Origin of the sequence: Flagellimonas sp. 389 (assembly GCF_018449435.1) — a bacterium.
In the GTDB taxonomy this organism is placed as follows: domain Bacteria; phylum Bacteroidota; class Bacteroidia; order Flavobacteriales; family Flavobacteriaceae; genus Flagellimonas.
In genome coordinates, this window is the sequence record NZ_JAHCMU010000017.1 from 1 (window position 1) to 57,671 (window position 57,671).

General features: G+C 38.3%; 58 protein-coding genes, 1 other RNA gene and 1 pseudogene (1 of these 60 running past the window's edge). 21 read left to right on the forward strand and 39 right to left on the reverse strand.

The features are described from left to right. Positions 1-83: 83 nt before the first annotated feature. From KIM67_RS14620 to KIM67_RS14650, 7 genes and pseudogenes are all read left to right on the forward strand, one after another. On the forward strand, positions 84-938 hold the full coding sequence (locus KIM67_RS14620; RefSeq protein ID WP_213832301.1) for an NlpC/P60 family protein: 855 nt from the start codon (positions 84-86) through the stop codon (positions 936-938). Position 939: 1 nt separating this feature from the next. Then, positions 940-1,371, forward strand: coding sequence for a hypothetical protein (locus KIM67_RS14625; protein ID WP_213832302.1), 432 nt, complete (start codon positions 940-942; stop codon positions 1,369-1,371). 143 nt (positions 1,372-1,514) lie between these two features. Further along, complete coding sequence (locus KIM67_RS14630; RefSeq protein WP_213832303.1) at positions 1,515-2,669, forward strand: RHS repeat-associated core domain-containing protein; 1,155 nt, start codon at positions 1,515-1,517, stop codon at positions 2,667-2,669. 3 nt (positions 2,670-2,672) lie between these two features. Beyond that, positions 2,673-2,864 carry a hypothetical protein gene (locus KIM67_RS14635; RefSeq protein ID WP_213832304.1) on the forward strand — a complete coding sequence of 64 codons (192 nt, stop codon included), beginning with the start codon at positions 2,673-2,675 and terminating at the stop codon, positions 2,862-2,864. Positions 2,865-2,930: 66 nt separating this feature from the next. Then, a pseudogene (locus KIM67_RS14640) lies at positions 2,931-3,236 on the forward strand (N-acetylmuramoyl-L-alanine amidase); the annotation flags it as partial. A 136-nt stretch (positions 3,237-3,372) separates the two neighbouring features. Further along, positions 3,373-3,708: a hypothetical protein gene (locus KIM67_RS14645; RefSeq protein WP_213832306.1), complete on the forward strand. Its 336-nt coding sequence runs from the start codon at positions 3,373-3,375 to the stop codon at positions 3,706-3,708. A gap of 89 nt (positions 3,709-3,797) precedes the next feature. Further along, on the forward strand, positions 3,798-4,112 hold the full coding sequence (locus KIM67_RS14650) for a hypothetical protein (RefSeq protein ID WP_213832307.1): 315 nt from the start codon (positions 3,798-3,800) through the stop codon (positions 4,110-4,112). Here the strand turns inward: KIM67_RS14650 and xylE are convergent. The 3 genes from xylE to KIM67_RS14665 are packed head-to-tail and all read right to left on the reverse strand — an operon-like array spanning position 4,102 to position 8,440. Next, positions 4,102-5,511: a D-xylose transporter XylE gene (gene xylE, locus KIM67_RS14655; RefSeq protein ID WP_250149276.1), complete on the reverse strand. Its 1,410-nt coding sequence runs from the start codon at positions 5,509-5,511 to the stop codon at positions 4,102-4,104. The two genes, KIM67_RS14650 and xylE, sit on opposite strands and share 11 nt — an antisense overlap. 3 nt (positions 5,512-5,514) lie before the next feature. After that, positions 5,515-6,849 (reverse strand): xylose isomerase, encoded by a 1,335-nt coding sequence (gene xylA, locus KIM67_RS14660; protein ID WP_213832308.1) that lies wholly within the window; start codon positions 6,847-6,849, stop codon positions 5,515-5,517. 52 nt (positions 6,850-6,901) lie between these two features. Beyond that, positions 6,902-8,440 (reverse strand): xylulokinase, encoded by a 1,539-nt coding sequence (locus KIM67_RS14665; protein ID WP_250149277.1) that lies wholly within the window; start codon positions 8,438-8,440, stop codon positions 6,902-6,904. Positions 8,441-8,504: 64 nt separating this feature from the next. On the opposite strand from KIM67_RS14665, the gene KIM67_RS14670 reads away from it, so the two are divergent. Further along, positions 8,505-9,188 (forward strand): NUDIX domain-containing protein, encoded by a 684-nt coding sequence (locus KIM67_RS14670; protein WP_163419314.1) that lies wholly within the window; start codon positions 8,505-8,507, stop codon positions 9,186-9,188. A 260-nt stretch (positions 9,189-9,448) separates the two neighbouring features. Here the strand turns inward: KIM67_RS14670 and KIM67_RS14675 are convergent, their stop codons facing one another. The 9 genes from KIM67_RS14675 to KIM67_RS14715 form a co-directional block, all read right to left on the reverse strand. After that, on the reverse strand, positions 9,449-10,231 hold the full coding sequence (locus KIM67_RS14675) for an ABC transporter permease (protein ID WP_213832309.1): 783 nt from the start codon (positions 10,229-10,231) through the stop codon (positions 9,449-9,451). Then, the gene (locus tag KIM67_RS14680) at positions 10,224-10,928 is read right to left on the reverse strand and encodes an ABC transporter ATP-binding protein (RefSeq protein ID WP_213832310.1); all 705 of its coding nucleotides are present in this window, start codon (positions 10,926-10,928) and stop codon (positions 10,224-10,226) included. The genes KIM67_RS14675 and KIM67_RS14680 overlap by 8 nt, the downstream gene beginning before the upstream one ends. Beyond that, positions 10,925-12,163 carry a nitrous oxide reductase family maturation protein NosD gene (locus KIM67_RS14685; protein WP_213832311.1) on the reverse strand — a complete coding sequence of 413 codons (1,239 nt, stop codon included), beginning with the start codon at positions 12,161-12,163 and terminating at the stop codon, positions 10,925-10,927. The genes KIM67_RS14680 and KIM67_RS14685 overlap by 4 nt, the downstream gene beginning before the upstream one ends. Continuing rightward, complete coding sequence (locus KIM67_RS14690) at positions 12,163-12,462, reverse strand: cupin domain-containing protein (RefSeq protein WP_163419318.1); 300 nt, start codon at positions 12,460-12,462, stop codon at positions 12,163-12,165. The genes KIM67_RS14685 and KIM67_RS14690 overlap by 1 nt, the downstream gene beginning before the upstream one ends. Positions 12,463-12,485: 23 nt before the next feature. Beyond that, complete coding sequence (locus KIM67_RS14695; protein WP_213832312.1) at positions 12,486-12,908, reverse strand: nitrous oxide reductase accessory protein NosL; 423 nt, start codon at positions 12,906-12,908, stop codon at positions 12,486-12,488. 10 nt (positions 12,909-12,918) lie between these two features. Continuing rightward, positions 12,919-13,548, reverse strand: a complete 630-nt coding sequence (locus tag KIM67_RS14700) for a hypothetical protein (RefSeq protein ID WP_213832313.1) — start codon at positions 13,546-13,548, stop codon at positions 12,919-12,921. Positions 13,549-13,649: 101 nt separating this feature from the next. Next, on the reverse strand, positions 13,650-15,566 hold the full coding sequence (gene nosZ, locus KIM67_RS14705) for a Sec-dependent nitrous-oxide reductase (protein ID WP_371815775.1): 1,917 nt from the start codon (positions 15,564-15,566) through the stop codon (positions 13,650-13,652). A 74-nt stretch (positions 15,567-15,640) separates the two neighbouring features. Then, positions 15,641-16,162, reverse strand: coding sequence for a fasciclin domain-containing protein (locus KIM67_RS14710; RefSeq protein ID WP_371815777.1), 522 nt, complete (start codon positions 16,160-16,162; stop codon positions 15,641-15,643). A 66-nt stretch (positions 16,163-16,228) separates the two neighbouring features. Further along, complete coding sequence (locus KIM67_RS14715; protein ID WP_213832316.1) at positions 16,229-16,735, reverse strand: cytochrome c; 507 nt, start codon at positions 16,733-16,735, stop codon at positions 16,229-16,231. A 120-nt stretch (positions 16,736-16,855) separates the two neighbouring features. On the opposite strand from KIM67_RS14715, the gene KIM67_RS14720 reads away from it, so the two are divergent. Next, on the forward strand, positions 16,856-17,287 hold the full coding sequence (locus tag KIM67_RS14720; protein ID WP_213832317.1) for an Rrf2 family transcriptional regulator: 432 nt from the start codon (positions 16,856-16,858) through the stop codon (positions 17,285-17,287). A 460-nt stretch (positions 17,288-17,747) separates the two neighbouring features. On the opposite strand, the gene KIM67_RS14725 is transcribed toward KIM67_RS14720, so the two are convergent. From KIM67_RS14725 to KIM67_RS14745, 5 genes are all read right to left on the reverse strand, one after another. Next, on the reverse strand, positions 17,748-20,009 hold the full coding sequence (locus tag KIM67_RS14725) for a TonB-dependent receptor domain-containing protein (RefSeq protein ID WP_213832318.1): 2,262 nt from the start codon (positions 20,007-20,009) through the stop codon (positions 17,748-17,750). Positions 20,010-20,093: 84 nt separating this feature from the next. Continuing rightward, complete coding sequence (locus KIM67_RS14730; protein WP_213832319.1) at positions 20,094-20,468, reverse strand: hypothetical protein; 375 nt, start codon at positions 20,466-20,468, stop codon at positions 20,094-20,096. A 195-nt stretch (positions 20,469-20,663) separates the two neighbouring features. Continuing rightward, on the reverse strand, positions 20,664-21,527 hold the full coding sequence (locus tag KIM67_RS14735; RefSeq protein WP_213832320.1) for an MORN repeat-containing protein: 864 nt from the start codon (positions 21,525-21,527) through the stop codon (positions 20,664-20,666). A 34-nt stretch (positions 21,528-21,561) separates the two neighbouring features. Next, on the reverse strand, positions 21,562-22,389 hold the full coding sequence (locus KIM67_RS14740; RefSeq protein WP_213832321.1) for a DUF2490 domain-containing protein: 828 nt from the start codon (positions 22,387-22,389) through the stop codon (positions 21,562-21,564). Next, on the reverse strand, positions 22,386-24,275 hold the full coding sequence (locus KIM67_RS14745; RefSeq protein WP_213832322.1) for a hypothetical protein: 1,890 nt from the start codon (positions 24,273-24,275) through the stop codon (positions 22,386-22,388). The genes KIM67_RS14740 and KIM67_RS14745 overlap by 4 nt, the downstream gene beginning before the upstream one ends. A gap of 355 nt (positions 24,276-24,630) precedes the next feature. On the opposite strand from KIM67_RS14745, the gene KIM67_RS14750 reads away from it, so the two are divergent. Next, positions 24,631-25,125 (forward strand): hypothetical protein, encoded by a 495-nt coding sequence (locus KIM67_RS14750; protein ID WP_213832323.1) that lies wholly within the window; start codon positions 24,631-24,633, stop codon positions 25,123-25,125. Here KIM67_RS14750 and KIM67_RS14755 read toward each other — a convergent pair. The 6 genes from KIM67_RS14755 to KIM67_RS14780 form a co-directional block, all read right to left on the reverse strand. Further along, on the reverse strand, positions 25,122-25,661 hold the full coding sequence (locus KIM67_RS14755) for a 1-acyl-sn-glycerol-3-phosphate acyltransferase (protein ID WP_213832324.1): 540 nt from the start codon (positions 25,659-25,661) through the stop codon (positions 25,122-25,124). The two genes, KIM67_RS14750 and KIM67_RS14755, sit on opposite strands and share 4 nt — an antisense overlap. A 50-nt stretch (positions 25,662-25,711) precedes the next feature. Then, the gene (locus KIM67_RS14760; protein ID WP_213832421.1) at positions 25,712-26,767 is read right to left on the reverse strand and encodes an iron-containing alcohol dehydrogenase family protein; all 1,056 of its coding nucleotides are present in this window, start codon (positions 26,765-26,767) and stop codon (positions 25,712-25,714) included. Positions 26,768-26,834: 67 nt separating this feature from the next. Further along, positions 26,835-27,542, reverse strand: a complete 708-nt coding sequence (locus KIM67_RS14765; RefSeq protein WP_213832325.1) for an HAD family hydrolase — start codon at positions 27,540-27,542, stop codon at positions 26,835-26,837. Further along, a complete protein-coding gene (kdsB, locus tag KIM67_RS14770; protein WP_213832422.1) occupies positions 27,533-28,246 on the reverse strand; it encodes a 3-deoxy-manno-octulosonate cytidylyltransferase in 714 nt (237 codons plus the stop codon). The genes KIM67_RS14765 and kdsB overlap by 10 nt, the downstream gene beginning before the upstream one ends. 40 nt (positions 28,247-28,286) lie before the next feature. Continuing rightward, positions 28,287-28,850: a DUF4126 domain-containing protein gene (locus KIM67_RS14775; protein WP_213832326.1), complete on the reverse strand. Its 564-nt coding sequence runs from the start codon at positions 28,848-28,850 to the stop codon at positions 28,287-28,289. Positions 28,851-28,880: 30 nt separating this feature from the next. Beyond that, entirely contained in the window at positions 28,881-30,314 is a 1,434-nt protein-coding gene (locus tag KIM67_RS14780; protein WP_213832327.1) for an ATP-dependent RecD-like DNA helicase, read from the reverse strand. 107 nt (positions 30,315-30,421) lie between these two features. On the opposite strand from KIM67_RS14780, the gene KIM67_RS14785 reads away from it, so the two are divergent. From KIM67_RS14785 to rsmD, 3 genes are read left to right on the forward strand one after another with little or no spacing between them, the layout of a single operon-like run. Beyond that, the gene (locus KIM67_RS14785; RefSeq protein ID WP_250149278.1) at positions 30,422-31,156 is read left to right on the forward strand and encodes a hypothetical protein; all 735 of its coding nucleotides are present in this window, start codon (positions 30,422-30,424) and stop codon (positions 31,154-31,156) included. Then, the gene (locus tag KIM67_RS14790) at positions 31,137-31,970 is read left to right on the forward strand and encodes a DUF3822 family protein (protein ID WP_250149279.1); all 834 of its coding nucleotides are present in this window, start codon (positions 31,137-31,139) and stop codon (positions 31,968-31,970) included. Before KIM67_RS14785 ends, KIM67_RS14790 begins: the two co-directional genes overlap by 20 nt. After that, the gene (gene rsmD / locus KIM67_RS14795) at positions 31,970-32,512 is read left to right on the forward strand and encodes a 16S rRNA (guanine(966)-N(2))-methyltransferase RsmD (RefSeq protein WP_213832329.1); all 543 of its coding nucleotides are present in this window, start codon (positions 31,970-31,972) and stop codon (positions 32,510-32,512) included. The genes KIM67_RS14790 and rsmD overlap by 1 nt, the downstream gene beginning before the upstream one ends. Before the next feature lie 81 nt (positions 32,513-32,593). Here rsmD and rnpB read toward each other — a convergent pair. After that, an RNA gene (rnpB, locus tag KIM67_RS14800) (RNase P RNA component class A) lies at positions 32,594-32,926 on the reverse strand. A gap of 157 nt (positions 32,927-33,083) precedes the next feature. On the opposite strand from rnpB, the gene KIM67_RS14805 reads away from it, so the two are divergent. Continuing rightward, on the forward strand, positions 33,084-34,817 hold the full coding sequence (locus tag KIM67_RS14805; RefSeq protein WP_213832330.1) for a DNA polymerase III subunit gamma/tau: 1,734 nt from the start codon (positions 33,084-33,086) through the stop codon (positions 34,815-34,817). A 95-nt stretch (positions 34,818-34,912) separates the two neighbouring features. Continuing rightward, on the forward strand, positions 34,913-35,494 hold the full coding sequence (locus KIM67_RS14810; RefSeq protein ID WP_213832331.1) for a tRNA-(ms[2]io[6]A)-hydroxylase: 582 nt from the start codon (positions 34,913-34,915) through the stop codon (positions 35,492-35,494). 9 nt (positions 35,495-35,503) lie between these two features. On the opposite strand, the gene KIM67_RS14815 is transcribed toward KIM67_RS14810, so the two are convergent. The 9 genes from KIM67_RS14815 to rpsA all read right to left on the reverse strand — a co-directional run bounded on the left by KIM67_RS14815 (position 35,504) and on the right by rpsA (position 44,543). Beyond that, positions 35,504-36,385 (reverse strand): Ppx/GppA phosphatase family protein, encoded by an 882-nt coding sequence (locus tag KIM67_RS14815; RefSeq protein WP_213832332.1) that lies wholly within the window; start codon positions 36,383-36,385, stop codon positions 35,504-35,506. Positions 36,386-36,395: 10 nt separating this feature from the next. Continuing rightward, on the reverse strand, positions 36,396-38,477 hold the full coding sequence (gene ppk1 / locus KIM67_RS14820) for a polyphosphate kinase 1 (protein WP_213832333.1): 2,082 nt from the start codon (positions 38,475-38,477) through the stop codon (positions 36,396-36,398). A gap of 3 nt (positions 38,478-38,480) precedes the next feature. Next, positions 38,481-38,966: a histidine phosphatase family protein gene (locus KIM67_RS14825; protein ID WP_213832334.1), complete on the reverse strand. Its 486-nt coding sequence runs from the start codon at positions 38,964-38,966 to the stop codon at positions 38,481-38,483. Positions 38,967-38,979: 13 nt separating this feature from the next. Continuing rightward, on the reverse strand, positions 38,980-39,627 hold the full coding sequence (gene pdxH, locus KIM67_RS14830) for a pyridoxamine 5'-phosphate oxidase (protein ID WP_213832335.1): 648 nt from the start codon (positions 39,625-39,627) through the stop codon (positions 38,980-38,982). Positions 39,628-39,710: 83 nt separating this feature from the next. After that, positions 39,711-40,616: a ribonuclease Z gene (locus tag KIM67_RS14835; protein ID WP_213832336.1), complete on the reverse strand. Its 906-nt coding sequence runs from the start codon at positions 40,614-40,616 to the stop codon at positions 39,711-39,713. A 165-nt stretch (positions 40,617-40,781) separates the two neighbouring features. Next, the gene (locus KIM67_RS14840; RefSeq protein WP_213832337.1) at positions 40,782-41,114 is read right to left on the reverse strand and encodes a ribonuclease Z; all 333 of its coding nucleotides are present in this window, start codon (positions 41,112-41,114) and stop codon (positions 40,782-40,784) included. Position 41,115: 1 nt separating this feature from the next. After that, entirely contained in the window at positions 41,116-42,042 is a 927-nt protein-coding gene (locus KIM67_RS14845; protein WP_213832338.1) for an aspartate carbamoyltransferase catalytic subunit, read from the reverse strand. Between the two features lie 6 nt (positions 42,043-42,048). Further along, on the reverse strand, positions 42,049-42,588 hold the full coding sequence (pyrR, locus tag KIM67_RS14850; RefSeq protein WP_163419346.1) for a bifunctional pyr operon transcriptional regulator/uracil phosphoribosyltransferase PyrR: 540 nt from the start codon (positions 42,586-42,588) through the stop codon (positions 42,049-42,051). A gap of 116 nt (positions 42,589-42,704) precedes the next feature. Continuing rightward, positions 42,705-44,543 carry a 30S ribosomal protein S1 gene (rpsA, locus tag KIM67_RS14855; protein ID WP_213832339.1) on the reverse strand — a complete coding sequence of 613 codons (1,839 nt, stop codon included), beginning with the start codon at positions 44,541-44,543 and terminating at the stop codon, positions 42,705-42,707. Positions 44,544-44,801: 258 nt separating this feature from the next. Between rpsA and KIM67_RS14860 the strand changes: the two genes are divergently transcribed. Continuing rightward, positions 44,802-45,182 carry a LysM peptidoglycan-binding domain-containing protein gene (locus KIM67_RS14860; RefSeq protein WP_213832340.1) on the forward strand — a complete coding sequence of 127 codons (381 nt, stop codon included), beginning with the start codon at positions 44,802-44,804 and terminating at the stop codon, positions 45,180-45,182. Positions 45,183-45,458: 276 nt separating this feature from the next. Next, positions 45,459-46,625: a hypothetical protein gene (locus KIM67_RS14865; protein ID WP_213832341.1), complete on the forward strand. Its 1,167-nt coding sequence runs from the start codon at positions 45,459-45,461 to the stop codon at positions 46,623-46,625. Positions 46,626-46,780: 155 nt separating this feature from the next. On the opposite strand, the gene cmk is transcribed toward KIM67_RS14865, so the two are convergent. Both cmk and lon read right to left on the reverse strand, forming a co-directional pair. Beyond that, positions 46,781-47,476 carry a (d)CMP kinase gene (gene cmk / locus KIM67_RS14870; RefSeq protein WP_213832342.1) on the reverse strand — a complete coding sequence of 232 codons (696 nt, stop codon included), beginning with the start codon at positions 47,474-47,476 and terminating at the stop codon, positions 46,781-46,783. 55 nt (positions 47,477-47,531) lie between these two features. Then, positions 47,532-49,982 (reverse strand): endopeptidase La, encoded by a 2,451-nt coding sequence (lon, locus tag KIM67_RS14875; RefSeq protein WP_213832343.1) that lies wholly within the window; start codon positions 49,980-49,982, stop codon positions 47,532-47,534. A gap of 216 nt (positions 49,983-50,198) precedes the next feature. Here lon and KIM67_RS14880 point away from each other — a divergent pair, with 216 nt between their 5' ends. The 4 genes from KIM67_RS14880 to KIM67_RS14895 are packed head-to-tail and all read left to right on the forward strand — an operon-like array spanning position 50,199 to position 53,153. Beyond that, entirely contained in the window at positions 50,199-50,762 is a 564-nt protein-coding gene (locus KIM67_RS14880; protein WP_213832344.1) for an RNA polymerase sigma factor, read from the forward strand. Further along, complete coding sequence (locus tag KIM67_RS14885; RefSeq protein WP_213832345.1) at positions 50,759-51,319, forward strand: hypothetical protein; 561 nt, start codon at positions 50,759-50,761, stop codon at positions 51,317-51,319. Before KIM67_RS14880 ends, KIM67_RS14885 begins: the two co-directional genes overlap by 4 nt. Then, a complete protein-coding gene (locus KIM67_RS14890) occupies positions 51,300-52,391 on the forward strand; it encodes a DUF4097 family beta strand repeat-containing protein (protein ID WP_213832424.1) in 1,092 nt (363 codons plus the stop codon). The genes KIM67_RS14885 and KIM67_RS14890 overlap by 20 nt, the downstream gene beginning before the upstream one ends. Positions 52,392-52,427: 36 nt before the next feature. Beyond that, the gene (locus KIM67_RS14895) at positions 52,428-53,153 is read left to right on the forward strand and encodes a head GIN domain-containing protein (RefSeq protein WP_213832346.1); all 726 of its coding nucleotides are present in this window, start codon (positions 52,428-52,430) and stop codon (positions 53,151-53,153) included. Between the two features lie 100 nt (positions 53,154-53,253). Here the strand turns inward: KIM67_RS14895 and KIM67_RS14900 are convergent, their stop codons facing one another. From KIM67_RS14900 to KIM67_RS14915, 4 genes are all read right to left on the reverse strand, one after another. After that, positions 53,254-53,859, reverse strand: a complete 606-nt coding sequence (locus tag KIM67_RS14900) for a zinc-ribbon domain-containing protein (protein WP_213832347.1) — start codon at positions 53,857-53,859, stop codon at positions 53,254-53,256. Positions 53,860-53,930: 71 nt separating this feature from the next. After that, positions 53,931-55,250, reverse strand: a complete 1,320-nt coding sequence (locus tag KIM67_RS14905; protein ID WP_213832348.1) for an MFS transporter — start codon at positions 55,248-55,250, stop codon at positions 53,931-53,933. 88 nt (positions 55,251-55,338) lie between these two features. After that, positions 55,339-56,148 (reverse strand): M48 family metallopeptidase, encoded by an 810-nt coding sequence (locus KIM67_RS14910; RefSeq protein ID WP_213832349.1) that lies wholly within the window; start codon positions 56,146-56,148, stop codon positions 55,339-55,341. Positions 56,149-56,189: 41 nt separating this feature from the next. After that, a protein-coding gene (locus KIM67_RS14915; protein WP_213832350.1) for a TIM-barrel domain-containing protein crosses the window boundary here: on the reverse strand, positions 56,190-57,671 show its 3' portion. 918 nt of this gene lie beyond the right edge of the window; the window shows 1,482 of its 2,400 coding nt (coding positions 919-2,400); its start codon lies off the right edge, out of view; the stop codon is at positions 56,190-56,192.

The window sequence follows — 57,671 nt, forward strand, 5'->3', positions numbered from 1 at the left end:
TCTTTATAAATTTTTGAAAAAGGAGCATTAGGAAGATTAAGGAAGTGTCCTTAAAAAAGATATTAGATTAGTTCCCCGGCGGGATGGCGATACCTAATAGAAATGTCGTTGGAGACTATAGATACGGGTATCAGGGAGAATATGCAGAGACAGACCCCGAGACTGGAAAGCCCGCTTTTGAACTCCGATTGTATGACCCCCGTATCAATAGATGGTTGAACCCAGATCCTTATGGGCAGTATAATTCACCTTACATGGCAATGGGCAATAACTGGGTTGGTCAAATAGACCCTGACGGTGGAAAAGCTGATGATTGGTATAGAAAATTAGATGAGAATGGAAACCCTACCGATGAATATGTTTGGTTCGACGGGTCAGAGCAAATCGAAGGTTATGAACACAAGGGACTCAGCTTCTATGATGCGGATACCGGTGCGTTCGGGTTCTCAGACGGCTCATTTAAAAACTATCGTACAGGAGAGTTTTACAAAGTAAATTTTTTGGATGAAGTTGTTGTTGGACCAGGAGCCACTCTATCTTTCAATGAACAATTGGCAAATACGGTAGAACCATTAATTGGCTCACCATATGTTTGGGGTGCTAACGGCCCTGATTGTTTTGATTGTTCTGGAACATTGATATACGGAATAAGACAAGTATTGAACCATACTTTTATCGACACCAATGCCGATGGATTGTTTAGGAACTATTCAGTAAATACCGAAGGAGGTAGAGGAAGTTTGATTTTTTATGATTACACTTCAGACGGGATTATTGACCATGTTACAACGATAATGAACGACACGCACATGTTACATCCTTCGCAAGGTAATGGTGTATTGGAAAGGAGAGAAATTGACTATTTGGACAACTACACAGATAGACATGGTGGCACCAGTTATAGAAGAGAATTAGATTGGACTAGGATTAATAATTAATATGAGAATAGTAATTAGACTTGCCGTAATCACTGTTATGATTTTTTCATGTAAAGATGATAAAAAACCTTTTGAAATAACTAAAGAAGATACGATTTCCTTTAAAAAAGTTCACTCGTTGATTGATGCCAACGATAAAACGATAGGTGATGTAGTTATTGGGAATATGGTGAATGATACCCTGTTCAAAGAATTATACATTATAAAGAACACGGATACCATATATCAGATAAAAAATAGATTATTCAGGAATAAAGAAGGTATTGATTTTGAAATTTATACTGATAATTTTTCAGGCTTTTATCTTGTCCATAACGCTTCCGATTATATAGTGTTGGGCGGAACTTTTAACAGAGGGAAAGATATATCTGACAATTTAACCATAGAATGGAATCCTAGAAAAGAATTGATGTATCTCTTAAGACTTCCTTAGATAGGATTGGGTCAGTAATCTATAAAATAATGTAACCCCCGCTAGCACTCATCTGTGACGGGTGCCGAACCAGTTAAGAACACCGAGATATGAGGTATGGCATGCCCCTGGTAAAGTTCTTTTACAACGACAGAAACCAAAGAGTGAAAAAAGAGACCTACTGGAACAACAATTTGGTACGCACGCAACATTATGTGCGCAATGTGGCGGGGCAAACAATGGCCATATACACCGATCTGGCCCTTGCGGAACAGCCCGTTTACGGTGCCGGGCGCATTGGGGTCGCCTATAACGGCATTAACGACCAAAAGACCTACCTCTACGAGCTTACGGACCATCTGGGCAACATACGGGCAACCTTTGTAAAGGTGGGCAACGAGCCGAACATCCATAGTTGGAGCGACTACTATCCCTTTGGATCCCCAATGCCGGGGCGCAATATCGTAGGGAATTATAGGTATGCCTTCCAGGGCCAGGAAAAGGATCCGGAGACTGGGATAGAAGCGTTCGAACTCAGACTTTGGGACTCTCGTATCGGGAGATGGTTGACCACTGACCCTTATGGGCAGTATAGTTCGCCCTATGTTGGTATGGGCAATGACCCTATCAATGGTATAGATTCCGACGGTGGTTGGAGATGGAAATTGTTCGCAAAATGGGCTAGAAACAGGGCAGTTAAAGCAGGGCTTGATCCGGGCGAACTTTACAAGAGCAATGGCGAATGGGGCTTCAATACTAGTTCTGTTACCAGTGGGTTTACAACAGATGCAGACGCAACAGCTACATTTAATTTTACCGATGCTTGGAAAAATAGTATTCCTGCACAAATAAGGCCTACCTCTGATTTGCAAAACTTTCAATTTTGGAGAAACGAAGCACCTACGGGTGGTTTTGACTTGTTAAAACATGCAGGTGCCGAATTGACTTTTGGGACTGCTGATAACTTTAAAGTACTTTTTACAGGAAGGCATATTGGTGGAGCAAGCCCTAGAGGTTATAATAGCATGATTGATGCAAAAATGGATGGCTTTCTAACAATAGCAACTTTAGGAATGAATAGAGCAGTTAAACTGGGAACAGTAAGTACCAAATCCTCAGTACTATTATTTTCGGATTTTGCATCATATACAAAAGGTTTGTTTAAAGGCACCTATCATGCACAATTAAGGGCAAAAGCTTATCGTGACATGCTCAATACTCATGATTCTAGAATTAAGGAAACATGGCAAAACATTGATGATTTTATGACACAAGAAACTAGATTCAGGACACTTTATCAAGAATCACAAAAAGAATAACATATGGGTGGTGAGTTTGGTAATATTGCTTCCCTTGGGGCATTGCTTATATGGATTTATAAAGGATTTAAAGTTCCATATAGGAAAATTAGAACAGAAGGCAAGTACTGCTTTGAAGTTGGATTTGGATTCATCATTCTGGTTACATTTCTTGTTTTCTATTTACCAGACTTAATTGGGGATATTTGGGAATAGGACCATACCAACTACAGCGATCGACTTGGGACACATACCCCCCGCTAGCGCACCGATGGTACTACATACCAAACAGCAAGTCTGAACACTTCGGTGGCCCATATATATTCATCAAGCTCAAAACAAATGTATCCTGAATATTTTGGCATTCTTCAAAACACAAACTCTGTAGGAATCGAAGTAGTTGGAAACTATAAAAATGGTGAATGGGATTCATTAACAAATGAACAAATTGATGCAACTACATTACTGGTACAACAAATCAAAAACCACTATAACGTCCATTGTGAAAATATCTATGCACATGAAAAAGTTCAGAGAAAGACGGCAGGCGAAGGGCAAACCGTACTTAAAGCTCTTAATATTGATTAGTATTATTATATCGGCAAGTTTTTGTAAAAAATCGGTATCGAATAAAGTCGATTCCTCTTTATCTATAGAAGAAGAAAATACCGTCAAACTACAAGAGGAAAAAACAATAAAAGAAGCTAGTAGAATATATCATAATATGACAAAAGATTCAGTTTTATCCTATAGTATCTACAATAATAATATTGAAGACAAGGACTGTAAAAATTGGGTCAACGTTTCTAAAGACATACTAGATATTTCTTATCGACTTCATGAAATTTCAAGTTACGAATGGAATCAATGTTATGGTACATTTGATTGCGGAATCAAGGGAAAACTGATTCTGAATGACACCATTTATGATTATAACTTAAATTCTGGTGGATGGATGCGTTTGAGTTCAAATGGGAAAGAAGTGTATTTAGGTGCTAAAGCAATCACCGAATCCTCTAGATTTATATCGATAAATTATTGTGATGAAGAATGGGATTAATTGATGATTTTATGATTTGGTTTAATAGTCCCTCGCTAGTGCTCGTCTGTGACGGGTGCCGAACCAGTTAAGAACACCAAGATATGGGCATGTCATTGCTAAAGTTTTTCTACGACGACAGGAACCAAAGAGTGAAAAAAGAGACCTACTGGAACAACAATTTGGTACGCACGCAACATTATGTGCGCAATGTGGCGGGGCAAACAATGGCCATATACAACAATCTGGCCATGCCCAATAGAAATATCGTTGGGGATGTAAATCTTTTGAGTGTAGGAGTCTCTGCTTTTGCATCAAACATTGGGGCTGATTTTATTGATAGCAAGCATTTTTTACATGGAATCCAATACGCTCCCAAAACAAGATTTCAATACCATAATCCTATTCGTAATATCATTCCTTAATCCAAAGTTCCTCCATTTGTTCCAAAGATTTCCCCTTGGTCTCAGGCACCCATTTCCATACAAACCACGCCGCGATAAAACCAATGATACCGTACAACCAATACGCAAAACCGTGATTGAATTTTTCGGTCAACCATGAATTTTCGTTCATCATCGGAAAAGTCTGTGATACGATGAAATTGGATATCCATTGTACTCCTACTGCCAAGGCCATGGCTTTGCCCCTAATCTTATTGGGAAACATCTCCGATAATAGCACCCAAGTAACGGGACCCCAAGAAATAGCAAAAGCAGCCACATAGACCAATATACTGATCAGTGAAAGTAATCCCATAGTATTGGTGGAAAATGTAGTTCCCAGTGCCAACATACTTATCCCCATACCTATGGCACCGATAATTTGCAATGGTTTTCTACCAAAACGATCTACCGTTTTGATAGCTATAACCGTAAAAGTGAGGTTGATAGCACCTACTATTATGGTCTGCAGCAGCGATGTATCTGTATTGGCCCCAGCATTTTTAAAGATTTCAGGAGCATAATAAAGTACCACGTTAATCCCTACAAATTGCTGAAAAACAGAAAGAAGGATACCTATAAAAATGACAAGATACCCATAGGAAAATAAGCTTTCTGAAGTATGGCGGGTAATTCCGCCAACAATACTCTCTATGATGTCTTGGGTACTCTCTTTTGGATTTATTTTATTCAGAATTGCACGCGCCTCTTCCACTTTTCCTTTCAGCACCAACCATCTTGGACTCTTTGGGACAACAAACAACAATATGAAAAATAGTAAAGCGGGTATGATTTCCGAGGCAAACATCCAACGCCATCCCACCATTTTGAGCCAGTCTTCGCTGCCTTGGTTGGAAATACCGTAATTAACAAAGTATACCACCAACATACCAAAAATAATGGCAAACTGGTTCCAGGATACCAAGCTGCCACGGCGTTTACTTGGTGCCACTTCTGAGATGTACATTGGGCTTAGCATAGAAGCCAGTCCTACACCAATACCTCCAATAATCCTATAAAAAATAAACTGTTTGAGATGGGCATGGTTTCCCTCACCTATAGCTGCAAAACCTAACTCTGGCATAGCCGAACCCAGTGCCGATATTAAAAAAAGTAGCGCTGCCAGCATTAAACTTTTCCTACGCCCAAAACGGACCGAAAAATAGCCGCCCAAAATACTTCCTATAATACAACCGATCAAAGCGCTTGAAACCACAAAGCCCAATAAAGAATTTGCTCGTAATTCGTCGTAGCCCAGAGGATCAACGAAAAAGCTTTTAAGGGAGCCAACGGTCCCAGAAATAACAGCAGTATCGTATCCAAATAGCAAACCACCCAGAGCGGCGACCAACGTTATCTTTGTTAGGTATCCTTTTTTCAAAATCTATAAATATTGGTTAATTATATTTTCAAATAACTCTTGTTTCCCACTAAACTGTTCAAGTTTGGAGTTTTCAAGTGCTAATCTCGTAAGGTCATCCAAGGAAAGTTTTCCATTTTTAAATGACTTTCCCGCCCCTGAGGAGAATGAGGCATACCGCTCTTCTCTTAATTTCCTATAGTTTGATTTCTCAAGGATTTTATCGGCAAGGATAATTGAACGGGCAAATACATCCATCCCTCCTATATGGGCATAAAATAAGTCTTCAAGATCCGTAGAGTTCCTCCGCGTTTTTGCATCAAAATTAATACCTCCGCCTTGGAGCCCCCCTGATTCTAGAAATACTAGCATAACCTCGGCCATTTCATAAATATTATTTGGGAACTGATCGGTATCCCAACCATTTTGATAATCCCCCCGATTGGCATCCATACTACCCATCATGCCTGCATTGGCAGCAATCTGTACTTCATGTTGAAAGGTATGCTGTGCGAGCGTGGCGTGATTCACTTCCAAATTGAGCTTGAAGTCATCCATCAGATCATATTCCCTTAAAAACCCGATTACCGTTGCCGCATCAAAATCATATTGGTGCTTCATCGGCTCCATAGGCTTGGGTTCAATGAAAAAGTTTCCTTTGAAACCGTTCGCCCGGGCATAGTCTTTGGCCATGTGGAGAAATGTTGCTAAATGATCCAACTCTGCTTTCATATCGGTATTGAGCAAGGACATGTATCCTTCACGGCCTCCCCAAAACACATAATTTTCTCCACCTAGTTTAATGGTGCTATCTAATGCCTGTTTAACCTGTGCACCAGCGTGAGCAACCACATTGAAGTCAGGATTTGTAGCTGCCCCGTTCATGTATCGAGGGTTGGAAAACAGATTGGCCGTTCCCCAAAGCAGTTTAACACCCGATTCTGACTGTTTCTGATAGGCATAGTCCGTAATTTCCTGTAATCGCTTCTCGGAAGCAGAGAGCGTCTCCGCTTCATCGACAAGGTCATAGTCGTGAAAACAGTAGAACGGCGCCCCAATCTTGGTAATGAATTCGAAAGCGGCATCCATTTTATCTTTTGCACGATCCAGGGCATCGGTTTTTGAGTCCCATGGAAATGCTTTGGTACCAGGACCGAAGGGATCTCCTCCAGTTCCACAAAAGGAATGCCAATAGGCAATGGCAAAACGAAAATGCTCTTCCAGGGTTTTGCCTGCCACTACAAGTTTTGCATCGTAATATTTAAAAGCCAAAGGATTGTCTGACTCTTTTCCTTCAAATTGGACTTTTCCTATTCCTTTGAAAAACTCCTTGCTTCCTGTTATCACTTGTTTGCCCATGAATTTATTATTTATAGATTGATTTTTATTGGATCGTTTTGATAGTTATTTTCTAATTGAACCCTGTTACTTTTTTTAAATCTTCTTTCCATAGCCTATAAGAGCTATAGTAGGCATCAGTATTTCTAGCAGGCTCATATGTTCTGATCATCCGGTCGCCCGCCATGGCTTCTTTTAATGAATTAAATTGACCCATACTGTAAGCTGCAGCCCGTGCTGCACCTATTGCTCCGGTTGTCTCCACCATATCTATTGGCCCTTTCATCAATGTAGCCACTGTATTGCCAAAAACCTCCGACCTGAACAAGTTGTCATTGCCGACCCGAATGGATGTAATGTCCATACCCATTTGATTCATTATCTCCATACCATATGCAAAAGAATAAGCAATGCCTTCCAATGCCGACCGAAAGAGATGGTTTTTTGAGTGTCTATTAAATTGAAGTCCACATAGATGACATCCAACATCTACATTGTTCAATATGCGTTCAGCACCGTTACCAAAAGGAAGCATGCGCAAACCTTCGGCACCTATCGGTATTTTTTTGATTGCTTCTTCCAAATCATCGTAAGAGAATCCCTTTTCAGCAAGTTGTTCTTTTATCCAACGGTATTGTATACCAGAGCCATTTATACAAAGGAGGACGCCAATATGGGGGTTGTCCATACTATGGTTAACATGTGCAAAGCTATTTACGCGGCTATGGGGTTCGTAAACGAGATTATCTGTAATTCCGTATACTACGCCCGAAGTCCCTCCCGTAGCGGCAACTTGTCCCGGTTCCAATACGCCAAGGGACATGGCATTGTTTGGTTGATCACCAGCACGATAACCTACGGGTATTCCATGGTTTAGTCCCAATTCATTGGCCGCCTCTCGAGTAAGGTAACCCTGTTCTGAAAAAGTAGGTACGGAACTAGGTATTAATTCGTTTGGTATTTCATAATAGTCGAGTAGTTTTTTATAAGGTTTCCCTGCATCAAAATTCCATAACATGCCTTCTGAAAGTCCGGCAACGGTTGTATTTGCTTCACCTGTCATACGTAGGGCTATATAATCTCCCGGCAGCATAAACTTGAATATCCTATCAAATAAATCAGGCTCATTTTCTTTTATCCAACGGAGTTTGGAAGCTGTAAAATTACCTGGGGAGTTCAGTATATGGTCAAAGCATTCTTGCTGTCCCAACGTTTCAAAAGCACGATTTCCAATCCCTACTGCTCTACTATCGCACCAGATAATGGACGGCCGAAGTACAGTCCCCAGTTTGTCGACCAAAACAAGGCCGTGCATTTGATAAGAAATACCAATGCCCTTTACATCTGATGGATTCACACCGGTTGTTTTGAGAAGTTTTCTTGTTGCCAGTTTTATATGTTCCCACCATACCACCGGGTCTTGTTCGGCCCATCCTGGTTGAGGGCTGGAAATGGCCATTTCAGTATTTGGACTACTTGCAATTCCTATGTCGACATTGGTTTCACCATCCAAAAGTGCAGCTTTTATTGAAGAACTACCAATATCATAACCAATATAGTACATATATAAAAAACGTTGTGTTGGGATATAAATATAACTAATAATAGTCATTATGACTATTATTAGTTATATTTATTTTCTTTGCTATCTTTTGCCAACGTTTATAAAGAACGATATGAAATCAACAGGGTTGATAATGGACGACCTGTCCATAGATTGCGTTATTTTCGGTTTTACCAATGGATTAGAAGTTTTGTTAGTGAAGCATGGAGAAGGTATTAGTGAGGGAAAATGGGCGTTACCTGGCGGATGGATCAATACAGATGAGTCTCTTGACGCCGCGGCATATAGAATCCTATATTTGTTGACAAACGTTGAAAATATTTATCTACAACAACTGAAAGCTTTCGGTAGTGTAGACAGATTCCCCACGAAACGTGTTGTTACCGTAGCTTATTACTCATTGATAAAGGCTGCTGATTTTAATCTGGTCGCAGGTTTTACCGCCTCTGATGCGAAGTGGTTCAAACCGGAAAGAATACCTCCATTACCCTATGACCATCGTGAAATACTCGATTTTGCTTTCAGTACACTTAAGAAACAGGTAAAACAAGAACCCATTGGTTTTAACCTACTTCCTGAAAAGTTTACTTTATTTCAGTTACAAAACTTATATGAATCCATACTCGGAATCAAATTGGACAAGCCCAATTTTAGGCGGAAAATTTTGGGCATGAAACTGCTCATCGACTGCAATGAGAAACAGGATGACGTCTCTCACAGGGCAGCCAAGCTCTATCGTTTTGATAAAGAGGTATACGATTCTTTGAAGGATCGAAAATTTGTACTTGACTTCTAAAAAACTTTTTAAAAATTAGATTGTTCAATTAAATGAATTCTGATATAAATTATAACTTTTTGACTTTAAACTATAGTTTATCTTATAAATAACCTAGATTTCCTATTTATGTGAATGGAACAGGGATTTAATATAATTCTAAGAATGTATATCATACCATGTAGCTAGCACTCTGCGCTCCAATACATTGTTGATTTATCAGGCTTAGAAGGCTAATATTCTGCAGCAGGCTTCATTCAGGTTTTGAAGTTCTTTATATTTTAGAAATCCTTTTTCTTGGATTTAACAATGAGTCGCCAGATAGGCAGAACGGTCCAAAGTATCAGCATAAAAATGGAGATAAAAAACCCTTGCTGTGTTCCAAAAAACGTCTTAAAAACTGCTCCCGTGTATCCCAACAGTGCAGAAATGTCCAGTTTTAACAGTATTAAAATTCTTGATAGGTCAATTGGGTTTAACGTTGTGGCCACTATGGAGAACGTATCCAAAGGATATTCTTCAAAAACAATGAGCGACATCAAAAACAGTCCGTCGTAGATTACGGCCAAAAAAAGCCAAAGCAATACCGCATATCCAAATCCTTTAATTTTATTCTCGTTGGAAAGTCCCATGTTAAACGAAAGAGCGGTAAAAATAAAGGTCAAAAAGGCCCCTGTTACCAACAAGAGCGAAAAATCAAAAATTGCATCGCTTCTTAGCAGTCCGTACAAAAGGAAGGGAATACCCAGACCAAATACCAAACTTAGTGTCAACGAACCTGCCACTCCCAAATATTGACCTAAAAAAATCGAGGAACGCTTAATGGGTTGTGCCAATAGTAGTTCTGTAAATTCTTTGGAATTGTAGTAATACATAATTCCAAAAATTGTTCCTATAAGTGGCACCAATACTATAATGACGTTCATCAAGGTGATTATGGCCTTGGAAACATCGTTGTTCAGGAATAACAGCACAAATCCCAGACCTAGATAAAACAGGAAGTACGCGTAACTCCAACGGCTACGGACAAGGTCGTAAAAGCTATATTTTAGAATCTTAAGCATTAGCGGTCGTTAGTGTGGCTATGGCACGTTCTACATCGGTTTGGTCAGTTTTTAGCTTTAGGTCATGTATACTTCCTTTAAAGTAGATATTCCCCTCTAATAAATAGACAATTTCATCAGCTACTTCTTCTACAAATTGCATGATATGGGAAGTGACCAAAATAGTTTTTCCTTTCTCTTTTTCATTCTGAATCAGTTTCTTTAATCGTATGAGTGCAGCAGGGTCCAATCCGGTTGTTGGTTCATCTAGAATAATCAAGGGGCTATCGAACATGAAGGTCAATACGATGTTTACTTTTTGTTTGGTTCCGCCCGATAATGTTGACAACCGTTTATCCAAAAAAGGCTTAAGTCCAAAAAGGGAAATCAGGACTTCCTCTTCGCTTGGCCTTTCCCTAAGATCCTTTATCATTCGTATCAACTCTTTAACTTTAAGATTGCCTGGAAAATTGGCTATTTGCGGCAGGTATTCTATTTCCCTTCGATATTTCCATTGATTTTTTATCGATACTCCTGAAATGGCAATAGTTCCCTTATTGGGAACCACCATTCCCAAAATACTCTTGATCAGCGTAGTTTTCCCCGATCCGTTTGGCCCTAAGATGGCTATGATACCGCCTGCACCGATTGAAAGATTAAGGTTTTTTAAAACCTCATTTTTACCGAATTTCTTGTATAAATTTTCAATCTGTATCATTGCGTCCTTTTCATTCGTGGGTTGGCATCCAAAAGTTTATCCGGTGTAAAAACGGGTGAAACCTTCTCAGAAAAATCGATAATATCCATAAATAGGCTGCGTAACAGCACAATAGTTTCTGGGGTACGGTTCACAATATAAGAGAATAGCTTCACGGGTCTATAAGGTACATCCCCTATTCCATCCTTATCAAGATCATATCCCGTGTAATCACTCCAATAGTTTTTATCGAATACATTATCGTTCAATTTGCTGTTGTAGGAGATATCGAAGCTATTGTTCAAAAAATTGTTGTTTTTAAACTCATTGGCATAGCAAGCCCCCAGTACTTTAACGGCCCATCCGTTTTGAATAAAATCATTGTTGCTATAGGTAATTCTGTTGGAGCCTTCTATGTTAATCCCTACGGTATTCTCTTCAAAGATATTTCCCGATATTTCACCATCATTTATCTCCTTCAATAAAATTCCATAAGCTGCAGTTCCCCAATTTTTTCGAAATGTATTGTCCAGCATCTTAATGTGTTTAGAGAACATGACCGCTACCCCCGCACCATTATTCTCGAAGATGTTATTCGTATAAACATCATGGTTACTGAACATAAAATGGAGTCCATATCTAAGGTTGTTCGTGCTGCTATTATTATTGATGGTAACATTATCTGAAAATTCCAGATAAATACCATCCCGAGTACCTTGAACAATATTACGATCTACGGAAACATTGTGGGAATACCATAATTGAATGCCATTGCCAGAGTTGTATTCGTCCTTGGCATCGCCAATAATCTTATTATGGTAAACTTTTCCATTGTTGGATTTTTCCAAATAAATCCCAAAAAAAAGTTTCTCCAATACAAGGTTCTGGATTACAAAATTTTCACTTTTTACAACACGTAAAGCGGCATAATCGGTTGTATAGCTCACCCCTACATTGATAAGAAAAAGTCCGTCTACCGTTACCCCATCCGAAGTAATTCTGATGATCTCCCCTTTTTTCTCCCCATCGATTACGGGATAGTTTTCACCTTTTAGCGTTAGCGGTTTATCAATAATAATATTGAACTCTTTGTAAGTACCTTTTTTAACCAACAACGTATCATAATCCGATGCTAATGCTATACCTTCTTTAATCGATTTTAGAGGACATGTTTGGCATACTTCAATGGTATTACCACATACTTCTTGCACATGCAACACTACAAAAATAAGTAAGGTAAGGCCGTATTTTTTCATTATCGGATAATAAGGAATTTAGAGTCTTGGAAAGCCTCTACCCAATGCTCTGTTTGTTTAGGAAAACTGGTTTTTTGTTGGTTTTTAAGAACTACAGCGTCTTTCCCTATATAAAAAGCAATATGTCCCTCCAAAACTATTAAATGGGCGTCTTTGGGCGATTCATGAGGAGGAAAAACTGCTCCCTTTGCTAAACTGATGCTCAAAATTTCAAGTGAATCATTTTTTACAAGTTGCTTTACTTGCAACCCTTCAAATGCTTGAATTGCTATGGTATTCTCGATTTCAATATTTTCCATACTTTCTGGCACTTTAGTATCTATTATCTGAATTTCTCTTTAAGCTGCTCCCATGTGAATATTTCGCCTCCATGTTCATCAAGTCCATCTTGTGCGGCATCTTTGGTTGCAAAAGCAGTTAAATACTCGCCCATTGGACTAGGTATTCCTTCAGAAATCAAAAAAGTGGCTTCGGTTACATCAATTAGTTTTCCCGGTGCATTGTAGTCGTTCGCCAACCCAATTTGAATGGTTTCTTGGTCGATATCCTTAAGATGGTTAAGCATGCATTCAGTAGCATCAAAATTGAATACCTTTCCTTTTTTGGTGACCATCTGTGCAGCATGTTGTTTGTCGACAATTGTCATTTTACAATAATGACATCCAGCCTCACCATAGGCAATTGGTTTTGGACCAATAGAACATGATATACCAAGAATCAAGGATAAAAACAATATCTTCTTCATAAGCACGATGTTAAGTTGAATAGTAAAGATTGCTCGCTTTTTTATACTTCCAACCCAAATAACCGGCGATTAGGGTAAGGCACATACCAAGAAACATGAAATAAGCTCCAAGTCTTGGATAGGAATACGCATCAAAATTCAACATTTTTTGATGCCCCAATAATGGTGGTTTATAACTCATTGGAGTTCCGTCTGGGTTCACCAATTTCATTATCGCTTTTGGGTCTAGGTTTGTTCCATAATCCAACAACCAAGCATTAAAGTCGTACATGCCCAAAACACCTAGAATGGTCATCAAAATAAACCATCCAAAAAACCAATGATAGGATATTTTATCGAAGTACCCCAAAACTCCGAAAAGTACGCCTAAAGATACCATTCCGCCTATAACAAGTGGAAATACACTGAACTCCCACATATCTTCTGGCTTTGGCAACGTTTTCATGCCAATGTAGTGGTTGAGGCCATCTATGTTTTGAATATCAAATTCACTTTGCCCTTGTAAGCCATTAATGTAAATATTGATTCCCAAAGGTTCTGGATATTGTGGTGCTCCCAGTTCTATGTTCCACAATGGGAACACGAAAAGTCCCATTAATAATGCAGAACCAACTATCATTACTAAACTAGCCTTTTTCATTTATTCATTTTTTGATTATGACACCTTGATGTTTCCCCTGTAATTAAAAAAAAGCGGGCAGGTCATCGACACAGCCCGCTTCTATCATTGGTTAGATGGTGTTACTCTCCTAAAGACCAAGAAAGTTCAATGTCTGAATTTGCTGGAGATACCCGTACGTATCCCTGCATTTCTTGGTGTAATGCAGAACAAAAATCTGTGCAGTAAAAAGGCCATACCCCTACTTTTTTGGGTTCCCAAATAGACGTTTTTGTCTGTCCTGGCATAACTAATAGTTCCGATGTATTCTGACCGATTATAGAGAAGCCATGTGGCACATCAAAATCCTGCTCATGATTGGTTATATGGAAATAGACCTTATCCCCCACCTTAACTCCTTCTATGTTATCTGGTGTAAAGTGACTTCGGATAGTACTCATGTAAATGTGTACTTCCTTGCCATTTCTTTCTACCCTAGCCTCTGAAGGATTACTAACGGCATATGGATGCTTGTTATCATCCAACCTGTAGATTTTCTTGGATTTTGGCGCCAATAATTCAGCTGGACATCCTGCTGCGTAATGTGGTTCACCGTGGGTCGGAAAATCGTAGATCAGCTCCATTTTTTCACCCGATATATCATAGATCTGTGCGGAGTGCTCCATTTCTGGTCCAGTGGGCAGATAACGGTCTTTTGTGATTTTGTTCATAGCCACTACGTATTTACCAAAAGGTTTACGGGAATTACCCCCGGGAATCATAAGATGACCTACGGAATAGAAGGTTGGTTTACGGTCAATGACTTCCCAGGTACCCAGCTTCCATTTTACAACTTCGGATGAAATAAAGAACGTTGTGTATGCATTGCCTTTTTCATCAAATTCTGTGTGAAGTGGTCCTAGGCCACCACTTTTTACTGTTCCGGCCAAAACATCTTCAAACTTTAAAATAGGGATTCCGTAAGCTTCACCATCAAACTTTTCATCCTCTATCGCTACAATCATTTTATCAAACGAATGTACCGTTAAGTCGGCGGAAAGCTTACCGTTGCCAATAATGTATTGTCCCGTGGGATCAACATCGCAACCATGTGGAGATTTTGGAGTTGGCAAGAAAAATACAGCTCCCGGAACTTTTAAAGGATCTACGGTCAAAACCTCTTTCTTCATGGTACTCGTTCCCATATGGGTACCTTCATCGTAAACGTTATGGGCATAGTCGGCAGGCATTTTGGTTCCACCACCATTGTTTACATATTCTTCAATCTTTTTCCAATTTACCGCAGCTATAAAATCTTTGTCATTTTGAGATGAATTCACCTCCATTAAAGAATTTGCTTCTTCGGTATTATAAGTAGTAAAGAAAAACCATCCATGACTATCGCCACGACCGGGATGTGAAAGGTCATAGTTAAACCCGGGCATCAACAATTGAAACTTAATATCCATGTTACCGTGTTCCTGCTCTACACTGATAAAGGTCAGTGCTCCCTTAAAATTGCCTTTGTATTCGTTGATGGGCATATCCTTTTGAGGGACCGGTACGGAAAAACGTGTCCCTGCGACCACATATTCCGTATTTTCGGTTATGAAAGAAGAACTGTGATTACCAGCACTGTTAGGTACTTCGATAATTTCCTCTGTTTCAAAAGTACTTAGGTTGATTCTTGCAACGCGTGGCGTATTGTTCCCATTGATAAAAATCCATCTTCCATCCAATTCTCCATTAGTTTGCGAAATATCTGGGTGGTGCGCATCATCCCAAGGAACAAATCCAAAAGACGTATTCAACATGGGTTTGGTTTCCTCGGAATACCCATAGCCTGATGTTGGAAATTGCGAGAAAACAGGAATCTCCTTGAACATTCTACCAGATGGTAGTCCATACACGGTCAAGTTACCGCTATATCCGCCTGAAAGGAAAGCATAAAACTCATCTTGTTGTCCGGGCGCTACATATACTTTTTCTGCTGCGCTCGACCCCAAAGCTCCATTAGATGAAGATTTGTTGCTACCATTGCCGCAACTCGAGATAATCATGGCGACCCCTATCAAGGCCATCATATAATAGTGATACTTTTTCATTCTTGTTATGTATTTAGTTTGTTTAAATTCTATTCCTCGGAAGGTGGTAGTATGACTTTGTCCACAACATGTACGATTCCATTGCCAGCAGGTACGCTTGCCAATATTTTTGCACCGCCAACATATACATCATCATCTTTCACCTCAACCGTAGTGTTTTGATCGTTGGCTTGCCCCAATTTTTTAAACTTTTTCAGAAACTCCTTATCATACTTGCCAGGGGTAACATGATGCTTCAAGATATTGGCTAAAGCATCCTTATTTTCTGGCTTTAGCAGGTTTTCCACAGTTCCTTCGGGTAGTGCATCAAAAGCTTCGTTCGTAGGTGCAAATACCATCAATGGCCCTGCATTGACCAAAGCATTTTCCAAATCTGCAGCTTGTACCGCCGCAACCAAGGTTGTATGATCAGGTGAGTTTATGGCTATGCTCAATACCGTAGGGGTAGATTCATCATTTTGGATAAAGGCTTGTCCTTGCTCTTTGGATACTTCCACACCAATAGTTGATACCGGTTCGGTTTTAGTTTTAGTATTGCACGCCGTTACCATAAATAAAATCAGTAATGGTACAAATAGTTTCATGGTTGATTCTTTTGTTTTCATATACATTAGAGTTTAGAGGGTTCTGAAAAATTCCAGTAATGAACGTGTCTGCTCAACCGTTAGGTTTTGATTCGACATCGCAGCACCATTAAATTCCACTAAAAGATCTTTGGCACAACGGTCTTCCTCGGTCATTAACTTTGGATCAAGAATCATGTTCATTACCCATTCTGGGCTTCTTCTGTCAAGAATCCCTTCCATTTTTGGCCCTATGAAACGTTTGTCGGTTTTATGGCAAGCGGTACAATTGGTTTTGAACAGTTCGGCCCCTTTCGTCACCATAGCATCATCAATCTCTGGATCTAGGGTAATTTCCTTTATTTGGCCTACTCCTTTATTATCCAATGTAATTCGTTGGGAAGCAGGTACTTCACTGGTTTTAGGAGTTGTTTCTTCAACTTTTTCGGTAGATTTGGTTCGATCTACACTGAACCCATCTTTCTTTTTCTCTTCTTTACCACCACAAGCAAAAAGGAAAAAGGCACATAAAACTGAATAAATTGCAATATTTACTTTCATAGAGGGGTATTTTTAATAATTTTTCAAAAATAACCCCTCTTTAATGCTAAAAACATGATATATGTCATATAGAAGATAAAAAAGTCTTTTAATCTTTATATTTGTTGAAAAATCTTGCTTATGCTTTCCACTTCTACTAAATATGCCCTAAAAGCTGTACTTTATCTTGCGGTTAATTCTTCTGAAAAGAAGAAGATTTTAGCAAAGGATATTAGTAATCCTACCAATATTCCAAAAGCATATTTATCAAAGCTATTGCAGGAACTGTCACGACATCAAATTGTATCCTCCGTTAGAGGGCCAGGTGGCGGATTTTATATGACACCTGAAAACATTAAAGTTCCATTAATAGAAATCGTAAAGGTCATAGATGGTGATAGCCGACTTAATTCCTGTATGTTGAGCCTTAGTGAATGTAATGAGGAGCGACCATGCCCCATACATCATCTAGTTGGTAATGCGAAGACAAATTTTGTTAAAAACCTTGAAGAGAATCGTTTAGAAGATTTGATTGAAAGTATACAAAGTGGCAAGTCTGTTTTACCACTTTAACAGCATGGTTTTTAATAGGTTTCCTTTAAAATTACAGGTTTGAAACATTTATGGTCTCATACTTCTAAAGAAAAGAGTAAATATAAAAACTAAATCTAAATTCATAACACTGCTCTTTATCTACCTGAATATTAATATGGCCTGTTGAAGACAAGATAAAAGAAAGTTCGAACGATACCAAAACTAATATATTGGGAGAGACTCAACATCAATGTCCGACGAACTTTAAAAAGAGGAAAACATATACGACTAAAGAAGTATCCGCTATTTGCAAAATGATTTAGTTATCCTTTAAGAAACAAATAACAAGACCCATTCTATCACGCAGACGGCAATTACAATTGCGAAGGTGATAAATGCCTGTGCCCATTGTGCAGAGTAAGCAGCGTTATATTTTTAGAAATAAAAAACCTTCCAAATTAAGTTTTGGAAGGTTTTTTATTATTAAAGGCGAACTGCGCTAAAAAGTAAAATTAATCGATGCGAACGCATTTCTGCCCGGAGCCAAAATTGGAACATTGTTTCCTCGTACCGACCTGTTTAAATGCTCATAATAGTTTTCATCAAAAATATTGTTGACTCCTGCTGTTATTTTGGCCCCTTTTGTCAGTTGATAAGCCACTTGAACGTTCAATAATGAAAAGGCCGGAGTTTCTGTCTCCCCAAACTCCTGCGATATTCGAGACTGCTGCATGACATGCCTAAATACCAATTCGGGTTGAAGTTTACCATCTGCATAATTACCTATTAAGCTGTACCTTAAATCTAAAGGAGCTATTTCTGGTAGAGGTTCATTACGTTCCAAATCTTTTGCATAGGTATAGGCAATGCCCAATTGATGTTGTAGGCCCACCAACAATTCTTGGTTCCAACTCAATTCAAATCCTGTTTTATAGGCATCCTCTATATTGACAAATTGCCGTACCCCAGGACTCATTGGCAATCTGGGAGATAGGTCATCATCAATAAAAGAAGAAATGAAGTCTTGTAAATACCCAGCAAATACATCAACGTTTATATTCGTATGATCGCTTTTCCATTGAAAAGTTACATCCAGTTGGTTGTTGATCTCTGGATCAAGTTGCGGATTGCCCAACAATTCAAAAGGATCTTGACCTACCGGGAAAAAGTTGATAAAACGTTCGGTAAGCCCTGCACTACGCTGTGCTCGCCCCAACCAAATGCCAAAGGTGACATTCTTGCCCGTATTAGTGGTTGCGCCCAAACTAAAACTCGGATTGAACTGTGAAACCCGGGTATCGCCATTGGCTTGTACAAACTCATCGGCAGCATCATTAATATCTGCTGTATTTAGCTCTAAACGAGTAGAAAAAACCAACAGGGTCTTATTTAGATTCAAGTGGTATTCACCAAACATACTACCCTTGGCAATGTAGCCATCTTGCCACGCATTATCTTCGAACGTACGGCCCGCATTCGGTCCCATCAGAAATTCACGTATTCGTATGCCTTCTGCCCCTTCACGCCTAAAATCTGCACCGGCAAACAGGTTTGATTTCTCAAAGTTCCAGATACCTTCGGTTCTACCTCCAAAATTGTAAGTGGTAGCATTCGTTTGCGCATTTAACATCCTTGGATCTAAAGGTTTTAAAAGATTATCCATTAAATGGTCTACAAATGAACCGAATATGGTGGTATTCCACGAACTCAGGTTTTTTTTATCAAAAGTCATATCATGTCTGGCATTGAATAGCCAAGTATCATCATCTCTCAAATCCATCGGTAAAGCAGGAAAATCAGCATCTCTAGCGACATTGTAAATAACCGAAAATCTGATTTGGTTGCTATCGGTAATTCTAAAGCCCATATTGGTACCAAAACTTCCACGGTTAAAGTCAGCAGCTATGGTCTGACCATTTCCTGCTGTATAATCGTTGCCTTCAGACCAGGAACCAAATAATGAGATATCATGGTTGTCGCCACTAAAACCTAGTTTTCCCTCATTTCTAAATACTGTTCCATTACCTTCATATCCGCTTGAAACCCTACCATATATCTCGTCTTGCTCTGTGAAGCGTAACTTCACGGGCATAAAATTAATGGTCGCCCCAAAACCTGTTCCAAAGCGAAGGGCATGGGGGCCCTTGAACACCTCGATTCTATCTAACATGTTTGGAGCCATTTGGCTTGTAGGCGGATCCATACGATTTGGACAAGCTGCTGTCGCACCCTGTGCACCATCTAGTACAATGTTCAATTGGTCGTATTTAAACCCTCTAAATACGGGGTCAAAACCATAATTGCCCCCTTTTCTAATACTGTTTAACGCTGGGTTCTGGTTGAGTATGGCAGCACCGTCATGTGCCAGTTGTTCTTGATAGCCCATCTTCAATCTGTCATTAGGCTTTTCATTAGGCCTAAGTGCAATCACCGTTACCGGATACAAATTGACCATGACACTTTGCCGGTAAAAAACTTTATCACGGAATAATGTCAAGACCTCTTCGTCATTTAAGGTCCATTTTCCATAATTGATGTGTGAAAAGATTATGGAATTCTCCTCATCATATGAAACTTGAAAGTTTCCATTTCCATCTGTTATTCCATTTTGAATTCCGTATTCAAAAGTTGCCCCTACAATTGGCAGGGTATTATTCTTGTCCAATAATTTAATTGTGCTGGTCTCTTGGGCTACCATAGAAAGGAAGCCCATATAAATTAGGGCGACCAGCCACCCTTTATAATCGCGTGTAGATTTCATAATCGTAATTTGATAGTTCAACTTTTGCACGCTCCATTGTTATCAGCAAAATCGATGGTGCTTGCAGCTATTTGATTCCTAGATTCAGGCGGTTTGGGGAGGTTGAACTAGCTCAAAAACCAAAAGACGCCCATTGAGCGAATTATGGTATAAAAAAGAAGATTTTGTGATAAAGGTGTAATTGTCCATCCTTTTAAGAAGGCTGTCCACTTGGTCGAATGTAATTTGGGGGATTTCCATTTCTTGGGACGTTCCGAACGGATTTTCTTCATTCTGTTCGGTCTCCTTTGCTATCATTACGGCGAGATAACATTTACCATTACATTGAAGCTGGGGTTTATCTTTGTTTTCACAAAGAACATTTGAGATATAATCATAATTAAGTATATATTCCGCAACTGGCCAAAGTGGCTTGACCAACATAAGAATAGCAACAAAACAGATTACCAAACTTTTCATGCGAACAAAAGTACATTACCTTTGAAGGTGGAAATATGATAAATGTCAATATAAAAGACTTACTTATCCTTTATTTCATGATTACCTAGTATTCTTGCAAATAGAAGGATTTATTTTGCATTTTATCCAACAATCTTAATTATGATTGGTAGCATGTCATTTGGGATAACAGCTTAACTTAAAGTAGCTATTGATTTAAGACTTACTTTTGTCTTCTTCGACCAATTTGTCATTCTTCCAGATACCTTGGGTGACCACTTGGTTATCAGCACCATAAAACACACCTTCGCCATTGCGTTTATCATCTTTCCATTGGCCTGTATATTTTTCTCCATTAGGCCAATAATAGGTGCCATATCCGGTGCGTTGGTCATTTATGTAATTCCCTGAGTAGTGTTCGCCATCTGCCCAGTAAAAGTTCCCTTCACCATGGCGTTGGTTATCCTTCCACTCTCCTTCATAGCGGCTCCCCGTATTCAACAAGGCTATACCATAACCATTGGCCTTATTATTTTTCACTTCGCCCACATAATGGAACTGACTACCTTTTTTATTGGTGAACGTTATGTACTCACCAAAAGACTTTCGCTGTAGTTGCCGTTTTATACTCACCAGTTCTACTTTGGTTTTCTCCAAAACAAAGTTCAAGGAATCGTATTGTTTAATTTCTCTGGGGATACTGGAAATTCGAACATTTTGAATGGAATCCAAAGAATCTTTTTCTGTCAAGTCCAATTCAGAAAATTGTTGGCTCCTATTCAAGTTGGATAACTTTTTGGCAATATCGATACGCAGCTGTATTCCAGAAGCTTCTTCTACATCTTTATCCGACAGTTGAGAAGTATACGCATTTATGGCTGAATCGTATTCACCTATTACGAGCAAAGAGTCGATTCGCAGTAACTCGTCATACTCGCTTACTTTTTTAAACATGCCCGATGCCTTATCCTCAGAAGTTTTTAATTCCTTTTTTAAGCTGGTGATCTTAAAAAATCCGTAGGTAGCTATTAACACCATAACTACCAATAAAATCATTCCAATATTTTTTGCCTTATTCATAGCTTATGTATTGTTCTTTGTATTGGATAGTGTTTTAGTCATCTAAGTGAATAGCAGGAAGTTTGTTTTTGACTTTTCTGATATCAGGTGAAAAATAAACATGGAAACGCATGGTCCAACCCTGTTTAAAAATACCTGCATTCTCAATGGTTTGTCCTTGTGAATACATTAATCCGGCAGCCAATGTTAATCTTGGGGTCACAATATAGCCCAAAGTAGTGGTCAAACGTAAATCCTCCATAACACTACCAACTACTTCCTTACCGCTTTGCATGATCAATTCTGCTTCCGGTGAAACGTAAAGTGTCCTTGGCACTAGTTTGTGATTGGTCAAAGGGACTTTTGCCCTGAACATGTAACGCCATCGATTCCTAAAAATATATTCGCTGTTTTCCTCAAAACCTTGGGTCCATCTATGCTCAATCCTGATCCTATGGTATATCATGGCACTGTACAGAGGTTGTGCAAATTGGTATTGATGCCAGATACGCCATTCGGGAACAACATTTCGTTCCGTAGAATCTTCATCAGTATTAAAATTTATGCGCACTACCCCTCCAAGACTAAAATTGACCTTTTTTGAATAAATATATCCGATAGCATGTCGATTATATATTTGACCTATTTGACCAATGAACGGAGTATCTTCGGTTTCTTCAAAGCGAACATGGGTTTGGGCATCCCAAAACAAACGTTTTGATATACGGATATTGCCGTAAGAATTAAACCATACTCTGGTACCTGGGTCCTTAAACTTGGATTCTTCTGGAAGCACTTCACCATCCTGAGCCACCATCGTGGATACAAAACACGACAAGCACAAAGCTGAAAACCAAACTATATTCTTACAATATACCTTCATTTCTCAGTTTTGCCAAGGGATTCTAAATTGAACAACTGTATAATTACCAATGGATCTTGTTCCCTTTTAAGTTTGCGTTCCAACCTTGAGGTATCCTCATCTCGCATTTCCAACATACGCCGGTGCGTATTGTTCAACAATCCGACCAGTTCTTCAACATTGTCACAGTTAAGTTCTGTTTCTACCCTATCCAATATGTGCGGGATCAATACTCTTTGGTATGCAGAGGTAATTCGCTTTTTCACCTCTTCATTCATTATGTTTGCCATAAACGGGTTCCAAATGGCATCTTGATACTTTTCCTCAATAACTTGCATCCTACCAGGTTGCTGTGCCAGTGCTTTGGTCAGCATATCCATAGACTCAAAACAGCGTACTAAATGACGACCAAGCTCCATTTTTTCTTTGGTCTCCTCCATTTTTGAATATCGGGTGAGGTTTTGGTCGGCGGTGGATTTAACTTTTTCAAACGACTTCATGTACTTCAACGGCAATTTATCCGACAAAGAATCTAAATCATTGTTCAATTGATTTACTTGCGCTATTATCCTCTCTTCCAGTGCAATAAACTCTTGTTGCCGTTTATCTTTGGTCAGTTTATCGTTTAAAACCTGCTGAATGGAATCTAGACTCAACGTGGCATAGTGTGCCATTTTATAGATTGACGCTATGTTATTTTGGGTAAAATCGAAGTCCGGCGCTCTTGGCCCTTTGAAGACCTTGTTCTCATTTTCTTGACCGCCAACAATTATTTCGGTGGAAGGTTTTCCATTTGGCCATACATGTTCAATCAATTCGTCAATTGGAACGTATTGAAGAATATTCGATTCATGAAAACCCAAAATATTTTCTAGGGGATCAACAAAGTTTTCAGAAATGGCGACAACAACGGAATGTAGGAATTGGGCATCTTCATCGGCCATTTTCAAAATGGTCAATTGTGTGTTGTTCAATAATGACCCACTTATCAATTTGGACTTCTGGTACAATGTTTTTACGGAATCCATTTGTTTGGATTCTAAAGAATCTATTGGGTAATAAGGAACTTTGACCTTAAACTCCGGATAGAAAGCTGATTCACCTAATTCAGATAAAACACCATCTATCTTGCCATAATAAGCCGCGTTTACCGCAAGTGATTTATTGATAGCACTTTGTGACAAATTAAAAGTGTCTTGAGATTGCTGTACGACATCAAGAATCTTTAGATAGTTATCATCCAAGGTGATGATTTTTTCGTCAAGAACCCTGCTTTGGTAAAGGTTGATTACTTTGTTTTCACCATCTGTATTTAATTCAATCTTCTCTAAACGACCATCTTTAAAGTACCAGCGTTCCACCACGCCGATGTCATCTTCGGAATAAAGTGTCCACTCGTCATGTGCCAATCCGTTGCGCAAAAATCTACCCACCAGTGTTGTACCTTCACTTTCAATACGGAAGCTTTTTTGGGGCACTCCGTTGTTAAATTCAATGGCACTCTTGAACAGTACTTCATCCACCTCAGAGTCTTTGATGCGATTTTTGGTTATGGTCCATGTTCCATCAGGTTTTCCATTGTTCAAAATACCTTCCGCTTCTTCTTGCGTTCCTGTAATGTTCAAAATATATTGATAATCCAATACCTGCGTAATACTATCTGACTGGAATTCGCCGAACTGAAATTTCCAATATCCGTTAGGGTAATTATCTTTAAACACCCCTTTGAACAAGAAAGAATAGTCACTTTTTGCCAATAAAGCGCCGAGGTTCGAACGTTGCAATTGAAACGGGCCGTCCAATACCGTATCGTTTTCCACCATTTTGTATTGAAAGTCCGCCATGCCTTTATACTTTCCAACTTTAAGGCTGTCCTTGTAGGAGATGACCTGACAGTGGGCAATCATGGAGAAAGAAGTAAATACTAGGATAGCTATCCTCCTGACCAGTAAGTTCTTTATTGGATTATTCGACATTTTCCTTTGATGCTATAAAATATACGAACGGGCTAAAGCCTTTAAACATATCATCTATCATAAGCTTATACGTAGGGATTGGAGAAAAAGATTATATTTTTTGTTAAAGGGACATTACTTTTTCCAGTTCTTCAATTTGATATCAATTTTTATAAAAAAAAGAAATTTAGAATGCCTACTTATTGAGATTCTATAAGGTACTTGAAAATAGTATCATAACTACTTGAACACCCCGATTTTGTAAACTCTCGGTCAGTTTTACGACAAAGAACAAAACAGACCCAACATGAGAAATTTATTCTTAGTCTTCCTTTTATACGTATTTGCAAATAGTGTTCATTCACAAGAGATGACAGCTGATGGACTCCACGATATCATAGTAAAACAGGCGGACACGGTGAAAACCAATGGAAACTCATATCATTTCTCGATTAAAAAAGTGGTATTGATTTGTGTTTTTGATGAAAATGCCAATCGGATGCGCATTATTTCCCCTATTGTAAAACGTGAGCGTATTGGGGAAGAAGAGCTGTTGAATGCCATGGTCGCCAATTTCCATTCGGCACTGGATGTAAAATATGCACTGAGCGATGAAATTATCTGGTCTGTTTTTACACATCCACTCAAAGAACTATCGGAGCATCAGGTAGAGGATGCCATTAAACAGGTATATGCCGCGGCGCTTACTTTTGGTGGGTCATATTCAAGTACCGATATGGTTTTCCCGGGAAACACAAAAAAAATAGAGAAACCCAAACCTCAGGTTTTGAAAAAAATCTAAAAACTGTATTCAGGGATTTTCCCTACCACTCCATCAAAAAAATCATGAAATACTTTAAAATCCTCTTGTATTTCCCCGGTAGGGTATATTGCCTCTGAAATCTTCACCTGTTTTTTCCCAAAATCAAATGCAACGGCTACTATTGGAACTTGTGCCATTACTGCTATGTGGTAAAATCCCGTTTTTAGTTCCGAAACTTTTTTACGGGTACCTTCTGGAGCCAAGGCAAATCTAAAAACCTTGCGTTCTTTAAAAATGTTTACGATGCTTTCAACGGTATTGGAACTTTTTGAACGATCAATCGGCGCTCCTCCCGTCCATCTAAAAAACCATCCAAATGGAGGTTTAAAAAGACTTCGTTTACCAATATAATTAATTTCTTCATTGATTACTTTCCGAACCAACAATCCTAAAAAGAAATCCAACCAATGGGTATGGGGAACCACGGCAACAACACATTTATCTACATTGGGAAATTCCCCGATCAGCTTCCAGGCCAAAATTTTAAAATATAAAAACTTATATAGTTTACGCATGGAAGGTGTTTGGTTTGCTTATTAAAAGCAAGACTATATGATAATATGTTCTAGATTTTTTGATAAATAGTTTGTAGACGTTCTGGAGTCATGATTTGTTTCCAGTCCTTACCCAGTGCATTCTCCCATAGCGCCTCCATACCTAGAGAAACATTGATTAAGGTATCAAAATCATTTTGGGTCAAATCTGCACAAACTCCTTGGGGCAGTTTTATATGGTGTTTAGTTAGCATTTGTTTAAAAAGATCTACTCCATCTGGGTAAAATTCTTCGAGATGTTGAAAAACAAGGCAATTCCCTATGCCATGTTTTATTCCTAAAAGATAAGAAAGACCATAGCTCATAGCGTGTGCTACACCTACTTGTGAATATGCAATGCTCATACCTCCATGCCAAGAGGCCATCATAAGTTTATCCCTAGACTCACTTTCCGAAATATCCCCTAAAAATACATCTTTGCAAAGCTCAAGGGCTTTTTCGCCATAGCTCTGGCTAAATGCGTTCAAATATGTACCGTTCAAAGATTCGACACAATGTATAAAGCAATCCATTCCTGTATAAAACCATTGTTCTTTAGGAACGGTTTTCGTCAAATTTGGATCTAAGAGCACCTGGTCATATGTTGTATGATCTGAATTTATTCCAAGTTTTTTTTCTGGTCCCAATAGTACTGTTGTTCTTGAAACTTCAGCCCCTGTTCCACTTATTGTGGGGATTCCAACATGATATATGGAAGGACTGCTAACCAAATCCCAGCCTTGATAGTCTTTGGCCTGTCCCTTGTTATTAAGAAGTATAGCAACCGCTTTTGCTAGGTCTAGAAGTGTGCCCCCTCCTATACCAACAATTCCAGAAGGTAATTCACTGAAACTTTCTCTAATTTCATGTACTAAAGCATCCACTTGCTCTGTTTTAGGTTCCTCTTCTGCAGAAACAAAAATTAACCTGTCGTTGAACATCAATGGCATGCTCATCGCGAGTTCCTTGTTCTCAAAATAATCGTCCACTAAAAAGATGAACGGAGCATTGGAATTTCTTCGTTTGGGCAACAAAATATCTCCTAACTGACTAAAACTGCCTTGTCCAAAAACCACTCTAGGAACCATTGGAAAATTACGGTACGTAGTTCTCTTCTCTAACTTTATTTCGCTTTTCTTCAAATTGTTTTCCGTCTTATACGTTATCCAAATACTTTAAAATTTCTCTAAGGCTGTTCAGTTTTAAGTGGTTGTTTATTTGTTCGGAATCATTTACCATTTCGTGTGCCCATGTTGTATGAAAAGGAATATGAATGGCATTTGCCCCAATATTCAATATAGGTAATACATCTGACTTTAAAGAATTTCCTATCATTAAAAACTCTTTAACATTGATTTCCAAATGCTCCAATAGGTTACTATAATTTTGCTCTTTCTTATCGCTAAGCACCTCTACATGATGAAAATATTTGGAAATACCAGATTTTTCAAGCTTTCTTTCCTGATCCAACAAATCACCTTTGGTGAGTACGATTAATCTATATTTATCCTCCAGTTTGGCCAAAACCTCTTCCACTCCATCCAATAATTCAACAGGATGGGAAATCATCTCTTTCCCTAGATTTAAAATTTTGAAGATTGTTTCTTGTGGTACATTATTATTTGATAAATCCAATGCAGATTCTATCATGGAAAGCATAAAGCCTTTTATACCATAACCATACAGAGGCAAATTGTCCATTTCCATTTTAAAGAGTTCTTGGTCAATTTTGTTTTTGGTCTCATAACCTTCCAACAATTCTGCAAATCGCTCTTCTGTATCCCTAAAATAGGTTTCGTTGACCCACAACGTATCGTCAGCATCAAAACCAATAACCTTTATGTCCTTAAAATCTATTTCCATGCTTTTTTTGCTCGCTCTAAGTCTTCAGGAGTATCAATTTCTATACCAGTTACATGCGTTTCGACCATTTTTATTTTTTTCCCATATTCCAAAAACCGAATTGCCTCTATCTTCTCCTTAGCCTCTAACGGAAGCATGGGCAACCGTTGAAAATCTAGCAAGGCCCTTTTCCTAAAAGCATAAACTCCCTTGTGTTTGTAATAGGTAGCTTCAATAGTTTTATCTCTAGGATATGGAATAGGTGAACGTGAAAAATAAAGCGCAAAATCCTGATTGTCCACGATAACTTTAACCGTATTTGGATTGGAAATTTCGTCCCAATCGGTTATTGGAGTCATTAAGGAAGCTAAGTCGATTTCCTTTTTTTCATCTTGGTGAAATACCTGTATTACTTTCTGTAAGCTTACTTCATCTATGAACGGTTCGTCACCTTGAACATTGACGACAATATCAACATCCAGTTCTGTAACTGCTTCAGCAATTCTATCACTGCCACTTTCGTGCTCATTTACGCTCATAAGTACATGTCCGCCTATGGCCGAAATCGTATCAAAAATTATAGCGCTGTCCGTCACTACATAAACCGCATCAAACAATCCAGTTTGTATGGCAGCTTCATAAGTTCGTACGATTACAGGTTTACCTTCCAGATCTTGCATAAGCTTAGCCGGAAACCTTGAAGCTTGGTACCTAGCGGGTATCATTGAAATTATTTTCACGAGTATTTGTTTAAAATGTGTGAAATCATTTTCTGGGTCTTAGTTTACGATATATCCTGAATATTATGAATAGAATAATAATGACTAGAATTGCTGCAATCGGCGGCACCAAGATTGAAGCGGTTGAGACCGCTACAGCAGTTCCCGTTTCAATTGTTGATATTACGGGATTTGCCACACCTCCTGTTGTAGTACTAGAGGTCACCCTCCCTACAGCATTGGCTCCTTTTATGGCCGTTGCAGTGCCGCCCCCTGCGATAATGGCCAAGGACCATGTTATGACCGGGTCTAAATTTGCCACCGTAGATACCATCACAGCAGTACCTGCAATAGCTGCCAAGGGTACGGCAAGACTATCCAATAGATTATCAACCCAAGGGATGAAATACGCAAAAATCTCTATTATCATTGCAACACCCAACATAATCAATGCGGTTAAACTTCCTATCCATTGCCAATTATCATTAAGTTCCCAAACACCCAGATACGCTGCAAAACTTAAGGCAAAGAGTGGAAGGAATACTCTAAAACCTACAGAAGCGGCTAGGCCTATGCCCAAAAAAATACTTATGATAGTGTCTGGTGACATCCCCATGATTTTGACTAAAATAGGCTATTCTTAGTCAACAAAAAAATCATCTTTAAATCCAATAAGAAATAGTTTTTCTTTAGATCTAGTGACCGCTGTATACAGCCATCGCAAATAATCCTTGTCCACGCCATTGGGCAGATAGGGCTGTTCCACAAAAACAGTGTTCCATTGCCCTCCTTGGGATTTATGACATGTTATGGCGTAAGAGAATTTAACTTGTAGTGCATTAAAATATTTATTGTTTTTTACTCCCATAAACCTCTTGTATTTAGACTTTTCGTGTGCGTAGTCCTGAAGCACTTCTTGATAGAGTCGGTTTCCCTCTTCATAGGAAAGTGATGGGGTTTCTGCATTGATCGTATCCAACAAAAGAACAGTTTCAAAAGGTTTTTGATTGGGATAATCCACCATTTTCACTTTTACTTCGGCAAAGGAAAATCCATACAGTTCTACTATAGAAAATAGTTCCAATATCTCGATAATATCTCCATTGGCGATAAACCCGGCCTCCGAGTTAGGTCTTAACCAAAAATAATTGTTTTTCACCACCATCATAAAATCCCCTACCGCTATCTCATTATCCAGAAAAAGTATGCGTTCCCTTATATTTTGATTGTAGAGATTTGCCCTTTTATTGGAACGAACGATAATCGCGGTTTCCTCTTTCCCATTTTGGTTATAAGCGGTATCGATAGCTTCCTGAATTTCCGTGCCATCGATCAATCTAATGATATCTTTAAAAGGATTTACTTCAAATTTAAATTCTTCAAAAAAAAAGGACTGGAGCTGTTCCCTTAGATTTGTAGCGTTATATAGAATCCCCGAATCACTTGTTTGCCGCATTACCTCATCCAATTCCAAACATTCAACTTCTTTGTTGTAGTTCAATGAAAGTCTTTGTTCTTCCAAAGCGGGGCTCAAGTCTAGTTTTACAGGTGGTAACTGGGCAGTATCACCAATCAATAATAATTTGCAATTGTGACCGGAATAGACATAGAACATTAAATCATCTAGCAACGAGCCATTTTCAAAAAGTTTGGAATCTGCAGGGGTATCGGGAATCATAGAGGCTTCATCCACAATAAAAAGTGTATTAAGATGCTTATTGGGGGCCAAAACAAACTGAATACCTCCTCCAGTCTGTTTCTTTGGAAAGTATATTTTTTTATGAATGGTAAACGCTTTGTTACCTGAATAAACGGACATCACCTTGGCCGCTCTACCAGTGGGCGCCATTAAAACAGCACTCATTTTTACTTTCCAAAGACTGTTTACTATTGTTCCAACTAAAGTTGTCTTTCCCGTACCGGCAAATCCTTTCAATAGAAATACTTCTTCTTGTTTCGTATTCAATACAAATTTTGAAAGTTTTTCTAAAGCAACTTGTTGTTTTATGGTTGGCGCATGCGGAAATTTTTCCAATAGGATGGCTAAAAAAGCGGTAGGCTCAAAATTGTTCATAAGCTTCTAAAGATAGCATGGATTTTTGAAGCAAAAAGTTTCGTGATTAAAAAAAAATTGTAGATTTGTCTGTAACCGCTAAATTAATTCAGAAAGACAGTATTAGTATGTTAAACTTAATCATTATTGTTTTAGTTATATGCCTTTTGACCCTAGGCCTTGTATTCTTAATTGATAGATTTTTACCACAAAAGATAAAGCCAGTTCTTGTGATTCTCTTTGGGCTTTTAAGTATTTTCTTAGGATATCAAATCTATCAATCCATAAATGCACCTATTGAGTTCAATAAGATAAGAAAAGAAAGATTTACGCAAGTAATTGCAAAGCTCAAAGACATTAGAGATTCCCAAGAAGCCTATAGAACGGTGAATGGAAAATTCGCAAAGGATTTTAATAGTCTTATCCAGTTTATTGATACAGGAAGCTACACGATTACCCAACAAAGAGATTCCTCTTTCATGCGTTTTGATAAAACGTATCAAATCGAACTTCAAAAGGATACCGTTATTATAGATACACTCGGACTAGTGAAAGTTAAAGATTCATTGTTTAAAGATGATCTAAGTTATAAGACAATGATGAACGTACCCTATGCTCAAGGAGGCGAGAAATTTGAAATGAAAGCTGATATTATAGACAAACAGGGATTCAAAGCTCCTGTCTTTGAGGCCAAAGTCAAGAAAAATATTATCCTATACGATCAGCCAGAAGATTTGTTAGCAAGAGAAAATGCGCATAAGAGCGTTGAAGAAGTGAACGGTACAGAAATTAAAGTAGGTTCTCTTACGGATGTAAGTTCAAATGGTAACTGGCCTCCAATCTATGATAGAAAAGACAAATAAGATAACAAGTTCAGATACAGACAACACTTTTAAAAAATTGTCCATTCAGGTAGGCCTGAATGGACTTTCTTTTTGTGTTCTAGATACTATTTCCAATACTATATTGGCTTTTGAAAAAATAGATTTTAAAACCTCTTCTACCCCATATTTAATTCTGAAAGAATTAAAATCAGTTTTAAATCAACAAACAAAGCTTAACAAGGATTTTGATGAAGTTGTTGTTATTCATAACAACGCATTGTTCAGCTTGGTTCCAAAAACACTTTTTACTAAAGAAGAACTACCAAATTATCTCAAGTTCAATGCCAAGATAATGGCAAATGACCAAATTGTCTTCGATGAGATCAGTAATCATGACATCGTTAACGTCTATATCCCCTTTACCAATATCAATAATTATGTTTTTGATCTCTTTGGTGAATTCGAATTTAAGCATAGTGGCACAGTTTTGATAACGATGCTTTTAAACCAGACCAGAACTTCTACAGGGCCGACCTGCTATGTTCAGGTTTCCAAAAAAGAAATGGAAATTGCGGTAATCGCTGATAAAAAAATACTTTTCTATAATCATTTCGAATACAAGACCCATGAAGATTTTATTTATTACCTACTCTTTAGTCTAGAACAATTACAATTGAATTTGGAAAATGTACAATTAAAATTATTTGGTCTCGTAGAAGAGGGCGATACCATTTATGAGCTATGCTACAAGTACATAAAAAACGTCTCTGTATTTATCCCAAAAAACAATACTTTTCCAATAGAAAATATAGAGGGCAAAACATTCGATTTCACATTATTAAGTGCCTTATAATGCGCATCATATCTGGTAAATACAAGGGAAAAAGACTTGTGGCACCTAAAAAACTTCCGGTAAGGCCAACTACTGACATGGCTAAAGAAGGACTTTTCAATATATTAAACAATCGTTTTTATTTTGATGAGCTCCAAATCATAGATCTATTTGCTGGTAGTGGAAACATCAGCTTTGAATTTGCATCAAGAGGAGCTAAAAAGATTATTACAGTTGATAGTTACGCAGGGTGTATTCAATACATCTCAAAAACAGCAAAGGAGCTCGATTTTCAAATCACTACATTAAAATCCGATGTCTTTAAGTACTTAGAAAGAACCAAAGAAAAAGCAACACTAATTTTTGCCGATCCTCCTTATAATTTTGAAGATGCAAAGTTTGAGAAAATCATAAACCTGGTTTTCGAAAAAGATTTGCTACTGGAAGATGGTCTTTTGATTATCGAACATTCTGATCAAACTGATTTATCCCAACACGAACATTTCTCGGAAAACAGAAAGTATGGCGGTAGTATTTTTAGTTTTTTTGATTCTAAAAGTTAATATTTTTTTAAGCCCTCAAGGTTAGCAATTATGGAATAGAAACCAAAAGCCAACAAAATCTAGTTTTGTTGGCTTTTGGTTTAAAAAAGCAGGCCATAAGCCGGATTCTGTAAATCTCTTACCCATAAATAGGATTAGGATTCCTTATCATTTATCTAGACTTTCAGTTGCCTAAAAGTTCCAACCGTCTACCCTCCAATTTGGGCGTGCAGCCCTCAAACATTGGTTTACATGACGTTTCACCGCATAGAGTTTACCTGATTTCACTACAGCCTAACTGTACTTGCTTTCTGTTGCACTGGTCCTCACCTTTCGGTGGACGGGCGTTACCCGCTATGCCGCACTATGGTGTCCGGACTTTCCTCCTTGTCCCAAACTTGATTTGGGGCCTCTAAAAAAATGTTGACCAAATTCAAAAAGATGCCGAAACAAGTTCGGCACAAGACGATAAGGTGGCCTGCTGGCCACAAAGGTAAAGTAATTGTTAATAAAAAATAGCTTACTTCCTTAACCTTAGGCCGCTTTGCTAACTGCTATTTTTATATTTGTAGAATACAAAATTTTTCCTGATTTGGAACCCTTTGTAGTATCAGCTCGAAAATATCGTCCCCAAACCTTTAAGGATGTTGTGGGCCAAGAGGCTATTACCAATACGTTGCTAAACGCCATTGATAATAACCATTTGGCGCAGGCGCTTTTGTTCTGTGGACCAAGGGGCGTAGGTAAAACTACGTGCGCCCGTATCCTGGCCAAAAAAATTAATCAGGATGGTACCGAACAGGATGATGAAGACTTTGCCTTCAATATTTTTGAACTGGATGCGGCTTCCAATAATTCCGTAGATGATATCCGAAGTCTTATAGACCAAGTACGCATACCGCCACAGGTTGGAAAATATAAAGTGTATATTATCGATGAGGTGCACATGTTATCCCAATCCGCTTTCAATGCATTTTTGAAAACGTTGGAAGAGCCTCCTAAGCATGCTATTTTTATTCTGGCAACTACCGAAAAACATAAAATTATTCCTACCATACTTTCCCGTTGTCAAATTTTCGATTTTAAGCGAATAACGGTAAAAGATGCAGCTTCATATTTAAAATATATAGCAGAACAGCAAGGAATAGAAGCGGAAGAAAGTGCGCTGCACATTATAGCGCAAAAAGCGGATGGGGCTATGCGAGATGCGCTCTCCATCTTTGATAGAGTGGTCAGTTTTTCTGGAAAACAATTGACTCGAAAAGGAGTCACGGAAAACCTGAATGTTCTCGATTACGACACTTACTTTTCGAGTACCGACCTCATCATTCAAAATAATATTCCAGAGTTACTGATGCTCTTTAACAACACACTCTCACTTGGGTTTGATGGACACCACTATATTACTGGCCTAGCATCACATTTTAGGGATTTAATGGTCTGTCAACATCCCGAAACACTTTCTTTATTAGAAGTTGGGGACGATGTAAAGAACCAATACCAGGAACAATCCAAAAAAGCTTCCAAAGAATTTTTGCTTCAAGCCTTAGAAATAGCGAACGATTGTGATTTAAAGTACAAGACCAGTAAAAATCAACGATTACTTGTAGAATTAACCTTAATGAAATTGGCCTCCATTACTTTTAATGGAGAAAAAAAAAAGTCTGATTTCATAGTTCCAGCTTCATTTTTTACTGCAAAACCAACTGCAAAAGACGATGTTGTCGTTCCACAAGAAGAAAAACCGGAACAGAAAGTTACTGCCAATGAAGTAGCGTCTATAGAACCCATAGCTAAAAATACTGAACAACAGGAGCCTATATTAGAAAAACCTCCTGTTAAAAAAATCCAGTTAAAAAATACCACAAATCGAGTATCGGGATTGTCATTGTCCAGCATTAAGGCCAAAAAGGAACATGAGAACATTAAATCACCTCCAATTGCAGAAGAAGAGCTTCCAAAAGAACCATTCACAGAAGGCGAAATGCAAAAGCACTGGAATGATTTTGTACAACAACTAGAGGATGAAGGTCGAAAAATACTGGCTAGCAACCTTCAAACAGACGTCCCAAAATTAAAAAAAGAACATATTATATGGATTGAGCTTCCAAACGACACCATGAAGAAAGAAGTGGAACGGGAACAAAGTTTAATGCTAAATTATTTAAAGCAAAAACTGAACAACTATTCCATTTCGCTGTATATAACCGTTAATGAAGTCGTAGCGAAGAAATTTGCTTTTACTCCAGAGGAAAAATATCAAAAGTTACGGGAGAAAAACCCTGCTCTAGATATTTTACGTAAAGAATTCGATCTAGATTTTTAACCTTCAATTCTTCATCTGCTCTTCCCAGTAAAACCAAAACGCATTGAACGAAATACTTTTATCTTTGCTAAGTTTCAAATATTTAATAGAATCCAATGCTAGGACTAAAATTACCTACGGACCCAAGATGGGTGAACATTGTTGAAAAAAACATAGAGGAAATCCTTACAGACCACGCTTACTGTGAGCAGAAGGCTGCAAGTATGGCTATATCCCTTATTATCGGTTTTCCAGAGAAATCCGAACTGGTCAAAGAAATGACCGCTCTTGCCAGAGAAGAAATGGGACATTTTAATATGGTTCATGATAAAATCTTGAAACGTGGCTGGGTATTGGGCCGTGAACGTAAAGATGAGTATGTTATAAAACTGATGAAATTCTTTCCAAAAGGTGGTAGTAGGGAAACACATCTGGTTCATAAGCTTTTGTACGCTGCCCTAATCGAAGCCAGAAGCTGCGAGCGCTTCAGGTTACTGTCCGAAGAAATGAACGATACCGATTTGGCGGATTTTTATCAAAAGTTAATGGTGAGTGAAGCCAACCACTACACGATGTTTTTAAAATTTGCCCGTAAATATGGAAATCGGGAAGAAGTGGACAAAAAATGGCAACAACTTTTAGACCACGAAGCAACCTTGATGCAGGACTTGGGCAAAAAGGAAACCATGCACGGTTAACTTAGAACATTATTGGTAATAAAGTGTTTTTATCATACCGTCCGCCAATCCAATTTTAGGAACATTTATTTTTTTGGCCCCGCTCCACTTTGCGGCGGACAAAAATATTTTAGTAGCAGGAATTATCACATCTGCCCTATCTTGATTTAGCCCTAATTCGGAAATTCTGTCATCGTATGCCATACTGTTCAAAAAATGGTATTGAGCATTCAGCCAAATAAAGGACAACGGTTGTCCCATTTTTCTACCTGACATTTTATGGAGCTTATTGATGTTTCCGCCCGAACCAATAATCTCAACCTTGCTCTCTTTATCAAAGTGAGGTATAATCCATGCTTTTGCTTCATCCCATACTGCATCTTTCACCAAATCATTTAAGATTCTTACCGTTCCTATTTTAAATGATTTTGATGCTAACAGGTTCCCTTCTTTAAAAACCGTAAACTCGGTACTTCCTCCGCCTACATCTACATACAAATAGGATTTGTCCTTTTTTATCAAGTCCTTCAAATCTGTAGATGCAATGATCGAGGCCTCCTTCTTTCCGTTGATAATCTCTATTTTGACGCCTGATTCTTTTAGTACTTGCTCCACCACCACTTGACCATTGTTCGCTTCACGCAAAGCAGACGTTGCACAGGCCATATATTTTTCAACTCCATAGACCTGCATCAACAAATCAAAGGATTTCATGGTCTTAATTAATCTAGCTAGATTTCTTTCGGATATCTCACCCACTGTAAAGGAATCTTCGCCCAAGCGTATGGGCACTCGTATCAATTCACTTTTCTTGAAAACTGTTGGTTTTTCACGATGCTCGATTACATTGTGGATGAGCAACCTAATTGCATTGGAACCAATATCGATAGCCGCGAACTTTCGTATTCTCAATTCGGAAATATTAGGATTCTAATTTTTGTTGATAGTAATCGTAAAGGGCAAATTGAGACCTCAATTTTACTTCATCCGCACTGTTTTGTCTATATGCGTTATCGTGCATTTCGGAAAAAATCCTCGCTTTTTGATTGTCTCGCCAAGAAATATCAAAGGTATCCAGTAACTCCTGTTTAATATCCTCATCATATATGGGGCAACCAACTTCTACTCTAAAATCGAGGTTTCTAGTCATCCAATCAGCAGAAGAAATATATATTTTTGGGTTGCCGCCGTTCCCGAAAATAAACAATCTCGGATGTTCCAAGAATTTATCCACAACACTTATGGCCTCAATATTTTCGCTCATGCCTTCTATACCGGGGACCAAACAGCAAACACCTCTTATAATCAGCTGAACTTTTACCCCCGCTCTACTTGCCTCATACAGTTTGTCCACCATTTTATAAGATGTTAAACTATTCATCTTAATTTTTATATAAGCTACTTTCCCTACTATAGCGTTGGCTATTTCGTCATCGATCAGCTTAATAAAAGTAGACTTGGTGTAGTGGGGAGAAACTATTAAATGCTTGTATTTATTGATCTTATAATTTGTTTCAAAAAACTCGAAAACCTTGCCCATTTCTTTAAGAATGCCTTCATGGGCGGTGAACAAGGTATAATCCGTATAGATTTTTGCCGTGGATTCGTTAAAGTTCCCCGTGCTTACAAAACCATACCTTTTGATGCCTGACATCTCCTCTCTTTCCACCAAACAAATCTTACTGTGCACTTTTAGACCGGGTACACCAAAAATTAGTTTGATGCCCTCTGCCTGAAGCTGATTCGCATATTTGATATTCGCTTGCTCGTCAAACCTTGCCTGTAGCTCTATTTGTACCGTAACTTGTTTACCGTTCTTCACGGCATTGACCAAAGCGGATGCTATCTGACTGTCGTTTGCCAAGCGATAGATAGTAATTTTGATTGTCCTGACTTTAGGGTCCAATGCAACTTCCCTAAGAAATTTGGTAACATAGGAAAACGTATGATAAGGGGTGTAAATGAGATAGTCTTTTTGAGCTATCAGTTCCAGTAGACTGCCTTTCATGCTGAACCCTTTTACTGGTAGAGGCTCGATTTTTTCATACATTAGATCATTTCTACCTAAACTGGGAAAACCCATGTAGTCCCTCCTATTATGGTATCTACCTCCCGGAATCACACTATCCGTATCGATAATGTTCATTTTTTCCTTCAGAAACTGGAGCGTATCCTTATCGATACTTTTATCATAAACAAAACGAACGGGATCACTTATTTTTCTATCCTCAACACTAGATGAAATCTTCTCGATAAAGCTCTTCGTCAAATCATTATCGATATCCAGTTCAGCGTCGCGCGTAATCTTGATCATATGCGCCGTAATCGATTTAAACTCGAACATGGTAAAGACACTGTCCAAACAAAACCGGATCAGATCATCTAAAATGATAATGTAATTTTTATCTCCTTGTTTGGGCAATACCACAAAACGATCTATCCCTTTTGGAATTTCAATCAAAGCGTATCTATTATTGCCATGTGCTGCCGCCGTTTCATTATCCAGCATGACCATTTTAACGGCCAAATAAGCTGCTGTATCTTTTAGTAGGGGAAATTCGGTAAGATCATTAAGTATAATGGTCATGAGTTCTTGGTTTACCTTTTTAAAGAAGTATTCCCTTATGAACTCGGCTTGGTTTTCATCTATTTCATTTTCATCTATAATGAAGATATTTTCTTCTTTAAGCTCTTCTTCAATACTGTTCAGGATTTCAAGACTCCTTGCCTGCTGAGCGATTACAATTTTTGTAATCTCTTCCAACAAATCTTTTGCCTTTTCACCTCCCAAAACACTTTTGCCCGTTTTACCAACATCAACAATACGCTTTACAGTGGCATATCTTACTTTAAAAAACTCATCAAGGTTATTACTGAAAATACCCAAGAACCTGAGCCTATCTATCAATGGTACATTTGTATCCGCACTTTCTTGCAGTACCCTGGCATTGAAGTGCAACCAGCTTATTTCCCTATTTACGTATTGATTCTTTGTCTTGATCATGTATTACTTTAAATGTTTTGGAAAAATGACCTGTTCAGTAATTCCTTCTGTTATTTCTTCCCATTTGGAAACGTCAAATTTTATTTGGACCAATCCAGATGTAGGAACATTTTCAAGATACTGATCTCCCCATCTATTTGCAAGTGATGTGAAGGCATAATTATGACCAAAAATAAGCACGGTGCTATGCTTGTTATCCAAAGCTTTTATAAACCGTTGAACACTATTTCCAGAAAAATCATAAATCTCCTCTTTGACCTGAAACTTATCAAAATCAAAATCTAGGTTGCGCAAAAAGACCATGGAAGTGTGCAATGCCCTATTTGCAGGACTGGAATAAGCGAAATCAATATTAAAACCGTTCTTTTTAAACTTTGTAGCAACCAAATGAGCATCATTGATTCCCCGTTCTTTTAATGGTCTATCTTTATCCGAAACCTCATAATCCCATGAGGATTTTCCATGCCTGACCAAGATTATCGTTTTCATATTTTTTAAGGATTTAGGGTTGCAAACGTTCAATTTTCCAATTAAAATCTTCTTGAAGCGTGTATCGTATACGATCGTGCAAACGATTGGGGCGACCTTGCCAAAACTCCAAGGAAACAGGCCTTACCAAATAACCGCCCCAATACGATGGCCTTTCGGGTTGTTTTCCTTCGTACGCTTTCTCCAAATCATGTAGTTTTTTCTCCAATGCTTCTCTTGAGGTTATTATGCTACTTTGATCCGATACAATAGCCCCAAGTTGGCTGCCCATGGGTCTGGATTCAAAATAACCATCCGAAAGGTTTTCCGCTATCTTTTCTGCTTTGCCTTTAATAATTACTTGTCGCTCTAAATTGGGCCAAAAAAACGAAAGGCAAACGGAAGGGTTGTTTTCTATGGCTTTCCCTTTTTCACTCTCATAATTGGTGTAAAAAATGAATCCTTCGTGAGTGTATTTTTTCATGAGTACCACCCTGTTTTTTGGGAATCCATCCACACCAATTGTAGAAACGGTCATAGCATTCACTTCTTCTAAACCATCTGTAGCCTCAACTTCATAAAACCATTTTTGAAACTGCTCCAACGGATTCTCCTTGATGGAATTTTCTGCTAATTCACTTTTTTCGTACGATTTTCGGTAGTTGCTTAAGTCCTTTTGCATCTTTTGTTCTTGTGATACACAAATTTCCACAAAAGAATGCAGACTAAAAAGATTGATGCACTTTTGTTTTTAATGCTAAAAAGTTAGAGTTCAAAGCATTTTCCATCCTCGGCCAATACAACATTTGGAAATACCTGCATTGCTTCTTCTTTAAAGAGCTCAATGGATTTGTATCGCGTGGAATAATGTCCTAAAATAAGATGGTTCGCATTGGCTTTCTTGGCGATTTCTGCCGCTTGTTTTGCTGTGGAGTGTTTGGTTTTTTTACAAAGATGGGATTCTGTTTCTAAAAAAGTGGATTCATGGTAGAGCGTGTCAACATCTGTAATAATGGGCAAGATAGATTCTTTATACACCGTATCACTACAAAAAGCATAGCTCTTGGGAGGCGGCGGTTCTAGCGTAAGTTCTTTATTTAAAATTGCTGTTCCATCTTTAGAAACGCCATTCTTTCCGTTTTTAATATTGTTGAATTGACTTTTATCAACTTTATACTTGGCAACAGCTTCAACGTTCAGTTTTTTGGATGCCGGTTTCTCCTTAAACAAAAAGCCATTGGTATACACTCTATGTTCTAACGGGATAGTGCGTACACTTACTTTATCATCTTCAAAAACCAATTCGGTTTCTTTTGAACTGAGTTCATGGAAAATTAGGGGATAGTTCGTCCATGAATCTCCCAATTTAAGAAGTAACGTAATCGCTTCTTTAATACCTTTTGGACCATAGATATGGAGTTCTGATTCTCTGCCCAACAATCGAAACGTGGAAACAAGCCCTGGCAGTCCAAAAAAATGGTCTCCGTGCAAATGTGAAATGAAGATGTGCTTTATTCGTGAAAATTTGATTTTATTTTTCCGCAACTGTACTTGGGTTCCCTCACCACAATCAATCAAAAAAATATGATTTCGTATTTCCAAAACCTGCGAAGTAGGATTGGTAAATGTGCGAGGAGTAGCGGAATAGCATCCGAGAATTGTTAACCTCATATTAAATGAAAATGGAAAATTGAGGGTACTTCACAAGAATGATTGTCAATAGTACAATTCTAAGATACGTTTTCAAAAAGCTCATTTTTATATTTATCATATTTAAAGAATAAGAACTAGCTGATGAGTACCGACCACTGACCACTGACCACTGACTACTATCAATCAAATTCCCAAATCTCGTTCAATCTCTTCCATTTCAATGATATCCTTCGCTTCCTGTATGGAGGGAACCAGATTAATTTCTTCTGGAATCTCATCGTAGGATACTTTATCGGTTACCAAAATAAAAGATTTGCCCGAAGCTTTATGTGTATTAGAAACCACCAAAAACTCCAAGATATCGTCTGAAGTCAGTGTATCAAATGAAAAAAGATTCAGAATGATGTTGTCGTGCTTAATTTTAGCATACCCATTCTTAAAGTTTTCCAAGAAGGCAGAAATTGATATGTTTTCTTGAAAAACCGTTGTTGTAGTTCCTTCTTTATCGAAAATCATATTATTTAATTTTTGATGCCAACAAATAAATCACGGCCATGCGTATGGCCACACCATTTTCAACCTGTTCTAAAATTATGGCCTGATTGGAATCGGCTACGTCACTTGTAATCTCCACTCCCCTATTTATAGGTCCGGGATGCATGATTACAATTTCTTTCTCCAAACTGTTCAGTAGTTTTTTATTGATTCCAAATTGCTGGGTGTATTCGCGTGTAGATGGAAAATAACTGATATCCATTCGTTCGTTTTGTACACGTAGCATATTGGCTACATCGCACCACTCCAAAGCCTTTCGTAAATCTGTCTCAACCTGCACTCCTAGCGATGGAATATGTTTTGGAATCAGCGTTTTTGGCCCACAAACCTTAACATTTGCTCCTTGCAATTTTAAAGCGAAAATATTGGATAATGCCACTCTGGAGTGCAAAATATCTCCAACAATAACAACATTCTTCCCTGCAACTTCTCCTAGCTTTTCTCGAATAGAATACGAATCCAGTAGTGCTTGCGTAGGATGCTCATGAGCCCCATCCCCAGCATTTATAATCGCTGCATCTACATGTTTTGACAAAAAAATCCCTGCTCCCGGGTTTGGATGACGCATAACCACCATATCCACTTTCATGGAAAGGATGTTGTTTACGGTATCTATCAGGGTTTCCCCTTTCTTCACCGAGGATTGTGAGGCAGAAAAATTAATAACATCTGCTGACAAACGTTTTTCCGCTAACTCAAAAGAAAGTTTGGTACGGGTACTGTTCTCAAAAAAGATATTGGCGATAGTAATGTCTCTAAGCGTGGGAACCTTTTTAATGGAGCGATTGATAACTTCCTTAAAATGATCTGCTATTTCAAAAATGAGTTCGATATCCTTTTTGTTAAGATATTTTATTCCCAGTAAGTGATTTACACTTAATTCACTCATTTTTAATTATTTGCTTACTAAATATACACTATCCTTTCCGTCATTTTCTTCCCACATTACCTTTACTTTTTCTTCATTGATCGCATCTACCTGTCGTCCTCTGTAGTTGGGTTGGATTGGCAAATGCCTACTGAATCTTCTGTCAATCAAGGTCAATAGTTCAATATCCGAAGGTCTTCCAAAAGATTGAATTGCCGTTAATGCCGCCCTTATACTTCTCCCAGTATAAAGTACGTCATCAATGAAAACAACGTTTCTGTCCTCAACTAAAAAGTTGATTTTAGTCGTGTTTGCCTTTAACGTTTTATCGCCCCTGCCAAAATCATCGCGATAAAATGTGATATCCAGAAAACCCAAATCAATATGCTTGACCTTGTATTCTTCTTGAAGAATTTTGGTCAAACGCTCTGCTAAATACACGCCCCTAGGCTGAATTCCTATTAAGGCAGTATTGGTAAAGTCAAGGTGGTTTTCTAAAAGCTGGCAAGCCAAACGATGCAATATAATGTTGATTTCTTTTGAAGTAAGAAGTACTCTTTGACTCATATGCTTTGCTGCCGACTCTATTACAGGCAAAAGTAAACAATTCTTTAAAAGGTATGAAAATAAAAAAGCCCCGTCCTTTTAAGGACAGGGCTTCTAAAATATCTGATATAAACCGATTACTTTTTAGAATCGGCTTCCATTTTATCCTTCAACGCCTGTAACTGAGAGTTTGCATCACCAAGGGTGGTTTTGGACTCCTCTGCAGCTGCAGCTGCTTTTCTTTTAGCTGTACTAACATTACGTTCTTCTTGCTCTCTAAAGATAGCCGTATGGCTTGCAACAACACGCTTGAAGTCTTTGTTGAATTCAATAATCTTGAAATCGACCTCTTCGCCTTTTCCAAGCTTTTTGCCATCTTCTTTTTCCATGTGTCTTGAAGGTATAAAACCTACAATATCCTCATTGAAAGTTACTGTAGCACCTTTATCTACAATTTCAGAGATAGCTGCTTTGTGAACGGTTCCTTCCGCAAACTCTTCAGCATATTTATCCCAAGGGTTCTCAGTAGTCTGTTTGTGACCAAGACTTAGTTTACGTCCGTCCACATCCAATTCCAATACTTCAACTTCTAAAGTATCGCCAACGGTTACAAATTCAGATGGGTGTTTAATTTTCTTGGTCCATGAAAGGTCAGAGATGTAAATCAATCCATCGATTCCCTCTTCCATTTCAACAAACACACCAAAGTTTGTAAAGTTTCTTACGATTCCTTTGTGTCTGGAACCTACTGGGTACTTAGATGTAATATCTGTCCATGGGTCTGGAGTCAATTGCTTGATACCTAAGGACATCTTACGATCTTCCCTATCCAAAGTCAACACAACCGCTTCAACCTCATCACCTACGCTAACAAAATCTTGTGCAGATCTCAAGTGTGTAGACCAAGACATTTCAGAAACGTGAATCAACCCTTCAACACCTTCGGCTACTTCGATAAAGGCACCGTAATCTGCAATGACCACGACCTTACCTTTAACCTTGTCACCTATTTTTATCTCATCCCCAAGGGCATCCCATGGGTGTTTCTCCAATTGCTTAAGACCTAACTGGATTCTTGATTTGTTATCATCAAAATCAAGGATTACCACATTTAGTTTTTGGTCCAATTCAACAACTTCGTTCGGGTGGTTGATTCTGCTCCAAGAAAGGTCTGTAATATGAATCAATCCATCAACACCACCAAGGTCGATAAAGACACCGTAAGAAGTAACGTTTTTAACAACGCCTTCCAATACTTGTCCTTTTTCCAACTGACCAATGATCTCTTTCTTCTGCTCTTCAATATCCGCTTCGATAAGTGCTTTGTGGGAAACAACTACGTTTTTGAATTCGTGGTTGATCTTAACCACTTTGAATTCCATGGTTTTACCAACGTACTGATCGTAATCACGGATAGGTTTTACGTCAATTTGCGAACCTGGCAAGAATGCCTCGATTCCAAAAACATCAACGATCATACCTCCTTTGGTTCTGCATTTTACAAAACCTTGAACAATCTCTTCTTTATCATGGGCAGCATTGACTCTGTCCCAAGCCATGATCGTTCTTGCTTTTCTGTGGGACAACACCAATTGTCCGGTCTTGTCCTCACGAATATCGATAAGAACCTCAACTTTATCCCCAACTTTAAGGTCAGGATTGTAGCGGAACTCGTTCAACGAAATAACACCTTCTGACTTTGCATTGATGTCAATGATAGCCTCACGGTCGGTCATGTGAACTACTTTACCTTCAACCACTTCTTCATCTGCGGTATCCACAAAGTTTTCCTCTACAAGTGCTTCGAATTCCTTAAGCTTTGTATCGTCTACGCGCTCAATGCCTTCTTCGTACTTTTCCCAATCAAAATTTTCAAGATACTCTTTTGGATCCTGTTGGGTCTGAACTTTTTCTTTTGTTTCTTGTACTGTTTCAGTAGTTTCTTCTACCTCAACGCTTGTTTTTTCTTCAGCCATGTGCTGATTTAAATTTGTATTCTACAGTTTTACAAGAGTTAAACAATTACTGCAGAAGCTGTTATTTGTTTTTTATCTTCCCTTTTCCTCTTGCTATTTGTTAAAAAGGAGTGCAAAAATACAATTAATTCCTTGTTTTACAAACCCTTGTGATTGGTTATTTGATTAATGCAATAATTAATGAAAATTTAGATCGTATTGTGACTTTTATATCTATATTGTTTCTAAATATTAACCATTAAAACAATACATATTACTATGAGTGCAAAAGCAAAATACCAAGCAGTTTTGGATCTAGGCCAAGAATTGGGGATACAAGGCGGTGATGTTTCTGAAGACGGAGGCGTTTTGAAAATCAAAGGAACAGCAAATACGCCTTACGAGAAAAATGCCATTTGGGATAAAATTAAACAAATTGGTGGTGAAAGCCCTTCTGATGTTCAAGCGAACATATCTGTTGCGGATGACTCCGTGTATCACAGGCACACTGTAAAAAGTGGGGAATCCTTAAGCAAGATTGCCAAGCATTACTACGGTGATGCCATGAAATACAATAAAATCTTTGATGCCAATACCAATATTTTGAGCAACCCGGATGTTATCCATCCCGATCAGGTGTTGGTGATTCCGAATATTTAATTTGATGTCATATTGAGCACAGTTTAGATATTTTCTATAGTTGTCCACTGCGCTCGAACTGATAAATTTGATAGAAAAAGGTGCCCAAAAGGCACCTTTTTTCGTAGTGAGCATTTTTATATCAACTGAAAAGGGTGTTCCATAAACCTGGAAAGGCTATTCACCAATTCTAACTGATTTTTATGTTAAAAATCAAGAACTTCACGTATCGGTTGATATAATCTACCATGTAACAAATCATACCTTAAACGTTGTACAATATTTAAGAAAAACGAAATGATAAAAAACATTCTAACCATAATTCTACTTTTTCTCTTTACCGCATTATTTGCCCAAGAAACAGTGATAATTCCACATTTTTTACAAAATCCGATGGATTCTATCAAAAAACAAAATTTCAATCAAAGTTTGGAATCCCTTTTATCAGAAATAACGAAAGGAAAAATAAATGAAAGTTTGTTAACACCTAAAAGAGTAGAATTGACACAATCGCTACTCCAAGAATTGGTAAACTACGAGAAAAAAAAGGACAGTTCGGCTTTGAAATTCAAAGATAAACAGTTGATAAATGTTTATCCGATATCTAATGGTGAATACTTTGTTTCCATTTCATACACTTCCTATAAGGAACCCGAATCAGACCCGGTTCTTCTGTATATCATAGATTTAATCGCAACTAAAATTGATGACAAATTCACATTTTCAGTGCCAATTGATTATTTGACACGCTACTGGAAAACACAAGCTATTGGTAACATTACTTATCATTACAGGAGTGATATTAACATCAAAAGAGCGGAACTATTCAATAAAAAAAATTCTGAAATAGCAGAAAAACTGGGTTTAGAAGTAGAAAAATTGGATTTCTACATAACCGATAATTTTCAGGAAATATTAGAGCTCATGGGTTTCAAATATTCACTTTTTCCAAACGGAAAATACAGAGATGGCTATGGGGTTGACTCAAAAACAATCTTTGCAATAATGAGTAACGAAGATTTTTCACACGATATATTCCACTATTATTCTGGAAAAATCAATAAACGTGAAAATCGAAATTGGATAACCGAAGAGGGGATTGCTTATCTGTGGGGAAATGCCTATTACACTGACAACAATGGCGAAATGATCACACATCAAAGATTGGTACTGGAATTGCAAAATTATCTGTCTAAAAATCCGAAAACGAATCTCTATGAACTTTTTAAGAGTAATAAGAAGATTTTCAACGACATAGCACCTGAAATTTCTGTACGTTCCACAATAGCCGGAATCATTGCCCAAGAAATTGAGACAAAAAAAAGAAAGGAAGGAATTACAAAACTAATTAACGCTGGAAGGGAAAACAGATTGGAAAGCTATTTAAAAGCTACAGACGAACTAATTGGAATTAACAAGAAGAACTTCAATGTGATAGTTAAAAAACTGATTGAAAATTATTGAAAAGCGCTGCACAATAATGGTTATAAGCAATTGGGACAGTAGTGATAAAAAGAAAGCACAAAAATAAAACAAAGGTCAATACTAAACCGAAAAATTAATTCTTAAAATCCCCAACTGTTCATAGCCGATACGTTTACCCAAAAAATCCACTTATGTTATTCCCGCTCTGTTATAACCCGAAGCGTATAATTATGAACACGCTCAAACTGTTCATCCAGCCCCATGTCGCTATTATCAAATTCAATGGCATCATCTGCTTTTCGCAGAGGAGATACGTCGCGGGTAGAATCTATAAAATCCCGCTTTTGAACGTTCTCCAATACTTCTTCAAAACTTACTTGTTCGCCCTTATCCAACAGCTCTTTGTATCGTCTGGTCGCTCTGGTATTGGGTGAAGCGGTCATAAAAAACTTCAGTTCCGCATTAGGAAAAACGACGGTACCTATATCCCTACCATCCATCACGATGCCTTTTTCCTTGTTGCCCATTTCTTGTTGCAATTTCACCAACATATGCCTTACCTCTTCAATCGCAGCAACCTTACTGACATATTTGGAAACGTACATTGTCCGTATTTCCCGTTCCACATTTTTGCCGTTCATGAACATTTCAGATTTGCCCAGTGCTTTGTTCGCAACAAATTTTAAATCAATAGTGGGCAGCTGCGCTATTAGGGAAGGAATATCCTCTTTTTCCCCTATCAAACCTTGGTCTAGGGCAAAAAGGGTTACGGCACGGTACATGGCACCCGTATCCACATACACATAATCAAGCGCCTTGGCCAAACGCTTGGCTAGGGTACTTTTGCCTGTGGAAGAGTATCCGTCTATGGCAATGGTAATTTTTTGCATTTATGCTGAATTTAGTTCAGTAATGCTAAAAATAGTTAGAAAATCATTAGAAAAACTAAAGTTTCTTTGCGTTTTTGACCTTGGTCTTGGTCACGGCAATGGCTATCACCTCGCTCATATCAGAAACATAGTGAAACGTAAGTCCCTTTAAATAATCCTCCTTGATTTCTTGAATATCCTTTCTATTATCCTCACAAAGAATGATTTCCTTGATACGAGCCCTTTTAGCCGCTAAAATCTTTTCCTTGATTCCGCCAACGGGCAGCACTTTTCCCCTAAGGGTTATCTCCCCTGTCATCGCCAAGCTCTTTTTCACTTTTTTCTGTGTAAAGAGCGAGACCAAAGAGGTAAGCATGGTTATACCGGCACTGGGGCCATCTTTTGGTGTGGCTCCTTCGGGAACATGAATGTGCACGTTGTAGTTGTCAAAAACCTCAGAATCGATTCCAAAACTATCTGCATTGGATTTGATATACTCCATGGCTATCGTAGCAGATTCTTTCATCACCTTCCCTAAGTTTCCCGTGATGTTCAGTGTACCTTTTCCCTTGGATAAGATGGATTCTATAAAGAGAATATCGCCTCCAACGCTGGTCCATGCCAGACCTGTGACAACTCCGGCCACATCGTTGTTTTCGTATTTATCACGCTCCAATCGGGCAGGTCCCAATATTTTTTCTACATCGGTATTGTTGACCTTGATGTTATATTCCTCTTCAATAGCTATGGATTTGGCCGCATAGCGCACCATTTTTGCCAATTGCTTTTCCAGACTACGCACTCCAGATTCTCGGGTATATCCTTCGACAATCTTTTCCAATTGTGGCTTTCCAATTTTTAAATCTTTGTTCGAAAGCCCATGCTCCTTTAACTGCTTTGGCAATAGGTGTTTTTTGGCAATCTCTACCTTTTCTTCGATGGTATATCCTGTTACGTTGATGATTTCCATTCGGTCTCGAAGAGCGGGCTGAATGCTTCCCAAATTATTTGCGGTGGCAATGAACATTACTTTGGAAAGGTCATAGCCCATCTCCAGGAAATTATCATGGAACTCACTATTTTGCTCAGGGTCCAATACTTCCAACATGGCAGAAGAAGGGTCGCCCTGATGGCTATTTGAAAGTTTATCGATTTCGTCCAAAATGAAAACTGGATTGGAAGTACCTGCCTTTTTAAGGCTCTGGACAATTCGCCCGGGCATAGCACCAATATAGGTTTTACGGTGTCCCCTAATCTCGGCTTCGTCACGCAAGCCTCCCAGCGACATACGCACATACTCCCTCCCCAAAGCTTCCGCAACGGATTTTCCCAAAGATGTTTTACCGACCCCCGGGGGTCCGTAAAGACAAAGAATGGGCGATTTCATGTCGTTTCGAAGTTTTAAGACCGCAAGGTACTCGATGATTCTTCGTTTAACGTCTTCAAGTCCGTAGTGATCACGATCTAAAATTCGCTGGGCCCTTTTTAAATCGAACTTATCCTTGGAAAATTCGTTCCATGGTAAATCCAAGATCAAGTCCAAATAGTTACGCTGAATGGAATATTCCGCAACCTGTGGATTCATGCGCTGCATTTTAGCTAGTTCGCGCTCAAAATGTTCCTTAACTTTTTTGTTCCATTTCTTTTTCTTGGCCTTGGCCCGCATTTCATCTACTTCTTCCTCGTACGAAATCCCTCCAAGTTCTTCTTGAATGGTTTTCATTTGTTGATGCAAGAAATACTCTTTTTGCTGCTGATCCATATCACTTCGGACCTTGGACTGGATATCATTTTTCAATTCCAGTTTCTGAAGTTCCGTGTTCATGTACTTCAAAGTCGTCAGTGCACGCTCTTGTAAATTTGGAATCTCAAGAAGATTTTGCTTTTCGGCAACGCTCAGATTGAGATTGGACGATACAAAGTTGATGAGAAACGAATTGCTCTGTATGTTCTTGATAGCAAAAGTCGCTTCACTTGGAATATTTGGATTATCCTTAATAATCTTGAATGCCAATTCTTTAATAGAATCTATGATCGCTTTGAACTCTTCGCTTTTTTCATCGGGTCGCTCTTCTGCGGCTTCTTTTACAGTAGCGGTCAGATAAGGCTTTTCAGAAACCACTTCGGCAATTTCAAACCGTTTTTTTCCCTGAATAATGACCGTTGTATTTCCATCGGGCATTTGCAAGACCCTTAAAATTCGTGCAACGGTTCCCAAAGTATTGATGTCCTTCACTCCGGGGTTTTCCGTTTCTTCGTCTTTCTGTGAGACCACACCAATGGTTTTAGAACCATTATTGGCATCTTTTATTAGGTTTATGGACTTATCCCTTCCAGCAGTAATTGGAATCACCACTCCCGGAAAGAGTACGGTATTGCGTAAAGGCAGAACAGGCAATGTCTCCGGAAGGTCTTCCTTGTTCATTTCCTCTTCATCCTCTGGTGTCAACAATGGTATTAATTCTGCATCTTCATCTAGACCTTGCAGTGAAATATTGTCAAAAGTTGAAATTTTTATTTCTCCCATAGCATCAATTTCGGTCATTTTGTCACAAACGACCCATATCTTCAGTTTATAATTGAACAACCAGCCCTTTTAATAGCTTTAAAACAAGAATTATAAAGGGTTTGGGGTTCTTTTTCTCTTCCATAAAGGCAATTCTTGTGCCATTAAAAATTAAAATTTTAGAAAAAGTGTAACAATTGATAAATTCATCCATCTCTAAGACAAACCATTCATTTTTTGAGCCACCAAAATGAACATACTGATGCACTGCTTGAATCTTGTTTAAAAGGAAAACAAAGTGCGCAACTGGAAATTTACAATAGGTACTATAAAGCTATGTACAACATATCTTTTAGAATTGTAAAGGACGCTGCGGAAGCTGAGGATGTAATGCAAGAATCGTTTTTGAACGCGTTTACGAAACTGCATACATTTAAAGGAGATGTAACCTTTGGAGCATGGTTAAAGCGAATTGTGATAAACAACAGTATCTATCATTACAAAAAACAGCAAAAAACAAAAGCTGTTGATTTAGATGAAGTATTGTACAAGGTCGAAGATAATGATGAAGTTGCTTTGAATCACAATGGTTATACTGAACTGAAGGCTCAAAAAGTGATGGAGACCATGAAAAGTTTAAAAGATAATTACAGAGTTTCTTTGACCTTACATCTAATTGAAGGATACGATTACGAGGAAATCAGTGACATTATGAACATTAGCTATGCTAATTGTAGAACCACAATTTCTAGAGCCAAGCAGAGTCTTAGAAAAAAATTGACTGTAAATACAGAACTATGAATAAAGATAATTTAGAACAGCTTTTTAAAAATCTTGAAAATGATTTTGACTTTGAGGAGCCTAAAAGTGGGCATCAGGAAAGGTTTTTGGAAAAGCTGAACCAGCATAACGGTGTAGTTTCCATAGCAAGGAAAAAAACCACTTGGTGGAAGCCCTTATCGATTGCGGCGTCCGTAGTACTTATTTGCATGGTAGGGCTACAACTGTTCACCACCGAACAAAGTGTAAGAGAACAGGTCGTGGAGATTTCTCCAGAAGTTTCAAGAACCGAATCTTACTTTGCCGGTCTAATTGAAGAACAAGTACAACTGCTCAAGGATGAAAAATCCCCAGCAACGGCACAATTGGTGGATGATACATTGGTACAACTGGATAAACTCGAAACTGATTATAAAGCACTTGAGAAAGAACTCATAAATGGCGGCAACAGTAAATTTATTTTAAATGCCATGATAACCAACTTTCAAACTAGAATTGACCTTTTACAAGAGGTATTGGTCAACGTTGAAAATATTAAAAATCTAAAATCATACAATGATGAAAATTCTACTATATAAATATATTTTATTGGCATTTGCCATTATACCGTTTTCAATAAATGCGGGCACGGGTAAAATGGGCGGAAGATACACCAAGGAAAAAACCATTAAAAAAGAGTTCAATGTATCTGTCAATGCACTCCTTAAGGTAAAGAACAGCTATGGTAACCTTAACATTACCTCATGGAACGAAAACCGTATCGTAATAGAGGTTCATATAAAAACCAATGGTAACAACGAAGAGAAGGTACGGGAACGCTTAGACGAGATAGATGTTGATTTTGAAGCCAGTAACAGTTTAGTGTCAGCAAGAACACTCTTTGGTGATAAAAGCAATAGGTGGGGATGGAAATGGGGGAAAAGTAAAAATGTAAATGTTCAAGTAAATTACACCATAAAAGTCCCGGTAAAAAATAACGTAAGCCTAAGCAATGATTACGGAAATATTTATCTGGATAGAATAGACGGACATGCCAAAATATACTGCGATTATGGGAAAATTGATGTTGGAGAACTACGAGGACGAAACAATGAACTCCGATTCGATTATACTTCCCGCTCTACTTTTGACTATATTAATAGTGGTGAAATAATTGCAGATTATTCAGGATTTACAATTGAAAAAGCAGGGAATCTAATTGTAAGGGCAGATTATACCAACGCCGTTATCAGGGAAATGGAAAATTTGGATTACACGAGTGATTACGGTTCCATTGAAGTAGGGAAAGTGAAAAATGTAACTGGGAATGGAGACTACATTGGTGTAAAACTTGGAACTGTTCACGGAAATGTTAGTATCACATCTGATTATGGATCTGTCAAAATTAATGAAATGGCATCCGATGCGGGTAACATAGACATTAGGACAGATTACACCGGAATTAAAATTGGGTACGATCCAGAATATTATTTCGATTTTGAAATTATCGCAGAGTACGCCAGTGTTAGTGGCAAAGATGATTTCGAGATCAATATTAGTAAAGAAAAATCCAGTGAAAAGTATTATAAGGGGTATTACGGTAAAGCAAACTCAGGAAATATCGTAAATATCAATAGTGAGTATGGTGGAATATCGTTTTATCAAAATTAAATGTCAAATCAAAAAGCAATCAGTAAACACACAACTATGAAAAAAATCATCACACTAGGTTTAGCACTATCCATGGTAGCTATTACAAATGCCCAATGGGGAAGAAGAATTAAAGGAAATGGTAATGTAACAACGATAGAACGCTCTGTTGGGAGTTATGACGAAGTGGCGTTGGCAGGTTGGTTCGATGTAGATTTAGTAGACGGTAATGAAGGAGAACTTACACTAAGAGGTGAATCTAATTTACTGGAACACATTAAAACCGAAGTAAAGGATGGTAAACTTGTAATCAAAGTGGAAAAAGGTCTAAACTTAAAACCATCCAATTGGAAAGACGGAATCCATATTACCGTTCCCGTTGAGACCATTGATGCAGTTACTTTATCCGGTTCTGGTGATATTGTTGGTAAAAAGACAATTAAAACAGGTGATTTTAAGACCAGAATGTCCGGTTCGGGCGATATCACACTTTCTATTGAGGCAGAAAGCGTAACAGCCACCATGTCTGGTTCTGGAGATATAAATCTTGACGGCCGTACCACTGATTTGGAGGTACAGATTTCAGGTTCAGGTGATATTAAAGCCTACAACCTTGAAGCTGATAATGTTACAGCACAAGTATCCGGTTCTGCCGATATAAAAGTCACTGCTAATAAAAGCTTAGATGCCAGAGTTTCAGGCTCAGGAGATATTAGTTACCGCGGGAATCCCGAAAAGCTAAAAACCAAGTCTTCCGGTTCTGGGGATATCTCCAAATATTAGAACGGAGTTTATAACCAATCAAAAAACAAAATCATCATCAATCAAAATAAAAAACCCTGACCACTTCATTGGTCAGGGTTTTTAAATTTATGATAATTTTTTAATCTCTTTTTATACGATAGATTTCGTTGTCTTCATACATTTTTTTCAAATCCTTTATATGGATTGAAAACGCTTCAGAAGCATAATTCTCCTCTTTATCAATTTTATATACCCTGCTCATTTTAGCTATCTCAAACTTATTGAATACCAAATAAATACTGTCATTGGTTACATTCACCACTTTTCCGGTACTGTATGAACCATTTGGCAGCTTTTGGTAATAGACATCGCCGCTTGCAGGAGATTGAATATATAAACTCTCGTTTTTATTGTCCGTATTAATTTGAAAAGCAATAAAACATATCAAGAAAACCAACAGCACTAATCCTGAAAACTGCCAAACAGGCCCTTTATGTTCTTGTTTAATTTTATGGTACTCGTTTTTTAATCTTTCTGGCATCTCCTTATGCGTCAACACATTTTTACAATGGCTACATTGGGATACTCCTTTTTTACTGTACGGGAACATTGGTATCCAAAACACATGAAAATGATTTCTGAATACACTTAAATTGATTGTTCCAGAATTTGAACAACTTGAACATACTGAATTACGAACAGGCATTGTGACTACATGCGCCGCTCTACTTCCAAAAATAATCATTGAATAAAAATTTTAATTAAACAATGTGAGGTCGAACTAAACAACGTTGTAAAAACAGTTAGATTGCCCATTCAGCGCTTTTTCACTCGTAACAACAAGAATACGCCAATTAAAAAAAATAGTCCTAAAAAGATAGTGCCATCCCGCATACTTCCTGTGATTTGTGCCACTATACCGTAAAGAAGGGTACCAATGACAATACCTATTTTTTCGGCCACATCGTAAAAACTAAAAAATGAAGCGGTATCAGTCGTTTCTGGTAAAAACTTGGAGTAAGTTGATCGCGACAATGCTTGTATTCCTCCCATAACGATTCCGACTAAACCAGCGGCGATGTAGAAATCCATAGGAGTCTGCAGAAAATAAGCATATACGCATAAGAGTACCCAGAAAATATTGATAACGACCAAGGTCTTAATATTACCGAAAGCCTTAGAAGCAAAAGCTGTGACCGTTGCCCCAAAAATTGCTACGATCTGTATCACTAAGATACTTATTATAAGCCCTGTGGTTCGTTCACTATCCGTGCCCCAATTAATTTCTTCTTCACCAAAATAAGTAGCAATCAACATGATGGTCTGTACAGCCATACTATAAACAAAGAATGCCCCCAAATATCGCTTAAGACGGGTTTCGGTTCCCAGCTGTTTCCAAACACTCCGCAGCTCTTTGAATCCGTTAAGGATAATATTGGTTCGCTCCCCCTCCTTTTTGTAACCTTTCGGCAAAACAGTAAATGTATATTGGCTAAAGAGTATCCACCATATTCCCACAGATACAAAAGAATATTTCATTGCTTTTATTTCGGCTACTTCGTTACCATTATCTGTAATTCCAAACAAGGCTGGTTGCATCACCATTGCCAGATTAAAAACAAGTAGAATCACGCTACCAATGTATCCCAATGAAAATCCTTTGGCACTAATACCGTCTTGTTGGTCTGGAAATGCAATATCTGGCAAATAGGAATTATTTATGGCAAAACTTACCCAAAACCCTACCAATCCAAAAAAATAGCATAGTAATCCAAAATAAATATTCTCTAAAGAAAACCAGTATAGCCCAATGCACGATAGCGCACCCAAATAGCAGAAAAACTTTAGAAAAAGCCGTTTATTACCTAAATAATCCGCTATCCCAGAGATTAAAGGTGTTATAATCGCTATAAAGACAAATGCCAGGGAAGTCACATAACTGATCAATGGTGCCCTTGCAATTTCTCCCCCGAATACGGTAACTTTTTCAATCTCTGCAATACGGAACAACGCTCCATAAAAAATTGGAAAGACAGCTGAAGAAATAACAAGACTGTATACAGAGTTTGCCCAATCATAAAATGCCCATGCATTCAGTAATTTTTTACTTCCTTTTAATGCCAATACTTTAGTCATAAACCATATATAAATAAAAATGTCATTGGACTCTTCCTTTAGTTAGGGAACAGTCCAATGACATTAAAGTTTGCTGCATTCAATCTAATTATTTAAATGAAGTCACTCCAAATTTGGCAGCTTCTTTTTTGGCATCAGGAGCCCATGCTGTTAAGTTACTGATTCTTGTATCATTTGAAGGGTGTGTACTCATAAACTCAGGTGGAGACTGTCCTCCAGATTTGGCTTTCATTCTTCTCCAAAGGTTAGCTGCTTCATCTGGGTTATAGCCAGCAATCGCCATAATTTGTAGCCCTATTCTATCGGCCTCTGTTTCGTGACCCCTGCTAAATGGCAACATAACGCCCAAAGAAGATCCAACACCATACGCTTGATTGAACATGTTACGCTTTTCTGGGTCCTTAATTGCGACATTACCTGCAACTGCTCCAATTTGTTGCAACATTCCTGCACTCATGCGTTGCGCCCCATGGTCCGCCAAAGCATGGGCCACTTCGTGTCCCATTACGACGGCTACACCCGTTTCACCTTGACATATGGGCAAAATCCCCGTATAAAAGACAATTTTACCACCGGGCATACACCATGCATTTACGGTCTCATCTTTTACGAGGTTGTATTCCCATTGATAATCTTTAAGATATCCAGGGTGACCATTGGCATTTAACCAACGCTCAGCTGCAGATGATATACGCTGGCCAACATTGGTAATCATTTGTGCTTCTGAAGTTCCAGTTACAACATTATTTTCTGTCAAAAACTGGTCATATTGGGCAAAAGCCATAGGAAATACTTGGCTATTGGGATAAAAATTCAATGTACTTTTTCCAGTAAACGGATTTGTTTTGCAGGCAGTAACGATTAAAAAAACAACTGCTATGTGAACTATTTTTTTCATGGTATTGTATAGTGTTTAATTTAGGTAAAATACAAAAAATATTATTTTCCGATGATATGCAATTCCGTAAAATCTTTGCTTATTTCGATAATATTGTTACCATTTAATTTTATGTCTTTATTATCCACAACCTCGTTATCCAACTGTACCGTTGCTATGGTAAAGGGCAATCCGTGGAAAGTGAGTTTAAATTTTTCATACGGAGTGGTAAAATTTCCATCCTTGAACTGTTGTATGATCAATTGATTTTCTTTTCCGCGCAGCCTGAACCTTCTTAAACTAAAGCGCCCCTTTTTATAATCATATCCATCTTGTTGGTCTTCATAAACCATAGAGTTTTCTATTCCTTCTTTATAATAGATATCGATTCCCAGTTCTTTAAAATCTTTTTCTCCAACATATTGTTGTACCGGGTATTTGGGAATCATGGCGCCTTCTTTAACAAATAAAGGTATCGTTTCTATTTCTGCTGCTACCCATTTTTCAGACCCCCCAGTAATTACTTCATCGGTCCAGTAATTATACCATTTACCTTGAGGGAAATACATTCTTCTACCCTGTGCATTGGGTTCCTGGACCGGACATACCAACATTTGTTCACCAAATAGAAACTCGTCCGTTCTAAAGTGCGTTTGCGTGTCTTTCTGATCATAGAAAACCAAGGATTGAAGCATTGGCAACCCATTTTTGATGTACTTATAGAACATCGTGTACAAATAAGGTAACAATTGATACCTCAGTTCCACATATTTTCTAACTATTTCGGTTATTTCATCACCAAATGACCAAGGTTCTTGATCGCCATGATCTCCACTGGAGTGCACTCTACAAAATGGATGAAAAATTGCCAATTGCATCCATCGTGCAAACAATTCTCCATTGGGTTGTTCGGCGAAACCACCAATATCGGAACCTGCAAAGGAATAACCGCTCATACACATGCGTTGCATCTGTACATTGGCAATCCAAAGGTGTTCCCAAGTTGCAACATTATCTCCCGTCCAAGTAGAGGCATAACGCTGCGTACCGGAATACGCAGCACGTGTCAATACAAACGGACGTTTTGGAAAGGTAAATTTCTTGATTCCTTCGTAAGTGGCGCGCACCATCTGCATTCCGTAGATGTTATGTGCCTTCCTGTGGCTGCAAGGATGACCATCGTAATCATGTCGCACATCAAGATTGGCTGTTTTTGTGGGCACTTCCATGACCGCAGGCTCGTTCATATCGTTCCAAACGCCGTGAACGCCAATCTCAGCAATCATTTCCTTATAAAGTCCGGCCCACCATTCCCGTACTTCTGGATTTGTGTAGTCTGGGAATTTACATTCACCAGGCCATACTTTTCCTTTAAAATGCGGACCATCTGCACGGCGACAAAAAAATCCATTGTCCATTGCTTGTTGATAGACCCAATAATCCCTATCGATTTTTATTCCCGGATCGATCATGGTAATAGTCTTGAAACCATCTTCTTCCAGTTCTTCAATCATTTTCTTTGGATTTGGGAAACGATGATTGTC

Bases quoted from the DNA above. Each gene is read 5' to 3' on its own strand.
- KIM67_RS14620 (WP_213832301.1), top strand. From the start codon at position 84: ATGGCGATACCTAATAGAAATGTCGTTGGAGACTATAGATACGGGTAT.
- KIM67_RS14625 (WP_213832302.1), top strand. From the start codon at position 940: ATGAGAATAGTAATTAGACTTGCCGTAATCACTGTTATGATTTTTTCA.
- KIM67_RS14635 (WP_213832304.1), top strand. From the start codon at position 2,673: ATGGGTGGTGAGTTTGGTAATATTGCTTCCCTTGGGGCATTGCTTATA.
- KIM67_RS14645 (WP_213832306.1), top strand. From the start codon at position 3,373: ATGACAAAAGATTCAGTTTTATCCTATAGTATCTACAATAATAATATT.
- KIM67_RS14650 (WP_213832307.1), top strand. From the start codon at position 3,798: ATGTCATTGCTAAAGTTTTTCTACGACGACAGGAACCAAAGAGTGAAA.
- xylA (WP_213832308.1), bottom strand. From the start codon at position 6,849: ATGGGCAAACAAGTGATAACAGGAAGCAAGGAGTTTTTCAAAGGAATA.
- KIM67_RS14665 (WP_250149277.1), bottom strand. From the start codon at position 8,440: ATGACTATTATTAGTTATATTTATATCCCAACACAACGTTTTTTATAT.
- KIM67_RS14670 (WP_163419314.1), top strand. From the start codon at position 8,505: ATGAAATCAACAGGGTTGATAATGGACGACCTGTCCATAGATTGCGTT.
- KIM67_RS14675 (WP_213832309.1), bottom strand. From the start codon at position 10,231: ATGCTTAAGATTCTAAAATATAGCTTTTACGACCTTGTCCGTAGCCGT.
- KIM67_RS14680 (WP_213832310.1), bottom strand. From the start codon at position 10,928: ATGATACAGATTGAAAATTTATACAAGAAATTCGGTAAAAATGAGGTT.
- KIM67_RS14685 (WP_213832311.1), bottom strand. From the start codon at position 12,163: ATGAAAAAATACGGCCTTACCTTACTTATTTTTGTAGTGTTGCATGTG.
- KIM67_RS14690 (WP_163419318.1), bottom strand. From the start codon at position 12,462: ATGGAAAATATTGAAATCGAGAATACCATAGCAATTCAAGCATTTGAA.
- KIM67_RS14695 (WP_213832312.1), bottom strand. From the start codon at position 12,908: ATGAAGAAGATATTGTTTTTATCCTTGATTCTTGGTATATCATGTTCT.
- KIM67_RS14700 (WP_213832313.1), bottom strand. From the start codon at position 13,548: ATGAAAAAGGCTAGTTTAGTAATGATAGTTGGTTCTGCATTATTAATG.
- nosZ (WP_371815775.1), bottom strand. From the start codon at position 15,566: ATGATTATCTCGAGTTGCGGCAATGGTAGCAACAAATCTTCATCTAAT.
- KIM67_RS14710 (WP_371815777.1), bottom strand. From the start codon at position 16,162: ATGGTAACGGCGTGCAATACTAAAACTAAAACCGAACCGGTATCAACT.
- KIM67_RS14715 (WP_213832316.1), bottom strand. From the start codon at position 16,735: ATGAAAGTAAATATTGCAATTTATTCAGTTTTATGTGCCTTTTTCCTT.
- KIM67_RS14720 (WP_213832317.1), top strand. From the start codon at position 16,856: ATGCTTTCCACTTCTACTAAATATGCCCTAAAAGCTGTACTTTATCTT.
- KIM67_RS14725 (WP_213832318.1), bottom strand. From the start codon at position 20,009: ATGAAATCTACACGCGATTATAAAGGGTGGCTGGTCGCCCTAATTTAT.
- KIM67_RS14730 (WP_213832319.1), bottom strand. From the start codon at position 20,468: ATGAAAAGTTTGGTAATCTGTTTTGTTGCTATTCTTATGTTGGTCAAG.
- KIM67_RS14735 (WP_213832320.1), bottom strand. From the start codon at position 21,527: ATGAATAAGGCAAAAAATATTGGAATGATTTTATTGGTAGTTATGGTG.
- KIM67_RS14740 (WP_213832321.1), bottom strand. From the start codon at position 22,389: ATGAAGGTATATTGTAAGAATATAGTTTGGTTTTCAGCTTTGTGCTTG.
- KIM67_RS14745 (WP_213832322.1), bottom strand. From the start codon at position 24,275: ATGATTGCCCACTGTCAGGTCATCTCCTACAAGGACAGCCTTAAAGTT.
- KIM67_RS14750 (WP_213832323.1), top strand. From the start codon at position 24,631: ATGAGAAATTTATTCTTAGTCTTCCTTTTATACGTATTTGCAAATAGT.
- KIM67_RS14755 (WP_213832324.1), bottom strand. From the start codon at position 25,661: ATGCGTAAACTATATAAGTTTTTATATTTTAAAATTTTGGCCTGGAAG.
- KIM67_RS14760 (WP_213832421.1), bottom strand. From the start codon at position 26,767: ATGGTTCCTAGAGTGGTTTTTGGACAAGGCAGTTTTAGTCAGTTAGGA.
- KIM67_RS14765 (WP_213832325.1), bottom strand. From the start codon at position 27,542: ATGGAAATAGATTTTAAGGACATAAAGGTTATTGGTTTTGATGCTGAC.
- kdsB (WP_213832422.1), bottom strand. From the start codon at position 28,246: ATGATACCCGCTAGGTACCAAGCTTCAAGGTTTCCGGCTAAGCTTATG.
- KIM67_RS14775 (WP_213832326.1), bottom strand. From the start codon at position 28,850: ATGTCACCAGACACTATCATAAGTATTTTTTTGGGCATAGGCCTAGCC.
- KIM67_RS14780 (WP_213832327.1), bottom strand. From the start codon at position 30,314: ATGAACAATTTTGAGCCTACCGCTTTTTTAGCCATCCTATTGGAAAAA.
- KIM67_RS14785 (WP_250149278.1), top strand. From the start codon at position 30,422: ATGTTAAACTTAATCATTATTGTTTTAGTTATATGCCTTTTGACCCTA.
- KIM67_RS14790 (WP_250149279.1), top strand. From the start codon at position 31,137: ATGATAGAAAAGACAAATAAGATAACAAGTTCAGATACAGACAACACT.
- rsmD (WP_213832329.1), top strand. From the start codon at position 31,970: ATGCGCATCATATCTGGTAAATACAAGGGAAAAAGACTTGTGGCACCT.
- KIM67_RS14810 (WP_213832331.1), top strand. From the start codon at position 34,913: ATGCTAGGACTAAAATTACCTACGGACCCAAGATGGGTGAACATTGTT.
- ppk1 (WP_213832333.1), bottom strand. From the start codon at position 38,477: ATGATCAAGACAAAGAATCAATACGTAAATAGGGAAATAAGCTGGTTG.
- KIM67_RS14825 (WP_213832334.1), bottom strand. From the start codon at position 38,966: ATGAAAACGATAATCTTGGTCAGGCATGGAAAATCCTCATGGGATTAT.
- pdxH (WP_213832335.1), bottom strand. From the start codon at position 39,627: ATGCAAAAGGACTTAAGCAACTACCGAAAATCGTACGAAAAAAGTGAA.
- KIM67_RS14835 (WP_213832336.1), bottom strand. From the start codon at position 40,616: ATGAGGTTAACAATTCTCGGATGCTATTCCGCTACTCCTCGCACATTT.
- KIM67_RS14840 (WP_213832337.1), bottom strand. From the start codon at position 41,114: ATGATTTTCGATAAAGAAGGAACTACAACAACGGTTTTTCAAGAAAAC.
- KIM67_RS14845 (WP_213832338.1), bottom strand. From the start codon at position 42,042: ATGAGTGAATTAAGTGTAAATCACTTACTGGGAATAAAATATCTTAAC.
- pyrR (WP_163419346.1), bottom strand. From the start codon at position 42,588: ATGAGTCAAAGAGTACTTCTTACTTCAAAAGAAATCAACATTATATTG.
- rpsA (WP_213832339.1), bottom strand. From the start codon at position 44,543: ATGGCTGAAGAAAAAACAAGCGTTGAGGTAGAAGAAACTACTGAAACA.
- KIM67_RS14860 (WP_213832340.1), top strand. From the start codon at position 44,802: ATGAGTGCAAAAGCAAAATACCAAGCAGTTTTGGATCTAGGCCAAGAA.
- KIM67_RS14865 (WP_213832341.1), top strand. From the start codon at position 45,459: ATGATAAAAAACATTCTAACCATAATTCTACTTTTTCTCTTTACCGCA.
- cmk (WP_213832342.1), bottom strand. From the start codon at position 47,476: ATGCAAAAAATTACCATTGCCATAGACGGATACTCTTCCACAGGCAAA.
- lon (WP_213832343.1), bottom strand. From the start codon at position 49,982: ATGGGAGAAATAAAAATTTCAACTTTTGACAATATTTCACTGCAAGGT.
- KIM67_RS14885 (WP_213832345.1), top strand. From the start codon at position 50,759: ATGAATAAAGATAATTTAGAACAGCTTTTTAAAAATCTTGAAAATGAT.
- KIM67_RS14890 (WP_213832424.1), top strand. From the start codon at position 51,300: ATGAAAATTCTACTATATAAATATATTTTATTGGCATTTGCCATTATA.
- KIM67_RS14895 (WP_213832346.1), top strand. From the start codon at position 52,428: ATGAAAAAAATCATCACACTAGGTTTAGCACTATCCATGGTAGCTATT.
- KIM67_RS14900 (WP_213832347.1), bottom strand. From the start codon at position 53,859: ATGATTATTTTTGGAAGTAGAGCGGCGCATGTAGTCACAATGCCTGTT.
- KIM67_RS14905 (WP_213832348.1), bottom strand. From the start codon at position 55,250: ATGACTAAAGTATTGGCATTAAAAGGAAGTAAAAAATTACTGAATGCA.
- KIM67_RS14910 (WP_213832349.1), bottom strand. From the start codon at position 56,148: ATGAAAAAAATAGTTCACATAGCAGTTGTTTTTTTAATCGTTACTGCC.